61 protein-coding genes (1 of these 61 running past the window's edge) are annotated in these 57,671 nt (G+C 29.5%); 15 read left to right on the forward strand and 46 right to left on the reverse strand.

The features are described from left to right. Nucleotides 1–32 precede the first annotated feature (32 nt). Complete coding sequence (locus LEBU_RS06980) at nucleotides 33–266, reverse strand: hypothetical protein (protein WP_015769638.1); 234 nt, start codon at nucleotides 264–266, stop codon at nucleotides 33–35. Nucleotides 267–428: 162 nt separating this feature from the next. Here LEBU_RS06980 and LEBU_RS11765 point away from each other — a divergent pair. Continuing rightward, nucleotides 429–1,195, forward strand: a protein-coding gene (locus tag LEBU_RS11765) for an IS5 family transposase (protein WP_238974473.1) whose coding sequence is annotated in 2 segments (ribosomal slippage) — nucleotides 429–753 and nucleotides 753–1,195 — 768 coding nt in all. Because the reading frame shifts where the segments join, the coding sequence is not laid out codon by codon here. Nucleotides 1,196–1,217: 22 nt separating this feature from the next. On the opposite strand, the gene LEBU_RS06995 is transcribed toward LEBU_RS11765, so the two are convergent. From LEBU_RS06995 to LEBU_RS07015, 5 genes are all read right to left on the reverse strand, one after another. Continuing rightward, a complete protein-coding gene (locus LEBU_RS06995; RefSeq protein WP_015769640.1) occupies nucleotides 1,218–1,664 on the reverse strand; it encodes a hypothetical protein in 447 nt (148 codons plus the stop codon). A gap of 24 nt (nucleotides 1,665–1,688) precedes the next feature. After that, nucleotides 1,689–2,552: a tetratricopeptide repeat protein gene (locus LEBU_RS07000; protein WP_238974474.1), complete on the reverse strand. Its 864-nt coding sequence runs from the start codon at nucleotides 2,550–2,552 to the stop codon at nucleotides 1,689–1,691. Nucleotides 2,553–2,864: 312 nt separating this feature from the next. Then, on the reverse strand, nucleotides 2,865–3,158 hold the full coding sequence (locus tag LEBU_RS07005) for a PH domain-containing protein (protein WP_015769642.1): 294 nt from the start codon (nucleotides 3,156–3,158) through the stop codon (nucleotides 2,865–2,867). Nucleotides 3,159–3,708: 550 nt separating this feature from the next. Next, nucleotides 3,709–4,662, reverse strand: coding sequence for a GTP-binding protein (locus tag LEBU_RS07010; RefSeq protein ID WP_015769643.1), 954 nt, complete (start codon nucleotides 4,660–4,662; stop codon nucleotides 3,709–3,711). 29 nt (nucleotides 4,663–4,691) lie between these two features. Beyond that, nucleotides 4,692–5,780, reverse strand: a complete 1,089-nt coding sequence (locus LEBU_RS07015) for an NAD(P)-dependent alcohol dehydrogenase (protein WP_015769644.1) — start codon at nucleotides 5,778–5,780, stop codon at nucleotides 4,692–4,694. Nucleotides 5,781–6,092: 312 nt separating this feature from the next. Here LEBU_RS07015 and LEBU_RS12285 point away from each other — a divergent pair, with 312 nt between their 5' ends. Next, the gene (locus tag LEBU_RS12285) at nucleotides 6,093–6,245 is read left to right on the forward strand and encodes a hypothetical protein (protein ID WP_238974475.1); all 153 of its coding nucleotides are present in this window, start codon (nucleotides 6,093–6,095) and stop codon (nucleotides 6,243–6,245) included. A gap of 317 nt (nucleotides 6,246–6,562) precedes the next feature. Here the strand turns inward: LEBU_RS12285 and LEBU_RS07020 are convergent, their stop codons facing one another. The 14 genes from LEBU_RS07020 to LEBU_RS07080 form a co-directional block, all read right to left on the reverse strand. After that, entirely contained in the window at nucleotides 6,563–7,636 is a 1,074-nt protein-coding gene (locus LEBU_RS07020) for a helix-turn-helix domain-containing protein (protein WP_015769645.1), read from the reverse strand. A gap of 9 nt (nucleotides 7,637–7,645) precedes the next feature. Continuing rightward, entirely contained in the window at nucleotides 7,646–7,837 is a 192-nt protein-coding gene (locus tag LEBU_RS12020) for a hypothetical protein (RefSeq protein WP_203415690.1), read from the reverse strand. Between the two features lie 92 nt (nucleotides 7,838–7,929). Next, entirely contained in the window at nucleotides 7,930–8,283 is a 354-nt protein-coding gene (locus tag LEBU_RS12025) for an SDR family NAD(P)-dependent oxidoreductase (RefSeq protein WP_203415691.1), read from the reverse strand. Nucleotides 8,284–8,388: 105 nt separating this feature from the next. Then, nucleotides 8,389–8,958 (reverse strand): TMEM175 family protein, encoded by a 570-nt coding sequence (locus LEBU_RS07030; protein WP_015769646.1) that lies wholly within the window; start codon nucleotides 8,956–8,958, stop codon nucleotides 8,389–8,391. Nucleotides 8,959–9,459: 501 nt separating this feature from the next. Further along, the gene (locus tag LEBU_RS07035) at nucleotides 9,460–9,996 is read right to left on the reverse strand and encodes a hypothetical protein (protein WP_015769647.1); all 537 of its coding nucleotides are present in this window, start codon (nucleotides 9,994–9,996) and stop codon (nucleotides 9,460–9,462) included. A gap of 207 nt (nucleotides 9,997–10,203) precedes the next feature. Then, entirely contained in the window at nucleotides 10,204–10,785 is a 582-nt protein-coding gene (locus LEBU_RS07040) for a TMEM175 family protein (protein ID WP_015769648.1), read from the reverse strand. A 219-nt stretch (nucleotides 10,786–11,004) separates the two neighbouring features. After that, on the reverse strand, nucleotides 11,005–11,589 hold the full coding sequence (locus LEBU_RS07045) for a TMEM175 family protein (protein WP_015769649.1): 585 nt from the start codon (nucleotides 11,587–11,589) through the stop codon (nucleotides 11,005–11,007). A gap of 131 nt (nucleotides 11,590–11,720) precedes the next feature. Then, entirely contained in the window at nucleotides 11,721–12,341 is a 621-nt protein-coding gene (locus LEBU_RS07050) for a flavodoxin (RefSeq protein WP_015769650.1), read from the reverse strand. 47 nt (nucleotides 12,342–12,388) lie between these two features. Continuing rightward, entirely contained in the window at nucleotides 12,389–13,381 is a 993-nt protein-coding gene (locus tag LEBU_RS07055; RefSeq protein WP_015769651.1) for an alpha/beta hydrolase, read from the reverse strand. A gap of 41 nt (nucleotides 13,382–13,422) precedes the next feature. Beyond that, complete coding sequence (locus LEBU_RS07060; RefSeq protein WP_041760609.1) at nucleotides 13,423–13,725, reverse strand: carboxylesterase family protein; 303 nt, start codon at nucleotides 13,723–13,725, stop codon at nucleotides 13,423–13,425. Between the two features lie 7 nt (nucleotides 13,726–13,732). After that, the gene (locus LEBU_RS07065; RefSeq protein ID WP_015769652.1) at nucleotides 13,733–14,635 is read right to left on the reverse strand and encodes an alpha/beta hydrolase; all 903 of its coding nucleotides are present in this window, start codon (nucleotides 14,633–14,635) and stop codon (nucleotides 13,733–13,735) included. Nucleotides 14,636–14,725: 90 nt separating this feature from the next. Next, nucleotides 14,726–16,396 (reverse strand): carboxylesterase/lipase family protein, encoded by a 1,671-nt coding sequence (locus tag LEBU_RS07070; protein ID WP_015769653.1) that lies wholly within the window; start codon nucleotides 16,394–16,396, stop codon nucleotides 14,726–14,728. A gap of 287 nt (nucleotides 16,397–16,683) precedes the next feature. Then, on the reverse strand, nucleotides 16,684–17,427 hold the full coding sequence (locus tag LEBU_RS12290) for a cupin domain-containing protein (protein WP_083767531.1): 744 nt from the start codon (nucleotides 17,425–17,427) through the stop codon (nucleotides 16,684–16,686). Between the two features lie 200 nt (nucleotides 17,428–17,627). Then, complete coding sequence (locus tag LEBU_RS07080) at nucleotides 17,628–18,692, reverse strand: alpha/beta hydrolase (RefSeq protein WP_015769654.1); 1,065 nt, start codon at nucleotides 18,690–18,692, stop codon at nucleotides 17,628–17,630. 149 nt (nucleotides 18,693–18,841) lie between these two features. Here LEBU_RS07080 and LEBU_RS07085 point away from each other — a divergent pair, with 149 nt between their 5' ends. Next, a complete protein-coding gene (locus LEBU_RS07085) occupies nucleotides 18,842–19,693 on the forward strand; it encodes a LysR family transcriptional regulator (protein ID WP_015769655.1) in 852 nt (283 codons plus the stop codon). Between the two features lie 116 nt (nucleotides 19,694–19,809). Here the strand turns inward: LEBU_RS07085 and LEBU_RS07090 are convergent, their stop codons facing one another. From LEBU_RS07090 to LEBU_RS12295, 3 genes are all read right to left on the reverse strand, one after another. After that, a complete protein-coding gene (locus tag LEBU_RS07090) occupies nucleotides 19,810–20,655 on the reverse strand; it encodes an aldo/keto reductase (protein WP_015769656.1) in 846 nt (281 codons plus the stop codon). Between the two features lie 197 nt (nucleotides 20,656–20,852). After that, nucleotides 20,853–21,560, reverse strand: a complete 708-nt coding sequence (locus LEBU_RS07095; RefSeq protein WP_015769657.1) for a hypothetical protein — start codon at nucleotides 21,558–21,560, stop codon at nucleotides 20,853–20,855. Continuing rightward, entirely contained in the window at nucleotides 21,557–21,964 is a 408-nt protein-coding gene (locus LEBU_RS12295) for a hypothetical protein (protein ID WP_015769658.1), read from the reverse strand. Before LEBU_RS12295 ends, LEBU_RS07095 begins: the two co-directional genes overlap by 4 nt. Before the next feature lie 379 nt (nucleotides 21,965–22,343). Here LEBU_RS12295 and LEBU_RS07105 point away from each other — a divergent pair, with 379 nt between their 5' ends. Next, a complete protein-coding gene (locus tag LEBU_RS07105; protein ID WP_015769659.1) occupies nucleotides 22,344–23,492 on the forward strand; it encodes a pyridoxal phosphate-dependent aminotransferase in 1,149 nt (382 codons plus the stop codon). Between the two features lie 30 nt (nucleotides 23,493–23,522). After that, nucleotides 23,523–24,953 carry a 23S rRNA (uracil(1939)-C(5))-methyltransferase RlmD gene (gene rlmD, locus LEBU_RS07110; protein WP_015769660.1) on the forward strand — a complete coding sequence of 477 codons (1,431 nt, stop codon included), beginning with the start codon at nucleotides 23,523–23,525 and terminating at the stop codon, nucleotides 24,951–24,953. 290 nt (nucleotides 24,954–25,243) lie between these two features. Here the strand turns inward: rlmD and LEBU_RS07120 are convergent, their stop codons facing one another. The 4 genes from LEBU_RS07120 to LEBU_RS07135 form a co-directional block, all read right to left on the reverse strand. Further along, on the reverse strand, nucleotides 25,244–26,575 hold the full coding sequence (locus LEBU_RS07120) for a citrate/2-methylcitrate synthase (RefSeq protein WP_015769661.1): 1,332 nt from the start codon (nucleotides 26,573–26,575) through the stop codon (nucleotides 25,244–25,246). 9 nt (nucleotides 26,576–26,584) lie between these two features. Next, nucleotides 26,585–27,586: an isocitrate/isopropylmalate dehydrogenase family protein gene (locus LEBU_RS07125; protein WP_015769662.1), complete on the reverse strand. Its 1,002-nt coding sequence runs from the start codon at nucleotides 27,584–27,586 to the stop codon at nucleotides 26,585–26,587. A gap of 202 nt (nucleotides 27,587–27,788) precedes the next feature. After that, nucleotides 27,789–29,759: an aconitate hydratase gene (locus LEBU_RS07130; RefSeq protein ID WP_015769663.1), complete on the reverse strand. Its 1,971-nt coding sequence runs from the start codon at nucleotides 29,757–29,759 to the stop codon at nucleotides 27,789–27,791. Between the two features lie 324 nt (nucleotides 29,760–30,083). Then, nucleotides 30,084–30,782 (reverse strand): phosphatase PAP2 family protein, encoded by a 699-nt coding sequence (locus LEBU_RS07135; protein ID WP_238974476.1) that lies wholly within the window; start codon nucleotides 30,780–30,782, stop codon nucleotides 30,084–30,086. Nucleotides 30,783–30,940: 158 nt separating this feature from the next. On the opposite strand from LEBU_RS07135, the gene LEBU_RS07140 reads away from it, so the two are divergent. From LEBU_RS07140 to bioB, 4 genes are all read left to right on the forward strand, one after another. Next, entirely contained in the window at nucleotides 30,941–31,588 is a 648-nt protein-coding gene (locus LEBU_RS07140; RefSeq protein WP_015769665.1) for a response regulator transcription factor, read from the forward strand. Further along, nucleotides 31,585–32,886 (forward strand): HAMP domain-containing sensor histidine kinase, encoded by a 1,302-nt coding sequence (locus tag LEBU_RS07145; protein WP_015769666.1) that lies wholly within the window; start codon nucleotides 31,585–31,587, stop codon nucleotides 32,884–32,886. The genes LEBU_RS07140 and LEBU_RS07145 overlap by 4 nt, the downstream gene beginning before the upstream one ends. 423 nt (nucleotides 32,887–33,309) lie before the next feature. Beyond that, nucleotides 33,310–33,885, forward strand: coding sequence for a biotin transporter BioY (locus LEBU_RS07150; RefSeq protein ID WP_015769667.1), 576 nt, complete (start codon nucleotides 33,310–33,312; stop codon nucleotides 33,883–33,885). Nucleotides 33,886–34,003: 118 nt separating this feature from the next. After that, nucleotides 34,004–35,020, forward strand: a complete 1,017-nt coding sequence (gene bioB, locus LEBU_RS07155) for a biotin synthase BioB (RefSeq protein ID WP_015769668.1) — start codon at nucleotides 34,004–34,006, stop codon at nucleotides 35,018–35,020. Between the two features lie 188 nt (nucleotides 35,021–35,208). On the opposite strand, the gene LEBU_RS07160 is transcribed toward bioB, so the two are convergent. The 4 genes from LEBU_RS07160 to pnp form a co-directional block, all read right to left on the reverse strand. After that, complete coding sequence (locus LEBU_RS07160; protein ID WP_015769669.1) at nucleotides 35,209–36,351, reverse strand: S1C family serine protease; 1,143 nt, start codon at nucleotides 36,349–36,351, stop codon at nucleotides 35,209–35,211. 123 nt (nucleotides 36,352–36,474) lie between these two features. Further along, nucleotides 36,475–36,732 carry a YggT family protein gene (locus LEBU_RS07165; protein WP_015769670.1) on the reverse strand — a complete coding sequence of 86 codons (258 nt, stop codon included), beginning with the start codon at nucleotides 36,730–36,732 and terminating at the stop codon, nucleotides 36,475–36,477. A gap of 68 nt (nucleotides 36,733–36,800) precedes the next feature. After that, nucleotides 36,801–37,349: a CDP-diacylglycerol--glycerol-3-phosphate 3-phosphatidyltransferase gene (gene pgsA / locus LEBU_RS07170; protein ID WP_041760955.1), complete on the reverse strand. Its 549-nt coding sequence runs from the start codon at nucleotides 37,347–37,349 to the stop codon at nucleotides 36,801–36,803. Nucleotides 37,350–37,397: 48 nt separating this feature from the next. Continuing rightward, a complete protein-coding gene (gene pnp / locus LEBU_RS07175; protein WP_015769672.1) occupies nucleotides 37,398–39,500 on the reverse strand; it encodes a polyribonucleotide nucleotidyltransferase in 2,103 nt (700 codons plus the stop codon). Between the two features lie 500 nt (nucleotides 39,501–40,000). On the opposite strand from pnp, the gene LEBU_RS07185 reads away from it, so the two are divergent. Then, entirely contained in the window at nucleotides 40,001–40,492 is a 492-nt protein-coding gene (locus tag LEBU_RS07185; RefSeq protein WP_015769673.1) for a hypothetical protein, read from the forward strand. 428 nt (nucleotides 40,493–40,920) lie between these two features. Here LEBU_RS07185 and LEBU_RS07190 read toward each other — a convergent pair whose 3' ends face one another. The 4 genes from LEBU_RS07190 to LEBU_RS07205 form a co-directional block, all read right to left on the reverse strand. Beyond that, entirely contained in the window at nucleotides 40,921–42,441 is a 1,521-nt protein-coding gene (locus tag LEBU_RS07190) for an ABC transporter permease/substrate-binding protein (protein WP_015769674.1), read from the reverse strand. A 308-nt stretch (nucleotides 42,442–42,749) separates the two neighbouring features. Then, nucleotides 42,750–43,268: an NAD(P)H-dependent oxidoreductase gene (locus tag LEBU_RS07195; protein WP_015769675.1), complete on the reverse strand. Its 519-nt coding sequence runs from the start codon at nucleotides 43,266–43,268 to the stop codon at nucleotides 42,750–42,752. Between the two features lie 132 nt (nucleotides 43,269–43,400). Next, on the reverse strand, nucleotides 43,401–44,243 hold the full coding sequence (locus LEBU_RS07200) for an ABC transporter ATP-binding protein (RefSeq protein ID WP_015769676.1): 843 nt from the start codon (nucleotides 44,241–44,243) through the stop codon (nucleotides 43,401–43,403). 15 nt (nucleotides 44,244–44,258) lie between these two features. Next, nucleotides 44,259–44,714 carry a MarR family winged helix-turn-helix transcriptional regulator gene (locus tag LEBU_RS07205; RefSeq protein ID WP_015769677.1) on the reverse strand — a complete coding sequence of 152 codons (456 nt, stop codon included), beginning with the start codon at nucleotides 44,712–44,714 and terminating at the stop codon, nucleotides 44,259–44,261. A 114-nt stretch (nucleotides 44,715–44,828) separates the two neighbouring features. Between LEBU_RS07205 and LEBU_RS07210 the strand changes: the two genes are divergently transcribed. The 5 genes from LEBU_RS07210 (at nucleotide 44,829) to LEBU_RS07230 (ending at nucleotide 51,071) form a co-directional block, all read left to right on the forward strand. After that, on the forward strand, nucleotides 44,829–45,815 hold the full coding sequence (locus tag LEBU_RS07210; protein WP_015769678.1) for a zinc-binding alcohol dehydrogenase family protein: 987 nt from the start codon (nucleotides 44,829–44,831) through the stop codon (nucleotides 45,813–45,815). A gap of 78 nt (nucleotides 45,816–45,893) precedes the next feature. Beyond that, nucleotides 45,894–49,403: a methionine synthase gene (gene metH, locus LEBU_RS07215; protein ID WP_015769679.1), complete on the forward strand. Its 3,510-nt coding sequence runs from the start codon at nucleotides 45,894–45,896 to the stop codon at nucleotides 49,401–49,403. A gap of 76 nt (nucleotides 49,404–49,479) precedes the next feature. Next, nucleotides 49,480–50,019, forward strand: a complete 540-nt coding sequence (locus LEBU_RS07220) for a hypothetical protein (RefSeq protein WP_015769680.1) — start codon at nucleotides 49,480–49,482, stop codon at nucleotides 50,017–50,019. After that, nucleotides 50,007–50,384, forward strand: coding sequence for a hypothetical protein (locus LEBU_RS07225; RefSeq protein ID WP_015769681.1), 378 nt, complete (start codon nucleotides 50,007–50,009; stop codon nucleotides 50,382–50,384). The genes LEBU_RS07220 and LEBU_RS07225 overlap by 13 nt, the downstream gene beginning before the upstream one ends. A gap of 99 nt (nucleotides 50,385–50,483) precedes the next feature. Beyond that, nucleotides 50,484–51,071 carry a hypothetical protein gene (locus tag LEBU_RS07230; RefSeq protein WP_015769682.1) on the forward strand — a complete coding sequence of 196 codons (588 nt, stop codon included), beginning with the start codon at nucleotides 50,484–50,486 and terminating at the stop codon, nucleotides 51,069–51,071. A 97-nt stretch (nucleotides 51,072–51,168) separates the two neighbouring features. Here LEBU_RS07230 and LEBU_RS07235 read toward each other — a convergent pair whose 3' ends face one another. The 11 genes from LEBU_RS07235 to obgE all read right to left on the reverse strand — a co-directional run. After that, a complete protein-coding gene (locus LEBU_RS07235) occupies nucleotides 51,169–52,026 on the reverse strand; it encodes a hypothetical protein (RefSeq protein WP_015769683.1) in 858 nt (285 codons plus the stop codon). 64 nt (nucleotides 52,027–52,090) lie between these two features. Beyond that, on the reverse strand, nucleotides 52,091–52,447 hold the full coding sequence (locus LEBU_RS07240) for a cupin domain-containing protein (protein WP_015769684.1): 357 nt from the start codon (nucleotides 52,445–52,447) through the stop codon (nucleotides 52,091–52,093). 42 nt (nucleotides 52,448–52,489) lie between these two features. Beyond that, the gene (locus tag LEBU_RS07245) at nucleotides 52,490–53,107 is read right to left on the reverse strand and encodes a DUF1003 domain-containing protein (protein WP_015769685.1); all 618 of its coding nucleotides are present in this window, start codon (nucleotides 53,105–53,107) and stop codon (nucleotides 52,490–52,492) included. A 288-nt stretch (nucleotides 53,108–53,395) separates the two neighbouring features. Beyond that, nucleotides 53,396–54,073: an OmpA family protein gene (locus tag LEBU_RS07250; RefSeq protein WP_015769686.1), complete on the reverse strand. Its 678-nt coding sequence runs from the start codon at nucleotides 54,071–54,073 to the stop codon at nucleotides 53,396–53,398. Beyond that, nucleotides 54,034–54,282, reverse strand: coding sequence for a hypothetical protein (locus LEBU_RS07255; protein ID WP_238974477.1), 249 nt, complete (start codon nucleotides 54,280–54,282; stop codon nucleotides 54,034–54,036). The genes LEBU_RS07250 and LEBU_RS07255 overlap by 40 nt, the downstream gene beginning before the upstream one ends. A 25-nt stretch (nucleotides 54,283–54,307) precedes the next feature. Beyond that, nucleotides 54,308–54,805, reverse strand: coding sequence for an FAD-I family protein (locus LEBU_RS07260; RefSeq protein WP_015769688.1), 498 nt, complete (start codon nucleotides 54,803–54,805; stop codon nucleotides 54,308–54,310). Nucleotides 54,806–54,875: 70 nt separating this feature from the next. Then, nucleotides 54,876–55,250: a hypothetical protein gene (locus LEBU_RS07265; RefSeq protein ID WP_015769689.1), complete on the reverse strand. Its 375-nt coding sequence runs from the start codon at nucleotides 55,248–55,250 to the stop codon at nucleotides 54,876–54,878. Between the two features lie 21 nt (nucleotides 55,251–55,271). Then, a complete protein-coding gene (locus LEBU_RS07270) occupies nucleotides 55,272–55,658 on the reverse strand; it encodes an adhesion protein FadA (RefSeq protein ID WP_015769690.1) in 387 nt (128 codons plus the stop codon). Nucleotides 55,659–55,882: 224 nt separating this feature from the next. Continuing rightward, nucleotides 55,883–56,335: a PTS sugar transporter subunit IIA gene (locus LEBU_RS07275; RefSeq protein ID WP_015769691.1), complete on the reverse strand. Its 453-nt coding sequence runs from the start codon at nucleotides 56,333–56,335 to the stop codon at nucleotides 55,883–55,885. A gap of 34 nt (nucleotides 56,336–56,369) precedes the next feature. Beyond that, complete coding sequence (gene miaA / locus LEBU_RS07280; protein ID WP_015769692.1) at nucleotides 56,370–57,275, reverse strand: tRNA (adenosine(37)-N6)-dimethylallyltransferase MiaA; 906 nt, start codon at nucleotides 57,273–57,275, stop codon at nucleotides 56,370–56,372. A gap of 214 nt (nucleotides 57,276–57,489) precedes the next feature. Continuing rightward, nucleotides 57,490–57,671, reverse strand: partial view of a GTPase ObgE gene (gene obgE, locus LEBU_RS07285; protein WP_015769693.1) — the 3' end only. 1,102 nt of this gene lie beyond the right edge of the window; the window shows 182 of its 1,284 coding nt (coding positions 1,103–1,284); its start codon lies beyond the right edge, outside the window; its stop codon occupies nucleotides 57,490–57,492.

Here is a 57,671-nt window from a genome sequence, read left to right on the forward strand (position 1 = left end):
TTTCTATTTCCACATACTCATACAATTCATATTCATAATCTAGAAATAACCGAATTCCCCTTAAATTTTAATACTGCTTCCATTCCAATTTCTTTTTCAATTTTTTCATTTTCACTAACTGTTTCTATTTTTTTCAGTTCTCCTGTTTCATAAGACAAATATATTTTTATCTCTCCGTTATTAAAAGAAAAAATCATATCCCGCTCGCTTACCATATTCTCACTTTTTCCAGTAAAATCTATCATCTTCAATTTCAAATTTTCCATAAATCAAAATTCCTTCTGCATAATTATTCCTATTAGGGCGTGTCTGAAAACTCAAAATCAATAATATTTTTAATGATTATCAAATAATATACCCATAATCAATGAGTTGAAACATTGCTCTCAGTCTGATACAATAAAAGAAAAGCACAGGAGGCTTCTATCATGCAAAGAAGATATGAAATATCAGATGAACAGTGGAATAAAATAAAGCATATGTTTCCCAAAGCTAAGACAGGACGTCCAGGCAAGGATTTACGCCTGATGTTCAATGCTGTGCTGTGGATTGCCTGCAGCGGAGCTCCATGGAGAGACCTTCCTGAACGTTTCGGTTCATGGAAGACGGTCTATTCCGGTTTCTGCAAATGGCGTGACGAGGGGACTCTGCTTAAAATATTTGAGCATTTAAGGGAAGATGCCGACTATGAGAACTTGAGCATTGACTCTACAGTAGTTAAAGCCCACCAGAGCAGTGCAGGAGCTAAAAAAGGGCAAAAGATTCAGAAGTGAATCAGCACATCGGGAGAAGCTCAGGGGGAAGGACAACTAAAATCCATGCAGTTGTTGATGGACTTGGAAATCCGCTGTACATAAAACTTACTGCAGGACAGATTCATGATAGTACGCAAGCAATTAAAATATTGTCGCAGCTAAGCATAAAAGGCAGCAACATACTGGCAGACAAGGCATACGGAACAAAGGAAGTTCGGGAGTACATAAGAAAACACGGGGGAGAATGTGTAATACCTCCGAAGTCAAATGCAGTAAACAAATGGGAATGCGATTACCATATCTACAAGGAAAGACATCTTGTGGAATGTTTTTTCAATAAGCTTAAACAGTTCCGCAGAATAGGGACACGCTATGATAAGCTGGCAAGCACATTCATAAATTTTATTTATATAGGATGCATAATGATTTTAATAAAATAAATTTAAATAATCATTAAAAATATCATTGATTTTGAGTTTTCAGACACGCCCTAATTAAAATTACTATATTTTCACAAATTTTTACTCCAAAATAAATATTAAATCTTTTGTCAGTAAAATAACATCCGATAATATTCTTGGAAATATCAATCTCCAAAAAATCTAATTCTTTAACTTTTATACCAGCTTCATTGTATTCTTCCCTCTTAAAATAAATATCGCCTTCTATTATATTTTCAGGAATTTCTATTTTATGTGTAAATTTAGCCATTTTCAATATATTAAGAATTTCCAGCGAATTTATTCTCCCATCTTCTCCTATTGAGAAATAAAAACTGTATAATTTTTTTTCATATGAAACACTTGAAAGTTCCTTTACCTTCCTATTTAAATTAATCTCCACATATTCATCAGAATTATTTTCAAATTTATCAATATTTTTTACAAATTCCAGTTTCTCTATTCTCATAAAATTCTCCATTTTTTATTTCTTTTATGATTTAATTTTTCTTTTTTTTGTTTTCTTCAATTCTTCTAATTCGTCATTTATTTTCAGAGCTTGATTATATTTCCCCTGCTTTTCGTACAATTTGGCTAAACTCGTTAATGCAAGTTCCTTATGTGCAAGTTCTTTTGCTTTTAAAAGATTATTTTCAGCCTTGCCGTAATCTCCTTTCATTTCATAAACTTTTGCTAACAGACGTAATAATCTTGCTCTTTTTTCTTCAATCCGTTTTACATTGTCTTCTGAATGTGAAAATAAATTTTCCGATTCTTTTAATAACCATTCTTCAGCTTTGTCATAATCTTTTTTCGACATATAAAGTTCCCCTAAAAGTCTTTCTGCATTCGGATATTTTTCATTAACAAGCTCCTTGTAGAGTTTTTCAGCTTCATCAAAGTAATCGTGCCTCTGATAATAAAAAGCCAAAGCATTTTTTACCTCAATATTTTTATTTAAATTTCTTTTAAACGCTTCCACCACTTCGCTATTAATTTCTTTCCTTTCTCCATATACCCACACTCTAAACAAGGTATCTTCCCTATAATCTCCCTGATCCATTGCCTTTATATAATATTTTCTTGCATTCATTTCATCTCTCTGATTAGCATAAATATGTCCTGCAAATGCACTTGCTTCCTTCACTCCTCTGTTCGAGCCTTTTCTTGCCCATTTCAGTGCCTCTTCATTTTCCCCTCTCGCACTATAATTTCTTGCCAGATAATAATCTGCCATCGGAATGTCCTTTTCCACACTTTTAAAATACACTACCCCAATTCGTAAATATTTTTTCTGAACTTCTAGCCCCTTTTGCAAAATTCTCTCCTTTTCCGCCATTGTCGGATTTTTCTTCATTTCAGCGATTTCCGTTTTTGCCTTTTTTAAAGCTCCTTTTTCATCCTCCGAAAAGGGAATATTCCCACTACAGCTTACTAAAAAACACACTTACCAAAATTAAAATTATCTTTTTCATAACTTGTCCTTTCTATATTTTTTCAATATTAACAAAATTTATATTTTAAATTTTATACAGTAATATTATACCCTATTTTTTATTTACATTTCTTTTTTAAAATATAATTTTAACAACAAAACAAATTCTTTATTGCCATACAAAAAAGACTGAAAAAATTCCAGCCTTTAATTAAATATTTCTATACCAATCTTTCATCCTATTTTACTATTAAGAAATTCTATAACCTTATTTCTTCCATTAAGTACAAATTTATGCTTAAATCCATCTTTTGTTACAATACTTATACCATTTGGTGCTATAAGTAATGTATTTCTTTTTTGTATTTCAGCTATGTCAGAATATTTTATTTCCGTTTCGCCTCTTTGAATATTAAATACATGTGACTTAAAAATCAATTTATCTTCATAAAAATGAATTTTTCCTCCTACAGCTTCTATTCCTCTAAAATAATTAGCCATTATACTTTGTCCTGTAAAATCTTTCATTCCATCATCTCCTTAAATTTTCTATCATTTTACATCTAATCTCTCTATAAACTATTATAACTTGCAGACACTGCTATATAATTAATAACTATTTTTATTATCTATTTAATTATAAAACATTAACACAATACTTTAGGATACATTTAAAAAATTAATTATTATTGTATAATTATAATACATTCATTAGATTAAAATAAAATGAGAACTTCTTATTTTCAATCAAATTTAAGACTTTAGTCATTTTTTATCACTTAATTCTCAAGGTACACTCTATATAGCAATCAAATAATATTTCTCCTTTTAATTTAGAATTTACCAAATAATGACTTTCAGAATAATAATAAATTATTTTCAGATTTTTTTCCAAAATTTTATAGCATATCCAAACTCTTTTAATATTAAACTATAAGGTTAAATAAATTTATATTTATAGACAAAAATGGACTGAAAAAAATCCAGCCCTTTTTTATCATTCATTATATTTTTTTATTTCTATGACAGGAGTTATTAAAAAGTTCTTGTTTTATAATATTATAAAATATAAAACTTATTAAATTTCCTGCTTCAACTTTTTCATCTTATCAAGATCCTGTATTAACAGTTCCCTGTCAATCTGATTTCCTATAAAAACTGCATTATTCTCAGTACCGTTTTCCAAAATTATAATATTATAATTCGTATTCACCACATCAAAGCACATATTGCAGTTAAATCCTTTAAATACTCCTTTTGCCCTGTTTATATCCCCATAATGTCCTAAAATCATCTTATCCAGAAAAGACACGAGAATGGCGGGATTATCAGCATATGAATTTTTATAAGTAACATTCTGCATTTTATTTTTAACATCTATTAAATCTGAATTTTCTGTTTTTAGAAGTTCTCCGCTAAAAAGTGCATTCCAGTAATCCGTATTTTGATTATGATAATCATTTGTAAAAATATCAGCATTTGGATTAAACGATTTTATGTCTTCATAAATTAGCTGTAACTCTTCATCTACCATATTTTCGACTTTTGAAAGCTGTATATGTGCTGCCATTTTTATCTGGTCTATGAATATTTCATCATATTTATTTTTATACTTAAAATATGTGCCAGCATCAATTATTGTTATTGGCGGGAACATTTTTATTCTGTCATAGCCAGTATTTGTCACATTTTTTAAGATATTGCTCAAAATAGCTATTCCTGATGGTTCGACTATTAAAAAATCAGGATTTAAAGTATTATCAATTACAAGAAGTGAAGATATAAAATCTGCCTTTGTACTGCAACAGGCACATCCGCTTGTAAGTTCCCATACGTTTAATTCTACATTTCCATTTTTCTGGTTATTTTCTTTCATCTCTTCAGTATTATTTCTCAAGATTTCACCATCAATATTTACATCTCCAAATTCATTTTCAAAAATTACATATTCCCTTTTTGTGCTTTTAACCATTTCTTTAATAAATGTAGTTTTTCCTGCTCCAAGAAAGCCAGAAATAACAAGTATTTTCAATTTTTTCACCTTTTTTCTTTTGGCCTTTTTTATTCATTTATTCTTTGTGAAGTCATATAAACTACTGGTTTTATTACTCCATCAGCTTTTGTTCTCATAAGTTCTAGTGCCTTTTCAACATTTTCAAAACCTTCAAATCTATGAGTAATTAAAAGACTTGGATCTAATTTTCCAAATTCAATCAATCTTGCCAATTTTTCAAGTCTTAATCTTCCACCTGGCATAAGCCCTCCAAAAATTTGCTTGTGTGCCATTCCAGTTCCCCATTCAACTCTAGGTATCTGTATAAATTCTCCGCTTCCCAGATAATTTACATTTCCAATCCGTCCGCCTGGTTTTAAAATCTTTATAGCAGTAGCAAATACTCTCTGATCTCCTCCAGCAATTAACACTCTATCTACACCTTTTCCATCTGTCAATTCCATAATTTGTTCGTCTGCAGGTGCTTTTTTAAAGTCAACAATATCTGTCGCACCATACGCTTTTGCGATTGGTACAACTTGTTCTCTTGAATCCACAGCAATTATTCTTCCAGCTCCTTTTAATGCAGCTGCTGCAACTCCCATAAGTCCTACAGGTCCCAATCCAAATACTGCAACAACATCACCAAATTGAATATCAGCAAGTTCTGCACTATGAAATCCAGTAGGTACCATATCACTTAACATACATGCTGTTCCGTAATCCATACCTTTTGGAATTAATGCTAAATTACCATCTGCATCATTAACGTGAAAATATTCGCCAAAAACACCATCTTTGACATTTGAAAATTTCCATCCAGCAAGCATTCCTCCACCATGCATTGAATATCCTGCCTGAGCCTCTACCGAATTCCAATCTGGAGTTATCGCTGCAACTAATATTCTATCTCCAACTTTAAAATCTTTAACTAATTCCCCAACTTCAACTATTTCTCCACAAGCTTCATGCCCTAAGACCATATCATGTCTTTCTCCAACTCCACCTTCATAAACAGTATGTATATCTGAAGTGCATGGTGCAAGTGCAAGTGGTTTTATAATTGCATCTGTCGGCCCACATTTAGGTCTATCTTTTGTAATCCAACCAACTTCTCCGATTCTTTTCATTACAAACGCTTTCATTTTTTCTTCCATTTTGGAAACCTCCTAGATTAACAATTGCATAATTTTTTCTTAATATGAGTATAACCCATAAATTTTAAAAATGCAAATTTTATTATTTAAAACTTTTTATTTTTTTTCTATTATTTAAAAATTTACTTAAATATGTTATACTAAAAAATAAATCAAAAAAAAGGATTAACTATGTTTTTAATAATTATTCTAATAATTTTATATGTTATACTCAGTAACATGAACAAATAAAATTCTAATATCTCAAAATTTAATAGAGAACTTAAAAATCTTAATGAGAAAAAGCGAGAATGAGAAGAACTAAAAGATAGAATGAGAGATTTAAGAAAAGAAATTCGTAAAATTAATGAAGAAATAGGAAAAGAAGAACTGAATACAAAAAATCCTTATTTTCAATATTTGTACAAAAGATTCGCAAATTTGCAAATAGAATTGGATGATTATGAGTTTGAGCTAAAAAAATAGGCTTACAGGCAAAAAGATAAAAATTAAATAATTCGTTATCTCTATTGGCTCAATCACTCCATACACACCATAAAATGTTATGTCTTTTAAAGGTCTAGTCACCTCAATTTCTCCAACCCTCTCGCAATATTAATTAACCCTTTATTTTTTTAGTTGCATCAAAATTTTCCGTACGATAACAGGATTTGTATTTATACTTTCAGCAAGAAAATCACTTGTAATTTTGTGACTTTTGTTGTGTCAGTAATCGTTTTGAAAGTTAAAACAGTTGTAAATACGGCAAAAAAATACGCCAGATTTATAACGTATTTTAATATTTATTTTTTGTCCTTCTGATACTGCGATACTGTTTTCCCTGTCCATTTCTTAAATGCCCGATAAAAGGAAGAAGTTTCAGTATATCCTACTAGATAGGCTATTTCATCTATTAAAAGTTCCTTTGCTTCCAAATAGTTGAAGGTCATTATTTTTTGAATATCTTTTACCATCTGATTAAAACTGGTATTTTCTGCCGACAGATTTCTTTGAAGAGTCCTTCCACTTATCCCAAACTCTTCTGCTACATTTTCCAATCCAAACTGCCCGCTCGGAATAAGCTGAAAAAGTTTTTTCTGAACTCTGCTTGCAAAAGTTTCAAATGTCTCACTTTCCATTTCTGCCAGTTTCTGTTTCAATTGCGGTTCCAAATATTCCACCATTATATTATTTGCTGTCAAAAATGGCTTTTTCAAATCTTTCATGTTAAAAATGACTTCATTTTGTTTTGCTTTATTTATCGTAGAATTTATCTCTTTTGTCAATAATTCACCATACTCAAAAGGACTTGTAACACTTACTGGAAATATTTCCTTTCCAATTCCTTTATTCAATAAATTTATCAACATAAGCTGCTCATTCAAAACTGCAAAACGTGGTAATTCCTTTTCCCTTTGTTCAAAAAAATACTGAACTTGAACTATTTCTTCAAATTCTTTAATTTCCAAAAAAACAGGCCCTATTAATTTCTTGTATTTTGCCAGCCTTTTTAAACCTTCAAGTCCATTTTTTGAAGAAAGTGCCGCAAAAAATGAAGGAATAAACACATTTAAATTATCAATATTGCTAATCGCTGAAATTTGTTCATCAGTAATGACTTCATCAATTTTTTTCAAAAATAAATAATATTCCTCAGTAGAAAGCTGAATTTCTTCTTTCCACAAAATATTCGGTATTCCCGCTTGTTCAAGAATATTTTCAATTGATAATCCAATACTCTTTAAAAAATCCTGAAACTGCTTTGGCATAGTTATTTTCATATTTTCTCCATTTTTCTCATTTTTTATTATATTGAATTTTTCATTTTCAAGAATTAATTTTTTTCTATAATTTTCTAAGCAAAATTCAATTTTCAATTATTTTTCCTATTTTGAAGCACTTTTCATAATCTTATCAAAAACTCTTGCTGGAAGAATAGTATGTAAAAATACAAGAGGTTTTGCCATAAAACCTATTAAATATCTTGCTTTAGGACGGTTACTGTTTATCGCTTTTGAAATTGCTTTTGTAATAACAACCGGATTTGAAAGCATATTTCCTGAATATTGCTTTTTCATTCCTTCTGCTGTTTTGGATGCTTCTTTTTCATATGCTCCACCTTTTGCAGAATTTGCTAATTTATCAGCAGCAATAATTCCCCAGTCAGTTTTTATCCCATCTGGCTATCTATTCCAAAATCAGCCACTTCCATACGTAACGCATCACTAAATGCCTCAAGTGCATATTTAGTTGCATGGTACCATGCTCCAAAATAAGTTGTCAATCTTCCTCCCATCGAAGAAACATTTATAATTCTACCTGATTTTTGCTTTCTCATATGCGGAAGCACTAATTGAACCAATCTCGCCAATCCAAATAAATTCACCTCAAACTGCATTTTCGCTTCACTTATCTCGACATCTTCTATTGCACCATAAACTATATGCCCTTCTTTTGCCAGACTTTCTGCTGTCTGATATCCAATTCCGCTACTTGCTCCTGTCAATAAAATTACTTTTTTCATATCTTTAATTTCCTCTCTTTTCATTTTTATACAATTATTCTATCAAAGATATATTTTAAATTCAATAACAAAAAGCGACATTTAATTAACAAATAACGACAATTTTTATTTATTTTTTCTAATTTTTGGTATTGGAATATACCATATTGACAATGAAATAAATCCTATTATTAGCATAAGCATTGGATTAAATAAACCTATTATAAAAGAAGAAATTTGTAAAATTGTTGTTATTTTGTGTCTTTTAAGACTTATTACTGTTTTCTTTAGCTTTATATTCTTGGGATCTGCCTTCACAAGTTCATCACAAAGCCACGAATAAATGATGTTTTCTCCCAACAGAAAAAATATATACACGCATTCCACCAAATAGCTGTAAGGATTTTCAGAAACCCACAATGTTATATATGGAAACAGCGTATTTAAAAACAATAGAAGCATCTGTATTTTAACTATTTTAGAATTTATTTTCTCAACCTTGTCAAATATCATATGATGAGTATCCCAAAATATTACAAATAGTATAAATGTCGTTATATATGCAAAATAATGCACTCTATTTTCCCAAATGGCTGCCAATGTCGTACCTTTTATTTTAGGCAGTTCCAATACCAAAACTGTTATTATAATCGCTATAACTCCATCAAAAAAGCCCACTAATCTGTCTTTTTTCATCTTACTCCTTCTCCTTACATTTGAATCCATAATAGTAATTATACTAAAAAGGACTGGATTTTACCAGCCCTTGTATTATTTTTTAATATTTTTTATCAATTATTTCTTCTCTATGACTGTCAGTTTTGTATGGTATTTCTCTCGTTATTTGCTTTATGTTTTCTAAAAATTAAGATTTTTAAGTAGCCATTCAAAAACAATTTCTGTGCAGTATTCTTGGGTATCATTCGCTTTTCTTGACATAAGACCAGTTTATAAAAATTATTCATGTCATTTTTTACTCTATCAATTTCAATTCCACAACATTCGCACTTATAATTACTATCTGGTAATTTCAAGTGTCCTTTTAAATTTCCAGATTTACTGCAAGTTTTTGACGACGGAAATCATTTATCTATTTTCAGAAATTGCTTTCCTAAAAACATTAATTCGTATTATAACAAAAAATCCCAAGTTTTCATTAATTTATAAACTTGGGTTATTTTACTTTTACTTTCAAACTTATAATCTATTTTCTAAAAAACTTGGTTTATATAATCTAATCTCTTTGTCTGCTTCTTTCATTTGTGAATCATTTTCATGAATATTTCCTTTTTCATCAACATATCTTACAATTTCTCCATTAGAATCAAAATAGTATCTCTTTTCAGAAATTCCAAGAACTTTAGGATTTTCTTTCCATATAGACTCTCCTGTAGGCATTACTTTTATAATATGTTCTGTATGTGTCATTTTTTCATATATAAAGTAAACTTTATTATTTTTTATATAATATTCTCTGTATTCAGTCCCTGTCTCAAAATGATTATGACATATTATTTTTCTCAGTATATTCCCTTTATAGTAATAACTTACTTCTGCTACTCCAGCTTCGTCATCAGCAACTTCTTCTCTCACTGTCAGTTTTTCCTTATCCGTTCTGCTCTTTTCATTCCTTATTTCCTGTATTACTGGATTTATCTTAGCTGCCGCATTTACAGCAATATTAAATGAAAAAAGACATAACATAAACAATACAAAATTCATTATTTTTTTCATAACCAAACATCTCCTTTTTATTTGAATATCAAGCATCATCAACCAATTTACAATTACCTTCTATTCGCTACTCTTCTTCAGGATACTTCATTCCCCATTCCTTACGTAATTTTGTCATATTATCTATTCCAGCTTCATTTTGTTAATTTCTACTCAATAAAGTATATCCTTGTTTCAAAGTAAAGTCAAGAAGAAGAATACTATTGTTTACCTTCTTCTTTTTGCCGCCTTATATTGTGCGGGAAGTACAATTCCAAGTAAAGTAATATAAACACTTATCATCATTGCAGGCGGATAAAAGGTGCACGATATTATTAACCCCATAATTTTTATAATTATATCAATACTTAACCATCTCATCCTTATTTTTAATGATTCCTGTGATTTCTCATCGTTTCTATTTGCTTTTCCTATCAAATGCCCAGAAATTATATTACAAAATGTAACAGCCAGAACTATTATCCCATAAAATCCTTGTGCTACACTACTGTTGTAATATGAAGTGACAAAAGAAGTCACATAAGGAAAAAACGAAGAAAAAAACAGTAAAACTACGTTTCCCCAGACAACTGCCGGTGTAATGTATTTTATTTTATGCCATTCATTATGCAGATTTACCCACATTGTTCCAAGCCAGAAAAATGAAATCGTATATGCAAAAAAATTTACTCTTAAATTCCAAAGGGCTTTTAAAGTTGCTGTTTCAGGCTTTTTTAGCTCTAATATGAGAATTGTCATAATAATTGCAAGTACGGCATCCATAAAAGCTGCAAGTCTTTCCTTATTCATAATCAAACTCCATTCCATGATTTTATAATAATAGTACAATTGTATCATAAATCAGTAGAAAATTCAATTTTCAGTTTTTCATATTCTTCATCTGAAACTTCTTCAAACCACTCTGCATCTCCAGCTGTAATGGCAATATGTGAAAACCAGCTGTCTTTCGTTGCTCCATGCCAATGCTTTACATTTTCATGATCAGTATTAGATTTACTACTCCTATTATTAATCCCTTCTTCTTTTTATTGCCTTATACTGTTCCGGAAATGCAATTCCAAATAAAGTAATATAAACACTTATCATCATTGCTGGCGGATAAAATATACACGATATTATTAACCCAATTATTTTTATACTTATATCAACTTTTATCCATCTTATCATTATTTTTAATGATTCCTGCAATTCTTTATCATGTTTATTCACCTTTTCTATCAGATACAACGAAATTATATTGCAGAATGTAACAGCTAGAACTATTATCCCATAAAATCCTTGTGCTACACTACTGTTATAATATGAAGTGACAAAAGAAGTTACATATGGAAAAAATGAAGAAAAGAAAAGTATTACTACATTTACCCAGACAATTGACGGTGTAATATATTTTATTTTATGCCATTCATTATGCAGATTTACCCACATTGTTCCAAGCCAGAAAAATGAAAGCGTATATGCAAAAAAATCTACTCTCAGATTCCAAAGGGCTTTTAAAGTTGCTGTTTCAGGCTTTTTCAGCTCTAATATGAGAATTGTCATAATAATTGCAAGTACGGCATCCATAAAAGCTGCAAGTCTTTCCTTATTCATAATCAAACTCCATTCCATGATTTTATAATAATAGTACAATTGTATCATAAATCAGTAGAAAATTCAATTTTCAGTTTTTCATATTCTTCATCTGAAACTTCTTCATACCACTCTGCATCTCCAGTTTCTATTCAGTATTTTAAGCTTTTCACCCAATCTACAACCTCAGATTCATTATAACTGCTGGAAAATCTTTGTCCATCAACCCAGTTTCCTGTTTTTGTCAATTTTTTCAATCTGTTTCCGCTAGTCCCATCTCCTGTTGACATTGATGTACCAAACGGAATTACAGTTTTTCCAGTAAAATCATTTTTCTTAACAAAATCATCCAGAACCCAGGAAGCCTCTCTCCACCAAATCGGATACCCGATAAATACGGTATCATATGAAGAAAAATCAGGAATAACCGCATTTTTCAATTCTACATTTCTACTATTTGGGTTATCATGTTCTCTGTTAACTCTACTATTTTTATCAGTCCAATTCAAATCATCACTTGTATACTCGTTTTTTACTTCCAATTTAACCAAATCTGCATTCGTTTCTCTCGCAATAATTTTAGCAACTCCTTCAGTTGTACCTGTCTGTGAATAATATACAACTAAGACTTTTCCGTTCCCTTTTTTTGCATTTCCGTTTTTTCCTGAATTTTGCTTATTTACTGCTGAAGAATTATTTCCACATGCAATAAATCCAAATAATACTGCCATATTTAAAATTACTTTACAAAATCTATTTACAAAATTTTTCATTTTTTTGCCTCCTGTTTTATTTTTAAATATACTCTATATTCTTTGTTTTATAAATTTTTATTATAAAACTGTGTCAATTTTCCACTAATTTCTTTCACAAACTCAGGCTTCCAGTAAGTTTGAATATGAGTCGCACCTTTTACTAAAAATAATTCTTTATTATTTGTTCCAGTTGCATTTTTAAAAACTTCTTCTGTCATATACAAACTATCAGCCTTATCTCCAGCTATCATTAATAATGGTTGATTTATCAAATCTACATTAGTGTTAACATCAAAAGACATTAAATCTAATAAGCTACTAACTGTATTATTAGTTTGAGAATTTGGGTGTTTATGAGTTACTCCATAATATTCATAACCATCTCTATACAATTCAAAAGGTAATGCTGCTATTTCTTCTTTTGTCATTCCATCTGCAAAAGCTGGTGTGTATCTAACTTCTCCACCTGCTGCTTCTTGTGCTCTTGCATCTGAAGCATCTTTTAAACGAGTTTGTATAGTATCCATTTGTGTACGATTATATCCATTACGTCTAACATCACCTGTATTAAACATACTTACAGTCGCTACAGTTTTAAATCTTTTATCTGTTTGTGCTACTTTTATTGAGTAGCCACCTCCACCACAAATTCCTAATAAACCTAATCTATTTTTATCTACACCAGGATATTGAGTTATGAAATCAGCTGCAGCTCTTATATCTTCCATACGATTTGCAGGTTTATCTACATAACGAGGTTTTCCTCCACTTGCTCCTTGATAAGCAGCATCAAAAGCTATTGTAACATATCCTTGTTCTGCTAATTTTTGTGCATATAACCCTGCAACTTGTTCTTTAACTCCACCATTTGGGTGTGCCACTACTATTGCTGGAAATTTACCATTTGGAGTATAACTTGCAGGTTTGTATACATTAGCTGCAATATCAATTCCATTAATTTTATAACTTACTTTTTCTACATTTACCTTTCCTTTTTCATTTTTTGTAATCGCTCCATCATATACAAATGTAAAAGGATTATTTCTATAATTTGCCATTGCCATACCTCCTATTAAAAATGTCATAATTGATAATAATTTTAGAAATTATAGCCAGGTGCTAATAATCTCATTAACTCTTCATCATGTTTATGTTTTATTTCTGACTTATCGTTAAAAATCATAACTGTCCCATTTTTACGATTATATGGTTCCCATTTTGGTAAACCTTCTGCATTAGGATTCCCTGTTCTTGCAAAATTTATCCAAACTTGACTAATTTTTCCTGCTAATTTATAGGCATCCTTTCCTCTACCTTTTAAAGTTCCTTCAACTTTATCTATATTATTAAATACAAATGGAATTTCTGCTGTGTTGAAAGACATTGCCATACCCTCAACCATAAGTTAGTCACTTTTCATATCTTACACTTTGCTTTTCCCAAAATTTTATAGCACTATCTATCCAATTTTCTGCTGAAGTTCTAATGCCTAATCCAAAGCCATGCTCTACATTTTTATATTTATGAAATTCTACTTTTAAGCCTGCTTTTTTCATTTCATTAAATCTATTTTCAACAACTCTTGGATTAGCAATTCCATCTCTGTCACCAACTGCCATAAATGTAGGAGGATCATTTAGTGTAAAACTAGCTAATCCTGTGTAAAGCATAACTATTGTATTGGGTTTAGTATAATTTTTTTCTCCAAAAGAAACTAAACCTCTTGAGCCAATTGCTGCAACCATCCTAGCTCCTGCTGAACTTCCCCATAAAGAGTAATTATTTATATCAACTTCAAATAAATTTTTATTTTCAATTATATATGATATTGCTCTTGCTAGGTCCTGAGTTGCCCTATAACCATCTTCAACTCTATATTGTAAAACAAAAGCATTATAACCTCTTTTATTTAATTCTATTGCATAAGGAAAACCCTCATGTATAGAACCAACATAGGAAAAGCCTCCACCCGCATTGATTATAGCAAAAGGTACATTTTTATTTCCTTTAAAGAAAAATATTCCTGTATTTGCTTTGCTCTTATCTTCTTTTATTTCTTTATCGGTATAAATTTTATAGAATATCTCTTCACCCTTTTCACTTCTATCAATTATATAATTAATACTCTTTAAAGTTGTATCAGTATTTATATTATTATGATATGGTAATAAATAAGCTATATCTTTTAATTTTGAGTTTGGATTGTAACCATGTTCAAGAGGTAAAATAAATTTTGAAAACTCTTTTATACTTGGATAAGTTAAAAGTTCTTTTATTGTACTATCTTTATTTAAGTATTCTTTTTTTAACATTTTTTCTCCTCCAACACTTGCTTCTATACTTTTTATATAGAAAAAGTTAATAATAATTAAAATTAATATATTCAGTCTTCTCATAATATTTTAGAAATTATAGTCAGGTGCTAATAATTTCATTAACTCCTCATCATGTTTATATTTAACTTCTGACTTATCATCAAAAATCATAACTGCTCCATTTTTAGTATTATATGGTAACCATTTTGGTAAACCTTCTGCATTAGGATTCCCTGTTCTTGCAAAATTTATCCAAACTTGACTAATTTTTCCTGCTAATTTATAGGCATCCTTTCCTCTACCTTTTAAAGTTCCTTCAACTTTATCTATATTATTAAATACAAATGGAATTTCTGCTGTATGAAAAGACATTGCCATACCATCAATCATAGGATTATCCCAAGCAAAAATATAACTATATACTGGTGCTCCATTTTGATCTGCTTTTAATCTTGTTGTTTTCAATGTTTGTTTTCTTAATAAAGCATCAACATAAAGTGCATCTACTGCTTTTCTTTCTAGATAAGCCTTTTTAAATTCTTTCGCTATTGCTTCTGCTCTATCACCATATTTTTCTTGCATTTTCTTTTTTATTTCTGCATTAGTAAAAGTATTTTTATTTTCAACTTTGTTATTTGATAATACAAATGGCATTGTTTCCCATTCTGTTAAGTTAGTACCTATTAATAAAGGAATATCTCTTGATTGTTCTGAATATTTTTCTCCCACAGGTTCTACTGGAATATAGCTATCTAATTTAGGTGCCCAATCAAGTCCTGGTTGTCCAGTTAAAACATTTTTATAACCTTGTTCCTCAGCTGTTTTTGCTAAGGCTTTTTCTGTTGCTTCCATAACTTTTTCATAAGGTATTTTTTGAATTTCATCTATATTTGTTGCATTTAATCCTAAATTTTCAAGAGTTAATTCTGCAACCCTTCTAGTTGTTTTTTCAGGCAAAAGTGTCATACCCATTTCTTCCACTGCACCACTTTCAGATATTGCTTTATGAAATAAACCTTTTGCTGCTGGTGTAGCCATAAGAGTTAAAACTTTTGCTCCTCCTCCTGATTCTCCAAATATAGTTACATTATTAGGATCTCCTCCAAATTCTTCTATATTATCCCTTATCCATTCAAGAGAAGCAACTAAATCCATAATTCCAACATTGGCTGAATTTTTATACTTTTTTCCATAAGCTGATAAATCTAAGAAACCTAATAAATTTAATCTATGATTTACTGAAACTATTACTACATCTCCTGTTTTACTTAAATTTTTACCATCATAGAAATAATTTTCAGCAGATGAACCACTTCTAAAACCTCCACCATGTAACCATACCATTACTGGTCTTTTCTTTCCATCTTTTATACCAGGAGTCCATATATTTAAATTATGAGAATTTTCACTCATTTCTAATTTAGGTCCTGCAAACCAACCTCCACTTGAAACCATACTCTTACCTTGCGAAAAATATGTTCCAAAAGTTACAGTTTGTTTAACTCCATCCCATTTTTCTGCTTTCTTAGGTGGCATAAATCTTTCAGCAGTTGCATAAGGAACTCCTAAATAAGTATATATACCATCTTGAACAAAACCTTGAATTTTACCATACTCTGTTGTAGCCACTGTATTATTTTGTTTTACATTATTTTCTATTTTTTTAACTACATTTTTATTTTCATTTGTTTCAGAAAATGATAAATTTCCAGTTCCAATTTGTAATAAAAATAAAGCTACTAATAAGATTTTTTTCATTTTTCAACAACTCCTTTTAATCTATTAGATGAATCACTATCAACTTCTTTATTTAAAATATTTACAACTTTTTCTAAATCACTTTTTTTAATTCCTAAATTAGTTATTAAATTAACATGTGAAGCTAATTGTGGCTCTCCACCTGCTATTGTAGAAATAGTTGAAACTGTTGTTAATTCTCTATTTACATAGTTTAAATTATCTCTACTAAATAAATAACCAAATAAATGTGCCTTTAAAGCATAGTCAACTCCATCAAAATTTTGTAATAATCCACTGCTATCTCTTTAAGATAAAATACTTAAAGTTTCTGTTCCATATTCATAGTAATTTATATCCCCCTTATTTGTAGGAACTTTCCCTTCAATATCTTTTTTACCATTAACTTTTCTTTCTTCTAACACTTGATTTAATGTAATCATTCCATTTAATGCTCTTGGAAAACCTACATAAGCATATTGATGATTTAGAATTTCTCTTATTTCATTAACAGTTAAACCTTTATCTAATCCATTATTTAAAGCTATTTTTAATTTATCTAAATCTCCTTTTGCTGTATTAGCTGCTATTGAAACAATAGCTAGTTGTTTTTCTGTCAAAGAAGTATTTTGTTTATGTTTCTCAATAGAAATTTTCAATCTTTCTTCTATTGGTTTTTCATTTAATTCAACTTTTTCAAACCAAGTAGTTGTATTATTTTTAACATCAGGTGTTATTACTAAGTGGGACATTGAAGTTGTTTCCCCAGCTCCATGCCAATGTTTTACATCTGCTGGTATCCATACAACATCACCTTTCTTTACATATTGAATTTCCTTACCCCATTCTTGAACTCTACCTTCTCCCTCAGTTATATATAAATATTGCCCTTTTGAATGTGAATGCCAATTGTTAACTGCTCCAACTTCAAAATCTACTATTGCAACACTATCCTTAGATATATCAATTTGTGGTAAGATTGCAAACTCTGCTTCTCCTGAAAAATATTTTGGATCTGCCTTAATATATTTTAAATTTTCTTTTTTAGCAATATTTAGATTATTTACTCAATTTGCCATAATTAAATTTCCTCCCAGTAAAAAAATTATAAAAGTTAAGATATATTTTTTTATTTTTTTCATTCTTTTCCTTCCAAATTTTATTTTAAGAATCAAAATTATTTATTTTAGCATTTTTTTATTCCACATGAACTTTATCAAGATTTTCATGTGCTTTTATCACTCTGCTATTTTTATTTTGCTAATCCTTTTTCTTTCATCCATTTTTCCATAGCATTTGCTACTTCTCTATTATTTAAATCTGCCATCATAAAGTGTGTACTTCCTTTTATTCCTATATCAGGTAGCATTACAACTTTTACATCTCCACCTGCTTCATTCATCATTTTTTCCCATTTTTTAGCTAAATTTACTCTTATTCTCCAATTATCTAAGCCCCAATTATCAGTTAATTCAGTTGGAATATTATCACCAAAATAAACCACTATCGGAATTTTAGTTAATTTTTTAAATTCAGTCTCAGATACTTCATAGCCACTAGCTGGAAATGGACTTGTTGTTTTTTCAACTTCTGGTAATTTTCCTTTTGGAAATGGGAAAGTTCCAGGTTCTAATGCAATTACTCCTTTTACTTTGTCAGAAGCTATGGCAGTGTCCCAACCAGGTCCTCCACCAGCAGAATGAGTTACCAAAACTCCATTTCCTGATTTTTCAAAAACTTTTACCATCGCATCACTTATAACTTTTTGGTCAAAATCTCCAGTATCAGGAGTCATTTGTCTAAAAAACTGTTCTCGCGATTCCTTATCTCTAGGGACTGAAACATTGTCATATATATTTGGCCATTGTCCTATACGAAAATTATTATACCAAAGCTGGTCATCAGGTCTTGCTGTTAAATTTCTTGGAACTGTTGACTGTCCAGCTCTACCACGTCTAGGCTGGTCAACAATATATGTACTGTATCCTTTTTCCAAAAATATATTTTGAAATCCATCTCTGCCATCAGGTGTACTTTCCCAACTTTTTCCTGACTGTCCATACCCATGTAAAAATACAATACTATTCTTTTTTGCTTTTACTGGCTTTTGATAAAATACATAGGCATGATCTCCATGTAATGTTTCCCCATCAAAATTCGTAGGCTCCGAATCTTTATATTCTCCCGGTGATGTTACAACTGTTCCTCCTGCCATAAAACTTCCCTGTTCTTTAATTGTTACAGGCTTCTGAAATCCAAAACTTGCAGTTGCTGATAATATCCCTATTGCCATTAATAATATTAAATTTTTTTTCATATATAATCTCCTTCATTTTCTTATTTTTATTTCCTTATCTTTATATATAGTTATAATACTAAAATTTAAGATAAAAGTACAATACCGTTTAGAAAATGTGCTATAATTAAAATGCATACTAGAAATAAAAATTATATGAGGTGATTTATATGATAGAATTGGAACAACTTAAACAGCTTATTGCGTTTGCAACATATGGAACATTATCAAAAGCTGCTGAAGAGTTGTATATTTCACAGCCTGCACTTTCCCGTTCGATACAAAAGCTAGAAAAAACTTTAGAGGTTGAACTTTTTGACAGGAAAAAAAATAAGATGGAATTAAATGAAAATGGAAAAACTGTTATCCAGTACGCAGAAAAAATATTGAATCTTGTAGATGAAATGGAAGAAAAAGTTAATAAAAATAATCAGGTTCTAAATAATTTTTCAATTGGTTCATGTGCTCCAGCTCCATTGTGGGATATGATTTCATTATTTGGAAGATTTTATCCTGAAAAATATATTCTTCATAAAATAGAAAATAATCTTCAGTTATTTGAAAAACTTAAAAATGGCAGTTATCAGATGATTATTCTTTCTGAACCTATTGATAATTCTGAATTTTTCTGCATAAAATACAAAACTGAACAATTATTTTTATCAGTTCCTTTGCAGCATCCACTGGCTAAAAAGAAGGAAATACATTTTTCAGATATTACAGATGACAGAATGCTCTTATTCAATCCAATCGGAATATGGAAGGATGTAGTTTTAGAAAAAATGCCTAATATGAACTTTCTTATCCAAAACGACAGGATTATTTATCAGGAATTAGCTGAAATGCAAAATTTACTTCATTTCCGTTCAAATTTCACACTTGAACGTGAAGACAATTTCAAAAATAATATTTCAATTCCAATTGCTGACAAGGAAGCAAAAATGACTTTCTACTGTGTCTGTAAGAAAAATATAAAAAATGAAATTGAGAAACTTTTTGATAGTTTTAGTAAAAATTCTTAAAAAACATGAGGGGTCCTTTCCCTCATATTTTTATATATTTCTATTTTCATTAATTTATCCTATAGCCATTTTTTCTGCAAATCAAGAAAACTAAATTTTTGATTTCAAAATTCTTATTATAATTTTCTTCCATTAAGCCATTTTACTATTTCTACATCATCATGGTTTAAAAATAAACTTTCCTTTTTATCAAGTTCAGATATTTTTCCCATATCCTCACTGTTCAATTCAAAGTCAAATACATTAAAATTTTCTTCAATTCTGTCTTTTCTTGTTGATTTAGGTATTGCAACTATATTTCTTTGAATTAGCCATCTTAAAACTACCTGTGCTACAGATTTATTGTATTTCTTACCAATTTCAGATAAAATTTCATTTGTAAATATTCCATTTTTCCCTTCTGCAAAAGGTCCCCATGATTCTATTTGAACCCCATATTCCTTCATTATTTCATTTGCTTTAACCTGCTGATTGAAAGGATGTGTTTCCACCTGATTTACAGCTGGCACTACTTCATTATTCATAATAAAATCAACAAGTCTGTCAGGATAGAAGTTACTTACACCAATTGCTTTTATTTTCCCTTCCTTATACAGCTCCGTCATCGCTCTCCAAGCTCCATATACATCATTAAATGGCTGATGTATCAGATATAAATCAATATATTCCAAATCCAATTTTTTTAAAGATGTTTCAAATGCCAATTTTGTTTTTTCATAATTCGCATCGCTTACCCATAATTTTGTTGTAACAAAAATTTCTTCTCTCGGTATACCGCTTCTTTTTATAGCTCTTCCCACAGCTTCTTCATTCCCGTATGACGCAGCTGTATCAATTAATCTATACCCTGCTTTTAACGCATTGTAAACCGCTTCCTCACATTCCTTCGCATCATCAATCTGAAATACTCCAAATCCTAATATTGGCATTTTTACTCCATTGTTTAAAGTTACGTATTTCATAATATTCCCTCCTAATTTTTATATATCAGTTTTTTAATTACAATTATACTTTCAATCTTCTTGAATTTATTTTATCAAAATTTTTTTCTAAAGTACAATACCAATTAGGAAATGCACTATAACTAAAACACATACTAGACATTTATAATTTCAAAAAAAACTAGGATTTCTCCTAGCTAAAAGATTTCTTATCATTTTTACTCTTTTCCTATTATTTTTTTATAATACACATACCATCGAGTTTCCCATCTTTTTTGTACGCACAATCTAACTAAATCTTCTTCATTTTGAATATTATTCTGAGTAATAATCTTGTGTGTTTCTTTATTTATAATAAGACCGTTATCTACTTCAAGCTGTAAATCTGGATATATGGCTGCACTTCGGATATGTGAAAATTCTGCAGTTTTTAAGTTTAATGGAGCTCTTGTTAATTCATCGACAGTTATACTGTGTTCTTTTATTCTTCGTTTTTTCAATTTTTTTCTTTCTTCTGCAATACTTTCATAATATCTCGCTCTCAATACTTCAGCTTTGTCAGAATCTTTAATCAAATAATATAACTTTTCAGAATATCTTATGTAATCCCTTTTTCTAAATGTTGGCGTAGCATCAAAAACAATAGAGAGAAGATTGATAAAATCAGTTCCAGATATATATTCAGAAACAGGTAAACCTATTAAAGCAAGATAATAGTTCACCAATTCTTTTTTTATACGTGCTAAAATATGTAAATATCTATATTTAATCCAAACTATTCCTTTTTCATCAAGAAAAGCTCCTTTAATCCAAGCATTTTCAATGGAATTAACCCATGTTTTACTTAAGTCTCCAGAATTAATCTGTCTTATAATATACTCCAAATCATTGATTTTAATCAATGTTTTACTAATTTCATATTTCATTTTCTAATCATCCCTTTGTATAAATTTTCTAATGACTGCATCGCCTCTGTAGCTTTAGGATGCCTGCAAATATCAGGGTGTATTTTTTTTACCATTTGTTTATACCATTTATTAGCCTTTTTTTCATCGGTATAAAACTCGTAAGACACTCCCAAAAAGTCCATCTGTAATTTTCCATTTAATTCTACAAGATAAAAGATATTTTTAGACACTTCATCTTTAAAATACATATCTTCCTGTGTCTTTGGTAAAATATATTTTTCGTACAAATTTTGCCAAGAACGTGCAGTTGCTTTCTCTATATTTAAAATTTGTGCCACATTTTCTTTAGCTTCTTTAAATGTTTTAAACACTTTTTTTAAATCTTCAACTGATTTTATATCATAAATACTGTTTCTCTCCATTTAAAATCCCTTCTTTTCCTACACTAATTCATTTACTTTCCTACTCAAAAACTCTTATATTTTAATTATACCATATTTAATATAAACTTCAAATGTAGAAAAAATAATAAAAAGTTCAACAAATACATAAAATCTCACTAAGTCTCTTTCGATTCTTTCCGCATAATTAAATCCCAACCGTCTGCTGTTCCGTATATATTGTTATCTAATTACACTAAAATTATTTTAAAACTAAACAAAAAAAATCATAATTATCCTGCTCAATTCCAAAACTTTATGTATTTCCCATCAGTTCAATTCCAAAGAAATTCAAGTATACTACAACTAAAAAATATGGTATAATTACTGATAATAACTTACAGATAAGGAAGGTTTTAAAATGTATATAAATCCAATTATTGAAGGAATTGAGATTTCCGATATTAGAAAAATTCATGAAAGATTAGTAAATTATAAAAATGTGATAAATATGACAATTGGGGAGCCTGATATTGATGTTCCGCAGGAAATTAAAGAGGCTGTGGCGTATCATGCCTTAAATAGCAGAATAAAATATTCTCCTGTGGGAGGGATGCCAGAATTAAGGGAAAAAATTGCCAAGTATTATAATGAGCAGTTTTTGGGAAATTATAATGCTCAAAATGTTTTGGTAACGGTTGGTTCTACAGAAGGGCTTGCTTCGGTTTTGAAAACTATTTTAGCAAAAGATGATGAAGTGATTATTCCAACACCTGCGTATGTGGGATATGAGCCATTGATTACGATTTCTGAGGCGAAAACTAAATTTGTTGATTTGGAAGAAAATAATTTTGTGTTGACAAAAGAAATTTTAGAAAAAAATATTACTGATAAAACTAAATTAATAATTTTGACATATCCGAATAATCCTTCTGGAATTACGCTTGCAGAAGAGGAAATGGTTAAAATTGTGGAATTTTTGAAAGATAAAAATATTTACTTGATAAGTGATGAAATTTATGCGGCAATTACTTTTGAAAAATTTACTTCCTTTGCAAAATTTTCTGATGAATTGAAGGAACAGCTCATTATAATTAATGGATTTTCAAAATCACATTCAATGACAGGCTATAGACTTGGGTATATTATTGCCGATGAAAAATTACAGAATCAAGTGAAGAAAGTTAGCCAGTATAATGTAACAAGTGCATCAACATTGTCACAATATGGAGCAATTGCAGCCCTTGACAAATGTTCTGATACAGCGAAAATTTCTGAAATTTATAAAAAAAGAGTGGAATATTTTGTAAATGGGATAGAAAAATTAGGTTTTAAATGTTTAAAACCTAAAGGGGCGTTTTATGTTTTTGCAACTTACAAGAATATTGAGAAGTTTAAAAATATGAAATCATTTGATTTTGTTCTTGATTTATTGGAAAAAAACGAGCTTGCGATTGTACCTGGAATTACATTTCAAGTGGAGGGGTATGTAAGATTTTCAATTGTGCATGATATTCCAGTATTGGAAGAGGCTATAAATAGGTTGGAAAAGTATATAAAAGAGAAGTAAAAATGATAATTTAGAAAATTGGAGAAATTAATGGAAAAAACGGAAAAGAAAAGTTTGAAAAAAGGAGACTTGATACAGTTAAAAATTGTAAATCTCGATACTAAGGGCAGAGCCTATGGCTTTTTTGATGAAAATAAAATTTATGTGAATATTAATGCTGCAGAAAATCAAGTTGTTGAAGGAATTTTTGTAAAAAGGCGGAAAAAGTTTGAGCTGATACATTGTAAAATTATTGACTTTGCTGGAAGGCAAAATGTGATATATGATGATATTGAAAGACAAAATGGAGGCTGTAACTACCAGTATTATACATATGACGAGCAACTTGAAATAAAGACAGAGCATATAAAAAAAGAATTAGATAGGATTATTAAGTATGATTATATTTTTGAAGAACCTGTCAGAAGTGTAAAGCCTGATAAATATAGAAATAAAATGGAATTTAGCTTTGGAAATGCTGCAAAAGGAGGGCCTATAATTTTAGGACTTCATAAACAGAACAGCTTTCATGACATTGTAGAAGTTGATGGACTGAAATTAATGGATGATAATTTTAATAAAATTTATGTTTTTTGTAATGAATTTTGTAAAAAGACAGGTTTTGATTTTTATCATAGGCTAGATCATATAGGTTTTTTTAGAAATCTTGTAATTAGAAAGGCAGAATTTACAAAACAGATTTTGGTAAATATTGTAACAACGACACAAATTAGTGAAATGGAAAAGGAAAAATTTCAAAAGGAGTTTAAGGAAGGATTATTAGCCTTAAATTTAGATGATAATTTTAAAATTACTGGAATTTTACACACATTTAACGATAATTTTTCGGATATGGTTATTTCTGAAAGTGAAACGATTTTGTATGGAGAACGTGATTTAACAGAGGAAATTTTTGGATTAAAATTTAAAATCAGCCCATACAGTTTTTTTCAGACAAATTCCCAGACAGTTGAAAAATTATATGGAAAAGTCTTAACATACCTTGAAGAAATTGAAAATATAAAAATTGATGAAGCAACAGTTTTTGACTTATTCAGTGGAACTGGTACAATCGGACAAATTGTTTCAAAAAAGGCAAAGCAGGTTTATGGAATCGAATTAGTGCCAGAAGCGGTAGAAAAGGCTAATGAGAATGCAAAATTAAATAATATTCAGAATGCACATTTTATCGCAGGAGATGTTTTTGCAAAATTGGATGAGTTTGATAATGATGGAATCAAGCCAGATATTTTAATTTTGGATCCGCCACGTGCTGGAGTAGGTGAAAAAACTATCACAAAGCTGGTAAAATACAATACTAAAAATATAATTTATGTGTCTTGTAATCCAAAAACTTTGATGACGGATTTGATAAAATTTGGGGAGTTTGGGTATAGACTAGTTAGGTGTTCGGTGGTGGATATGTTCCCGGTTACGCCGCATTTGGAGGTTGTTTGCTTGCTAGAGAAATTTAAAATTTAATAAAAGAAATGAACAGTTAAAAGCAATAGTATCGCATAGCTTATTAACTACAGCATTTAATGTCTTGAATATTTTATTGCCAAACCCCATTTGTCTTATTTGTTTCCAAATTTGTTCAATGGGGTTTATTTTTGATGTATATGGCAATATATGTGTTAGTATGGTATTTCCTGAAATTTTTAAGTTTTTTGATTTATTCCATTCCGTCTTATTAATTAGGTTTCATATAAACTATAGCTTTTTTAATTTTTATCAATTTAATTTAAAACGACTTCAAGTATATTTTAAAATTATAAAAATACATTTCCATCTTCATCAATTGCCTTATAGGCAGGTCTTATTAATTTTTTATCCACAAGAATCTGCTCCATCCTATGTGCATTCCAGCTAGCTATTCTTGACAATGCAAAAAGCGGTGTAAATATATTTGGCGGTATATTCAAAAGTTTATAGACAAATCCTGAATACAAGTCAACATTTGCACAAATTTCAAAATCTTTGCCTTTCAGTTCCTTCCCTATTTCCTTCGTAAATTTTTCAACATTTGAAAATAACTCAAATTCTTCAAGTGCATCTTTTTCGCGTGCAAGTTCACGGGCTCTTTTCTTTAAAATTACAGCACGTGGATCTGATACTGTATAAACTGCATGCCCCATTCCATAGATTCTTCCTTTTTTGTCAAATAATTGTTTTTCAAATATTCCTTTTAAATATTCCTTTAGTTTGGCTTCATCATAAGGATTCGTGTTTTTTTTCATATCTTCTATCATTTGCGTAACCATTGAATTTGCTCCGCCATGCATAGGCCCTTTTAATGAACCAATTGAAGCGGAAATTGATGAATAAGTATCCGTCCTCGTGGAAGAAACTACGTGTGATGTAAAAGTTGAATTATTTCCTCCACCGTGTTCTGCATGAATAACTAAAATTAAATCCAGTATTTCAGCTTCCAGTGGTGTAAATTTATTGTCAATTCTCAGCATATGAAGAATATTTTCCGCAATGCTGTATTCCTCCACTGGATTGTGAATTATCAAACTTTCATTAAAATGCTTGTAGTTACAGGCTTGATAACAATAAACAAGTAAACTTGGAAATTTTGCAATTAAATTTAATGACTGGTCAATAAGATTTGATAAATCAACGTCATCTGGGTTTGAATCCAAAGTATAAAGACACAAGACTGCCCTTTGAAGCTGATTCATAATATCTGCACTAGGTTTTCGTAAAATAAAATCTTCTATAAATTCATCAGGCAGGTGACGATACTCTTTTAATGTACTTATAAACATCTTTAATTCAAAATTCGATGGTACTTTTCCAAAAAGTAGTAAAAACATTGTTTTTTCAAAGGAAAAAGATTTTTCTTTTCCAAATTGTTTTATAAGTTTATCAATTGCTATTCCTCGATAATAGAGTTTTCCTTCCTCTGGAATTTTTTTTCCTTTTTTATCCACCGTATACCCTTGAACCGAACCGATTTTAGTAAGCCCAACTAAAACACCTGTTCCATTTTTATTCCTAAGCCCCCTTTTCACGTTTAACTTGTTATAATCATCATCAGAAATAGAATTATTCTGGTTAAATAAAATGCCGAGTTCATTTATAAAATCACTTTTCATAACGCCCTCCTATCCTAAATTTTCAATAATTTTTTTTGTAAATTCAGTCGTTGTAGCATTTCCACCTAAATCTCCAGTTTTACAGTCACTTTCCAAAGTTTTTAAAATTGCATTTTCTATTTTTTGAGCAAAATCATTCAAGTTAAGATATTTTAGCATTTCCAAAGATGAAAGCAATAATGCAAGTGGATTTGCTTTATTTTGCCCTGCAATGTCAGGTGCTGAACCATGTACAGCTTCAAAAATCGCAATATCATCTCCAATATTAGCTCCAGGAGCAACTCCAAGCCCACCTACAAGTCCTGCTACAAGGTCCGATAAAATATCTCCGTATAAATTCATCGTAACAATCACTTTAAATCTTTCTGGATTTGTAACAAGCTGCATGCACATATTGTCAATAATAAGTTCTTCTAAATCAATTCCTTCGTAATTTTTTGCAACTTCCCTTGCAATTTCTAAAAACATTCCGTCAGTATATTTTAAAATATTTGCTTTATGAACAACTGTAACTTTGGAAATTTTATTATTTTTTGCATATTCAAATGCACTTTTTATAATTCTTTCGCTTCCTTTTCTAGTAATTCTTTTTATAGCGATTGCACTTGTTTTTTCCTCATCTTCAAATTTTTCTTCTCCAATGTAAATTCCTTCTGTATTTTCACGAAAAATTGCCAATTCAATATTTTTATAACGTGTTTCAATTCCTGGTAAATTTCTTGACGGTCTAAAGTTTGTATACAAATCATATTTTTTTCTAAGATACACATTTATGCTTCTAAAACCTTTTCCAATTGGCGTAGTAATTGGTCCCTTTATAGCAATTTTATTTTTTTCAACGCTTTCATAAAGGCTTTCAGGAATTAACTCCCCAGTTTTTTCATAAACATCTGTCCCTGCATTTTCAGTTTCAAATTCAACTGGAACTTTTGCAGCTTTAAAAATTTCAACTAAACTTTCAGATATTTCATATCCAATCCCATCTCCAGGTATTAATGTAACTTTCTTCATAATAAATCACTCTTTTCTTTTTTCAATTTTTAATTTTTATATAAAATTCTTTCTAAAAATATATCAGATTTGTTTGATAACTATGTAAATTTAGAATTATAATGAAATGAATACTATTAAACAAGGGGTCTTGACCCCCTGTCATAAATAAAAAAATATTAAATTATCAAACAATATAACTTTTAAATTTAGTTTCTAAATATTAACTTAAAAATTCATCACTTGTAGCAAATTTTAAGTATCCTCCAAATTTCAGTATTTTTAATTCTCTTTCAGAACCATTAAATTTTGCAGGAAATTCAATATTTTTTGTAATATTTTTTATTATAAATGTTCCATTTTTTAGTGAATTTTTTATGTCCGATAATTGTAATTCATCGTACTCATCAATTTTATTGTAGTCTTCCACATTTTCAAATTCTAATGGGATAATTCCGCTATTTATTAAGTTTGCTTTATGGATTCTCGCAAAGGATTTTGCAATAACTGCCTTTATTCCAAGATAAAGTGGCAATAATGCAGCATGTTCACGGCTCGAACCTTGTCCATAATTTTCCCCTCCGACAACGATTCCTCCATTATTTTTTTCAGCTCTTTCCTTAAAATCTGGAATAATTGTTTCAAAGCAATGTTCAGATAATTTTGGAATATTGGAACGGAACGGTAATAGTGCCGCATTTGATGGACAAATGTCATCTGTTGTAATGTTGTCTTTTGTTTTTAAAATCACTTTTTTAGTAAAAGTATCTTTTAGCTCTTCTCCAATTGGAAATGGCTGGATATTTGGTCCCATTATAATTTCTACTGCTTCTCTTTCTTTTTTTGCTTCATTTTCATCAGCATTTGGAAAAATAAAGTAATTGTCTGATGTTTCAAATTTTTCAGGCTCTTTTATAATAATTTCTTCCCCTAATTCTCTAGGGTCTGTCAAATATCCTGTAAGTGCTGATGCTGCCGCTGTTTCTGTACTCACAAGATAAACTCCCGCACTCATTGTTCCACATCGTCCCTTAAAGTTCCTGTTAAATGTTCTAAGTGAAATTCCATTAGTTTTTGGTGCCTGCCCCATTCCAATACAAGGTCCGCACGCAGCTTCTAGTAATCTTGCTCCAGCGGCAATAAATTTTGCCAAAGCATTGTTTTCTGAAATCATTTTCATAATATTGCTTGAACCTGGCGATAAAACAAGACTTACATCAGGATGTACTCTTTTTCCGTCTAAAATCGCCGCAAGTTTCATAAAATCCGAATAAGATGAGTTTGTACAAGAACCAATCGCAATTTGGTCAACTTTTAATTTTTCTTCAGGAATCTCATGTACATTGTCAGGACTATGTGGAAATGCTGCAAGCGGTACTAATTCATCCAGATTGACAATTAGCTTGTCATCATAAAAAGCATCTTCATCTGGCAACAGTTCGACAAAATCTTCTCCACGTGACTGTTTTTCTAAAAAAGTCTTTGTGTATTCATCGCTTGGGAAAATTGACGTTGTTGCCCCTAGCTCCGCTCCCATATTTGTTATTGTTGCCCTGTCTTCAACTGACAATGATTTAATCCCTTCTCCAGTATACTCCATTACATATCCAACTCCACCTTTTACAGTCAATTCCTTCAAAACATAAAGAATAACATCCTTAGCCGATACCCAAGGCTGTAATTTCCCTCTTAATTCGATATTATAAACTTTTGGAACTTTCAAGTAATAAAGCCCACGTGCCATACCAATCGCAACATCAAGCCCTCCAGCTCCTATTGCCAGCATTCCAAGCCCTCCACCAGTGGGAGTATGACTGTCAGAACCAATTAATATTTTCCCTGGTTTTCCAAATCTTTCCAAATGCAGTCTATGACAAATTCCATTTCCTGGTTTTGAAAAAATAATATTATGTTTAGCAGCCGATGTTTTAATAAATTCGTGGTCATCCGCATTTTCAAAACTTGACTGCAGCATATTGTGGTCAACATATGCCACCGAAACCTCAGTTGCAACTTTATCAACATTCATCGCATTTAATTGCAAATAAGCCATAGTTCCTGTAGAATCCTGTGTAAGCGTCTGATTTACTCTTACCGCAATTTCATTTCCAGCCTTTAGCTCACCCTTTAAAAGATTTTTAGCTAAAATTTTATAAGTTAAACTCATTTTACTTGAATTTTTATTCGTAGCCATTTTGCTATCCTCCTAACTTAACTTTTCAATCATATTATTATTATAATACTAAATCATTAAATGTGTCAACGATATATAGCATATATTTTTTATATGATTTAATATATATTGTAAATCATTGAAGAAAACCTAATAAAGTTAGCTTTTTTAAACATTCAAAATTATTATTTTCATCTAAATTTTTTTTATTTGATTATCAAACAAGTTACTTCAAAAACCATTATTATAATAAACAAAAAAGACTATCTCAATAAATAGCCTTTTTCTATAAATTTCAATTAATTATTCTTTTTTTACTGCCTTCTTTTTCTTTGCTATTGCTGATTAATTAACCGCCTCAAGTTTTTCTCTGTCTTGTTTTACTTTTCCTGTTTTTCTATTTTTTTTACTATAAATAGGTTCTTTTACATAATGAATTTCGTGCATTCTATTGTACACAAATTTTGCGATAAAATAAGAAAGAACAACACTTGCGATAACATCAGTAGTCCAATGATGTATCAAATAAACTCGACTAACCCCTACTAAAAATCCTAAAATAAATAGTAACATTTTGATAACTCTGTTTTTTATGAAAAAACTTAAAATCCAAATTGTTCCCCAAATAGTAATCGTGTGCCCTGAAGGAAAAGAAGCATAGTCAGATTCAAAAAGTGAGTTATTTTTTATTAAATCTAAAATTCCATAAAATTTTTCTGGATTTGCAGTTATTGAAGGTCTTGCTCTTCCAAACAATAGTTTACATAAGTGTACGACAATTTGAGTAGAAAGTAAACTAAAAAATATACCTGCAATATACTTTTTTAAAGTATAAAATTTCTTTTTATCAAATAAAATAAAAGAAACTAATACAGCAACCACTAATAATTCAAAGTGTCCTTCTTCAAATTTAGTAATAAAACGAAAGAATTTTTCAATATTTTCTGAACCATAAAAAATGCTAGACTCTGAAAAAAACGATAAATGTTTAAAAAAGAATCTGTCAATAAAAAAAATATTATTCGTTAGTTGCAATGGTATCACCTTTTCCTTTTTTGTTTTTAGTTTATAAAAATTAAATTTAAAATTATATCTTTTTATTTTCTTAAAATTAAGATATAATATCGTTGATGACATAATAATAGCATAAAAATTAAATTTAAAAATGAATTTAACCTGAATAAATTTTAGAAAGGGAAAAAATGGGAAAAATACTAATTGTTGAAGATGAAAAAAAAATTTCACGAATTTTAAAATTACAGCTAGAGCGAAAAAATCATGAAATAACAATAATCGAAAATGGAATCGATGCATTAAATGAAATTCACAAAAAAAGAGATTTTTATGACTTAATGCTTTTGGATTTAGGACTTCCTTCAATGGAGGGAAATGAAGTTTGTAAAAATGTTAGAAAAATATCAAAAGTTCCTATAATTGTTGTTTCTGCCAAAAACAATGTAGAAGAAAAAGTTGATTTGTTAAAATCTGGGGCAAGTGACTATGTTACAAAACCTTTTGATTTTTTGGAATTAGAAGCAAGGATTAATATAAATATTAGAAAAGAAAAAATTTCTCAAATCACCTACAAAACTTTAACATTAAATCTGCAAAATTATTCCCTTTATTTAGAAAATGTCCCTATTTTATTGACAAAAACAGAATTTGAACTTGTAAAACTGTTAATTGAAAATAAGGAAGAAATTGTTTTAAGAGATAAAATTATTGAAAAAATATGGGGATGGGAAGCAAGTGACAATCTTCTTGACAGCACAATAAAAAAAATAAGGCAAAAACTAGGAAAGGAAAAAATTAAAACAGTGAGAGGAATTGGTTACATTTTAAAAATATGAAAAAAATAAAAGACAAAATAATTATTGCAAATACAGTAAGCCTTATTTTTATCTCATTTATCATTATTTTATCAATGACAATCTTTTTGATTCATACAGCCGTTGAAACAGAAACTAAGGAAATGGATAAATTAATTCCTGTTGTTATTGAAAAATTAGATAAGGTTCCAGACAATAAATTAAAAGAAACTTATGAAAAATATGATTATGCTGATAAAGAATATATTTCCCTTGCAGTTTTAAGAAATGGAAAATTCATTTATTTAACAGATGATGAAAAAAGCTTTAAGCTAAAAAAATTTGAATCAAATAAACTTAAAACAAAATGGGACAGATTTATCTATAAAAAAATTTATAATGGATACAAATCAAAATATTATGTCATACGAAATTTTGAATTTATGGAAGCGCATGAACTCTTGTACGTTATGCTTGCAATGTTTGTTTTAATAACAATCTCGATTATTATAATTTCCAAAATTGTAGCAGAACATGTCTTGACTCCGCTTTCAAATATAATTTCTCAAAGTAATGAAATGAGTAAACATAATATTGATTTACAGTTAACAAAGACACGAGATGATGAAATCGGAGAATTAATTGATGTTTTAAATGAAACTTTTAATAAAAAAAAGGAAATTATAAAAAGTCAAAAAGCATTTACTTCTAATGTATCACATGAATTAAAAACACCTCTTGCTATAATGAAAGGTTATTTAGATATACTAAAATGGGGAAAAGATGATAAAGATTTATTGAATGAAGCTATCGAAAATCTAAATCTTGAAGTAAAAAATATCGAAAGAATAATCAATACACTATTTTTAAATTCAAATCTTGAAAAAATAACTGTGAAAAAAGAAATTACTGATGTAAAACAGCTTTTCAAGAAAATAAAAAAAGATTATGAACTTCTAAATATTAAAAATGAAATGATAATAAAAGTAAATAATGAGGTAAATATTTTTGTTGATAAAAATCTAATTTCAGAAGCTTTGCGTGGATTAATTGACAACTGTATTAAATACTCCATAGGAAATATTGAATTAATTGCAAGAGAAGATGAAGTAGTCGAAATTATTGTAAGAAATTATGGAGAAGGGATTCCTGAAGAAGAAAAGAAAAATCTGTTTAATCGTAATTTTCAAGGTAAAAATGCTAAAAAAGGCTTGGGGCTTGGACTTCCAATTATCAAAGACATAATTTTACTAAACGATGGAAAAATTTATATAGAAAATAGGAAAGATGGAATTGATGTAAAAATACAGTTTAAAAAAATTGATTATAAAAATGAATGAATAAATAAGAAAATAGGCTATCTCAAAAAACTTTTAGGAAAGCCTATTTTTCTATAACTTCTGATTGTTGTTTTATCTTCTTTACTGTGTTCTTGTTTGCTGTTGTGAATAATTAAAAGCTTCTAATTTCATAGAAATATTTTTTTCTTTTCTATTTAATTTAATGATACTTTCAGATTAACTGTTTCACTAATTTTCTTAGCTGCAAACTCTCCAATAAATGCTCCTGCTAATGTTACACGTTTGCCTTAAGTCCGTATTTTGCTGCTGACGAATCTGGATAAATTTGTTGCACAAAAATAACAATTAAATCTTAGTTTATCAATGCTTCACAATGTTTAAACATCTATCATAAAATTTTATTGACTTTTTATATAACAGGTGTTATAATACTATAAAATTAAAAATAGTGGAGGTATTTTTATGAAACAAAATATTTTAAATAATGTTATAAAAATTAAAACAAAAGAAAAAGAATTTTTAAAAAGTATTTTTTTTGTATTGAGTGGAGTTATACTTTTATCAATAATGTCTCAGCTTATAATACCGCTTTATTTCACTCCTGTACCTATTTCACTAGGATCATTTGGAGTAATGTTAATAGCATTGTTATATGGTAGAAAATTAGGAACAGCAACTGTACTTTCCTATATTGCGGCAGGTAGTTTCGGAGCTCCTATTTTCGCTGGATTTAAAGCAGGTTCCTTGTTTTCGCCAACAGGAGGATATATTTTAGGATATATTGCTGCTGCATTAATTTTAGGATTCTTATCTGATAAAGGTATTGCAAAATCTTATGTGAAGACATTTCTTTCATTATTACTTGCCAGTGCCGTTATTTTGGTATTAGGTGCATTAGTATTGATATTATTTGTGCCTAGTAAAAATATATTTATGATTGGTGTGCTTCCTTTTCTTCCTGGAGATATGTTAAAAGTAGTTGCTGCAGCTCTTTTATTTCCAAGATTATGGAAATTTATAAAAACAAATAAAAATTAAGTTATTTTATTTGTTGAACGAAAAATCTCCTTTATAAAAATTTTAGGAGATTTTTTATTTATATTATTATATCTTCGATTAATACAATTTTTTGAGTACAAGGAAAGGAAAAAAAGAGATGTTAAAAAATAATAATCAAACTGAACTAGTTAAGTTTATATCAAATTTGAAAAATAAAATTATAAATGAAAAATATGAGATAACTCGTAAAGAAGCAATCTTTTTATCAAAAATTCCTAATAACGATATGGAAACTTTAAATATACTTTTTGAAGCAGCAAATCAAATTAGAGAAAAATTTTGTGGAGAGAATTTTGATTTATGCACTATTATTAACGCAAAATCTGGGAAATGCTCTGAAAATTGCAAATACTGTGCACAATCAATTCATTTTAAAACAGCAGTAAATGTCTATGGTCTTATTCCAAAAGAAACGGCACTTTGTGAAGCTAAAAGAAATGAAAATGAAGGTGCTCATAGATTTTCACTTGTGACAAGCGGTAGAGGATTTAATGGAAATGAAAAAGAATTAAATGACTTGGTTGAAATTTATGAATTTATACGAGAACACACTGATAAATTAAGTCTTTGTGCTTCTCACGGCATTTGTACAAAAGAAGCATTACAAAAATTGGCTAATGCAGGTATTTCAATGTATCATCATAATTTAGAAACATCGAGAAGATTTTATCCTAATGTCTGTACATCTCACACTTATGATGATAGAATTAATACGATAAAAAATGCAAAAGCAATTGGACTAAATGTTTGCAGCGGAGGAATATTTGGTTTAGGAGAAACTATTGAAGATAGAATTGATATGGCATTTGATTTAAAAGAATTGAAAGTCAATTCTGTTCCGATAAATATTTTAACTCCGATTCCTGGGACTCCATTTGAAAATAATGAAGCATTAGAACCATTAGAAATCTTAAAGACTATATCTATTTATCGTTTTATTATGCCCAAAACTCATTTAAGATATGCTGGAGGAAGAATTAAATTAGGAAAATATGTAAAAACTGGTTTAAAATGTGGAATCAATTCCGCACTTACAGGAAATTTCTTAACAACTACAGGAACAACAATAGAAAAAGATAAAAATATGATAACAGAATTAGGCTATAAAATTTAAAGATTTTTTATGAATCTTGTGTAGTTCTATATATCTTAATACTATTCCCCATTAAAATATAGATTTGTTATAACTTCTGTTTTATAAGAAGTTAAGCTCTCTTTTTAGAAAATAAATAAAAAGAAAAAAGGCTATCTCAAGATTTTTGAGAAAGCCATTTTTTTATAGCTTTTGATTTAAATTATTTTTTATCTTCTTTGCTGTCTTGTTTGCTGTTGTGAATAATTAAAAGCTTCTAATTTCATAGAAATATTTTTTTCTTTTCCATTTGATGATACTTTTAGATTGACTGTTTCACCAATTTTCTTAGCTGCAAGCTCTCCAATAAATGCCCCTGCTGATGTTACACGTTTTCCGTTAATTTCTAAAATTATGTCATTTGCCTTAAGTCCGTATTTTGCTGCTGGCGAATTTGGATAAACCTGTTGCACTAAAATTCCTGTTGAATGTGAAATTCTTCTTTCCTTTTTAATTTCTTCCGTTAAGTCAAGTACAGAAATTCCAATATATGGACGTTCATATTTTCCTATTTTAACTATTGAATCTTTTACATTTTCAGCCAAATTTGAAGGAATTGCAAAACTTAGTCCAACACTTCCACCATTTGTAGAATAGATCGCCGTATTTACCCCGATAACATCTCCATTTATATTAAGAAGTGGTCCTCCACTATTTCCCTGGTTAATAGAGGCATCTGTTTGAATAAAGTTTTCTACCTGTTCAATTCCTAATGAACTTCTTCCAGAAGCTCCAATTACTCCTACTGTCATCGAACTGTTAAGTCCTAATGGATTTCCAAATGCAATTGCCCAGTGTCCAATTTTTATATTATCTGAGTCAGCAAATTTTAATGGTTTAAATGTTCTATTTGCATTTACTTTTAAAATTGCAATATCTACTTCTGGAGATGTTCCAACTAATTTTGCCAAATATTCATGTCCGTCAGATAATTTTACATAAATTTCATCTGCTCCGTCAATAACGTGATTATTTGTCATCATATATCCGTCACTTGAAATTATAAATCCTGAACCTAAACTTCCTGATTCACGTCTTTGCTGTCTTCTTCCAGACGTTCCGAATAAAAATGCCTCAAGTGGATTATAAGTTTCAACTACAATCGTTTTCTTTGTTCTTATATTTACAACAGAATCTTTTGCCTTATCATAAACTGCTGCAAAGGCATCTTGTGCACTATACATATCACTTGATACATTTGTATTTTGAATAATCTGTTTATTTTGTAAAATATTAGTTTCTTTTGTAGCCGCTGCACTTGCTGTAAGTGCTGCTGTTAAAAATGATAGAGTTATAAATTTTCTCAATTTCATATCTAAAATCTCCTTTTCTATAAACTTTATATTTCTTAAATTTATATTTAAATAGATGTTACTTATTTTACTACTATTATCTTAGAAAAAATAATATTATATTTTTTTTTACTCTTAGTTTTATCAAAATCCTCCAATTGAAACTGCTCTAACTAGCAGGGATTTTACTAAATCCAACACGATTAATCCAATAATCGCTGAAATATCCAAATTCATATTTCCAATTGGGATTACTATTTTAAACATTTTTAAATATGGATCTGTAAATTTTCGTATCCATTGAAAAATTGATATTTGATTATAAGGATCAATCCATGAACCTAAAATATTTAATAAAATAAGAAAAGAGTATAAATCAAATATTTTTAATATTAAATACATATTATAAAAAACCTCCTAAAAATTTAACCTTGAAATAATTTTTCTTATCTCAAGGTTTCTATTTTTTATTATTTATTTAAAACATTTTTACATTTTAACACATATTCAACTCCTGAAACTACAGTTAATATTAATGGAATTAACAATAATATGTTATTTACTGTAGAACTAAAAGGTATTAAAATTATTAACGTAAGTGCAATCATTTGAGTTGCAGTTTTCCATTTTCCAAGACTCTCAGCTGCAATGACAACTCCTTCAGCCGCCACAATTGAACGAAGCCCCGTTATCAGTAATTCTCTGAATATTATGATTATTACAAACCACAGGCTAATTTGACTGAATTTTGCAAGTGTAACCAAAGCCGAAATAACAAGGATTTTATCTGCCAATGGATCTAGCAGTTTTCCTAAATTTGTAATCAAATTATATTTTCTTGCGATTTTTCCGTCATAATAATCTGTGATAGCTGCTCCTACAAAAATAATTGCTGCAAATACTCTCATTGTCATAGTAATCCCTGTTTTATCTGTATATTCCAGAGCTAAACTCAGGAAAATCACAAACGGGATAACTAGAACCATTCTTAATATAGCCAATTTATTAGGTAAATTCATTTTCATCCGTTTCACGCTCCTTTGTAATTTATAATTAGTTTTATTGCTTTATTGCTTTAATGCTTTCATGCTCAAGTTAAATTTATCTTCGTTTTCCATTGAAATTACCTTAACTCTCACATTTTGCCCTTCTTTTAGTGCATCTTCAGTCTTTTCAACTCTCTTGTTACTTATTTCAGAAATATGTAAAAGCCCTTCTTTACCAGGTAATACTTCCACAAATGCACCAAATTTCATCAGTTTTGTAACTTTTCCTTCATAAATTGTATTTAATTCAACTGACTGAGTTTGTCTTTTTACAAGTTCCAATGCTTTTTTCATATTTTCAGATTCTTTTCCAAAAATCGAAACAGTTCCGTCATCTTCAATATCTATTGAAACTCCTGTTTCATCAATAATCGCTCTAATTACTTTTCCACCTGGTCCGATAAGTCCAGCAATTTTGTCAGGACTAATTTTCAGAATTTCAATTTTTGGTGCATTTTCAGAAACTTCTGCTCTTGGCTCACTAATTACAGCTTCCATTTTATCAATAATGAACAATCTTCCTTCTAATGCCTGTCTTAAAGCTATTTCCATTATTTCTCTTGTAATTCCTTCAATTTTTATATCCATTTGAATTGCAGTAATTCCATCTTTTGTCCCTGCAACTTTAAAGTCCATATCTCCCAGATGATCTTCAAGTCCTTGAATATCAGTAAGTACCGTAAATGTATCTCCTTCTTTTATAAGTCCCATTGCAATTCCTGCAACTGTGGATTTTATAGGTACTCCAGCAGCCATTAATGCAAGCGAGCCTCCACAAATTGAAGCCTGTGATGATGACCCATTTGATTCTGTAATTTCAGAAACAAGTCTTACTGTATATGGGAATTTGTCTTGCTCTGGCATAACGTATTTTAAGGCTCTTTCAGCCAAGTTCCCATGTCCCAGTTCACGACGTCCTGGTGCACGCATAAATCCTGCTTCTCCAACTGAATATGGCGGGAAATTATAGTGAAGGAAGAATTTTTTACGTGTTTCATCTTCCATTCCATCAATAATTTGCTCGTCTTCCTTGCTTCCAAGCGTTGCAACAACTAATGCCTGAGTTTCTCCACGTGTGAATAATGCAGAACCGTGTGGCACTGGAAGTGTGTCGATTTCTACATCAATTGGACGGATTTCAGTAGTTTGACGCCCGTCAGCACGATATTGCTTGTATAAAATAGCATCTCTGACAAGTCTTTTTTCAACATCTCTATAATATTTCTTAAATTCTTTTTCAAGATTTTCATCAATTTCTTTATCTTCATTTTCAAGTTTTTGAACATATTTTTCAAAAAGTTCTATTTCTAAGTTATCAATCGCTTCATATTTTTCCAGTTTACCTGGTGTCATTATAGCCTTTTCAACTTCATTTTCAAAACCGTCAATAAATTCCTTGATTTCAGGATCTACTTCCTTTTTCTCAAATTCATATTTTTGTACATCAAACTGTTCCAAGAATTTGTCTTGCTCTGCACAAATTTCCTTAATTTTTTCATGCCCAAACATAATCGCTTCCAGCATAACTTCCTCAGAAACTTCCTTAGCTCCAGCCTCTACCATTGTTACAGCATCTTTTGTACCTGCAACTGACAATTGAATTTCACTTTCTAACAATTGTTCACCTGTTGGATTCAAGATGTATTCTCCATTAATGTACCCAACTGTAACTCCAGCCACAGTTCCTGCAAATGGAATATCTGATAATCCTAAAGCGGCAGAAACTCCAATTATAGCAAGGTTTTCTGGATAATTCACTTCATCATAAGAAAGCACCGTAACTACAATATGTACTGCATTCAAAAATCCTTCCGGAAATAAAGGTCTGATTGGTCTGTCAATCAATCTTGAAATCAAGACTTCATCAGTTCCTGGCTTAGTTTCCCTTTTTATAAATCCACCTGGAAATTTCCCTGATGCATAAAATTTTTCGATATAATCAACTGTTAAAGGGAAAAAATCCTGCCCCTCCCTGACATCCTTACTTCTAGTCGCTGTAACTAAAAGCATTGTCCCGCCACATTGAACAACAACTGAACCTCCAGCTTGACGTGCGATTTTTCCTGTACTTATTTTAATTTTCTGGTTTCCTAAATTAAAACCATAAATTTTCTCTTCAAACATTTTTCCTCCTAAAATTTATTTATTTTTTAAGAAGGGAGCAAATAATAGTAAAATCTTTCATCAAATTTTTAATAAAAAACTTTACAATTACTTACTCAAAATACCTTCTTAAAATTTTTATAATTATACCATTTTTTCGTAATTTTTACAAATCTAAAAAATTAAAGGGACAGAGTAAAAAATATTATCAATTAAAAATTCTTTTTGGCTATTTTTTTAATATTTTAGAATTTAGCAATTATATTGAAGTTAATTTTTTTGGTAAATACAAATTATTTTTCCCACCATATCTTAAAAATTTATTTTTTTGAAAAGTTTATAAAAAGAAGCCGTACACAAAATTTTTACTCTATTGACGAAATAATTTTAAAAAATTTTAAAATTTCACAAAAAAGACACAAATTTTACATAATTTTGACAAAATTTATTGATATCATATTCTTGTCGATAAGGAAAGACGTAAAAAATAAAATTATAAATAAACAATTGGAGGAATTATTATGAAAAAAATAGGTAAAAAGAAAATTTTAGGACTCGCTTTATTAACATCGTTATCAATATTTGCAGGTACTACGCTTACAGCAGCAAATAATGCTAATAAAAAAACTACTACTGCAAATAATACAGCTAATGATGAATGCAGACCACCACATAAATTGCGAAAAGACTCAAATGGGAATTTTGTAGATGAAAATGGAAATGTTATAAAAAAACCTAATCCCGCTAAAATTGAAGAATTAAAGAAAAAACTAACTAATGGAAAAATTACAAAAGCTGAAGGTGCAGAAATTGCAAAAATGCTCGAAAGAAGAGGCCCTCACGGAAGACCAAATGATAAAGAGGCACCAAAAAGATTAACTGATACAGAAATTCAGTCATTAACAAATTCATTAAACAGCGGAAAAGTTTCAAAAGAAGAAGCTGTTAAATTGATTGAGATGCTAAATCATAAACCTAGAGGACCTAAACCTGATAATATGCCTTCAAATTAACTTGTTAATAAAAATCGTATTAATAATAATGCTAACTGAATAAACTTTACATCTTATTATTTTACTAAACTAATAAAATCAAATATTTTCAATCTTTAAATAATTATAATATAAAGATAATAATAGAACTATCCTTAAAACTCTAAAAAAAAACAGTAAAACCTAAAAATTCCACTGTTTTTTCATTATCAATTAAATTATTTTAAAATTAACTGAACTACTTAAATTACTTAGATTAATAAATTGCTCTAAATTCTATCCCACTTCTAAAGTTTTTTCATATTCATTTGGACTTACAAACCCTATCTTGAAACAAGAAATACTTTTTTTATATTTAATTTTATTTATTAATATATTATCAAGCTAAGTACAACAAAAAATGGGATATAATGTCATATATCCCAAGTTCTTTATATATACTCTAATAATTATTTTTTTATCATTCCATTTTTAATCAAATATTCCTTTGCCACATCATAAGCCTTTTTCCCATTAACTCCCACTTCAAAGTTCATTTTACGCATTTCATCATCTGTGACTTTATTGTGTAATTTATTCAAGATTTGCTCTAATTTCGGATATTTTTTCAAAGTTTCTCTTTTCATTAAAGGAGCTCCCTGATAAGGCGGAAATAAATTCTTGTCATCTTCAAGAACCGTCATTTTATACTGTTCCAGCTCACTATCCGTAGAATAAGCATCAATTACATTTATATCTCCGCTTTGCACAGCCACATACCTTAATTTTGGTTCAAATTCCTTAACATCAGGAAATTCAAAATTATAAAGTTTCTTCATTCCTTTATAACCATCTTCCCTGTCAACAAATTCCCGTGTAAATCCAACTTTTGCCTTGTCCTTCACTCGTGCCAAATCCGATATTTTGGTAAGATTATTTTCGCTTGCAAATTTTTTCGAAACTCCAACTGCATAAGTGTTATTGTATGCCATTGGTTTTAACAGAACCATGTTATATTTTTTCAAAATTCCATTTCTAGCCTGCTCATAAACTTGCTCTTTTATATTGCTGCTTGGCGTTTCGTTAAGGAATGTGAATACTACAGTTCCTGTAAATTCAGGATAAATATCAACTTCTCCTGATTTTAAAGCATTAAAGTTAAATGATGTAGTTCCAAAGCCTGATTTTAGTTCCACATCCACATTCATTTCATCTTCAATCAGAAGTTTATACATATTTATCAATATTTCCGGCTCTGTTCCCAATTTTCCCGAAATTACAATTTTATCTCTTTTGCTTTGCTTATTCATAACTAAATTTCCAGCAAAAAATACCATAAATAGAGCAATGAATGAAATTAAAATTATTTTCCAGTTTTTATTTTCCAGTTTCTTTAATACAAAATCAAACAGAACTGCTAATAACGCCGATGGAATCGCCCCAAGTAAAATCAAGTCCATATTATTTCTGTCAAGCCCAAGCAAAATCAATTTCCCAAGCCCACCTGCACCAATTAACGAAGCAAGTGTCGCTGTTCCAATGATAAGAACTGTCGCTGTACGGATTCCAGCCATAATTACAGGCATCGCAAGTGGCAACTGAACCTTAAAAAGCTGTTGGATCTTATTCATGCCCATAGCCCTTGAAGCCACCATATACATTGGATCAACGCCATTTATTCCCGTATATGTATTTCGTAAAAGTGGAAGCAAGGCATAAATTACAAGTGCTGTAATTGCAGGTTTTCTGCCAATTCCCATTATTGGAATAAGAAGTCCTAGCAAGGCAAGTGATGGAACTGTTTGCATTACTGCTGTTAGTCCGATAATTATTTCTGCTATTTTCTTTTTATATGTCAAATAAATTCCAAGCGGAATTGCGATAATCAAGGCAATTACAAGTGCATAAAATGAAATCTGAATATGCTCAAGAACAGCCTTGAAAAACTCCTCTTTACGCTCATAAAATACCTGAAAAAAGTGATTATTCATAATTTTCTCCTTCAATTTCTAAAATTTAATTATTTAAAGTTCAATTAGGATGTATCTAAAAATTTAAAATCTATCTTGTTTTTTATAGTAAAACTACTTTAAGACCAAACCCAAAGTCTACGAATATTTTACTCAAGCCCTTGGTTTTCATAATTTTAATAGTTCAATTTTACATGGGTTCGAGTATATTTATGGATTGTTATAAAACAATATTGTTATTTTTGACTTAAAAAATTTTCAAAAAATCATCATTTTAATAGTTTTCAGCATGCCTAATTATGACTATTTATTTAGAGTTTTATCTAATCTTATAAATTATTTTCTATATATTCTGCATATTTTTTTGCACTTTCAGCAATTTTTTCATCACTTAAATCAGGCATTACTCCAAATAATGAATAAATCGGCAATTCAATTCCTTCAACATGAGCTATGCTTAATACAAAAGGTTTTAACACCTCTTTTATTGTCAATCCATTTGTTCCATCATATCTTGATGCAATTCCTCCAGTTGTGACTGCAATACCTATTTTTTTACCTTTAAGCACTTTATTTTCCCCATAATGAGCTGCCATAAATACTGTATCTATCCATTCTTTAAGTAAAGATGGACAATTAAACCAGTATAAAGGAAACTGCAATATTAAAGTCCCTGTTTCAGATAATAATTTTAATTCTTTTTCAACGTCAATTTTTCCATCGGGATATTTTTCATAAACATTATAAAGCTCTACATTTGATAATTTTTCAGCTTCTTTTTTAAAAGCTTTATTTGCTCTTGAATTTTTCATATCAGGATGTGCCATAACTACTAATGTTTTTTTCATTTTTATTTTCCTTCTTTCTTTCAAACTTTTCATATTTGTCTTATTAATAATTTATTTTCAAAAATTATTAAAATTACTTCTTTATTAAGGCATGTCTGAAAACTATTAAAATAATGATTTTTTGAAAATTTTTTAATCTTTACTTCTATAATTTTCTATTTCCATAACCAGTTTCTCATATTCCCCATTTGCCTTTAATTTCTCAATAATTTTTTTATCAATTTCATTTTCAGCATTCTTATTTTGCTCCAAACTGATAAATTCCCTTACAAATTCATCTTTCGGATTATTAATTAATTCGGATTTCGTCCCAGATTGAAGAATTTCCCCATCCTTAATTATAAAAATTCTGTCTCCCAGATAAAAGGCTTCTTCAATATCATGTGTTACAAAAACAATTGTTTTATTAATTTTCTGCTGCAATTCCTTTATGTCTTTTTGTAAACTTTTCCTTGTAATCGGATCTAAGGCACTAAAAGGCTCATCCATAAGTATAATTTCAGGATTCCCTGCTAATGCTCTTGCAATTCCGATTCTCTGTGCTTCCCCGCCAGACAGTTCAGACGGCATTCTCTTCAGATATTTTTCACTTTCCAGCCCAATCATTTCCAGAAGTTCCTCTGTCCTTGCCTTAATCTCCTCTTTCTTCCACCCTTTCAGTTCAGGCACAATACTTATATTTTCTTCTACTGTCAAATGTGGAAATAAAGCCACTTGCTGTAAGACATAACCCATATTCCAACGCATTTTATGAATATTATATTCAAAAATATTTTTCCCTTTTATTTCTATTTTTCCAGAAGTCGCATCCTCCAGCCTATTTATCATTTTCAAAGCTGTAGTTTTTCCGCTTCCCGAAGTTCCGATAAACACAATAAATTCTCCTTCATTTATCGAAAAATTTATATCTTTTACAGCTTCATTTCCATTCGGATATACTTTATTCACGTTCTGAAATTCTATAATTTTGTTCATATTCTCTCCTTCCCGTTATTTCTTGCTTCTTTCCTTTTCAACCTTCTCTAAATTTTGCGAAATTCTTTCCAAAAAACCTTCACACATCTCAATTTCCTCTTGAGAGAAACCTTCATAAACATAATTTGTCATAGTTTCAGAAATTTCCTCATATTCTTTTTTAAAGCCCTGTGCATACTCTGTAAGTCTTATCAGCACTTTCCGTCTGTCATCAGGATGTGGTGCTCTTTCTATCAGTCCAGCCTTTTCAATCCTATCCAGCATCGGTGTAAGTGTATTTATCGCAAGCCCCGCTTTTTCCGACAATTTTTTGCACGTTATATTATCCTTCTCCCAGAGTATATGCAAGATTTTCCCACGTTCACCATTAAAAACGGTAATTTCTCTTTTTGAAAGAATATAATTTAAGATTCTATCGTGCGTCTGCTTAATTTTGCTTATATATATTCCTAAATTTACTTTTTTATTCATTATAGCCTCCTAACCTAAACAAAATTTTCTTGACTTTTTACTTCTATATAGTATAATACTATAAAGAATTATTTTTGTCAATTAAAATTTAAAAAATAAGAAAGGAATTTTACTATGTTAAATAAAAAAAATACTATGAAAGCTGTTGTTCTTGAAAAACCTTGTACTGCTGATGAATTAAAAATTCAAAATATTGAAATTCCGAAAGTAAAAGATGGCTGGGTGCTTATAAAAATCAAGGCTTTTGGAATAAATCGAGCCGAAATATTTACTAGAGATGGATTTTCTCCTTCTGTGAAATTGCCACGTGTGATTGGAATTGAATGTGCTGGCATTATTGAAGATGCTTCTGATAGCCATTTTCAGAAAGGAGATAGAGTTTTCACAATGATGAATGGCTTGGGACGTGAATTTAACGGAAGTTACGCAGAATACACGCTTGTACCATCTTCTCAAGTTTATCCGATAACTCTTTCAGAAACAGACTGGACAAAACTCGCGGCATATCCTGAACTGTATTATACCGCTTATGGTTCTTTATTCAAAAGCTTAAAATTGAAAAATACCGACACTTTATTAATTCGTGGTGGAACAAGTTCAGTCGCCCTTGCTTCAATTCAGCTTGCCAAAAGTTTTGGAAATACCGTAATTGCAACTTCAAGAAGTAAAACTAAAGCTGAGTTTTTAAAAGAAATTGGAGCAGACTTTGTCTTAATTCAAGATGAAACTTTTGACAGACAATTACGAAAATATTTTCCAGATGGAATTGACAAAGTTCTCGATTTAATCGGTACTCCTACTTTGAAAAATTCTTTAAAATCTGTGAAACAAGGTGGAATAGTCTGCATGACAGGCTGTCTTGGAGGATGGGTAATTGAAAATTTTGAGCCGCTTGACGAAATTCCTTCAGAATCTTACTTAACTTCATTTAACAGCACAAATGTCAATAAAAATACAATAAAAGATATGTTTGAATTTATTGAAAAATATAATATTAAACCACGAATTTCAAAAATATTTACATTAGATGAAATTTCTTTGGCACATAAATATTTGGAGTCAAATAGTGCCAATGGAAAAGTTATTATAAATGTTTTATAAAAAATATTACTATATACACATATCACTTTTTATGATAGAATAATACAATAAAAAAATCTATACTATAGGAGTGATTAAATGCAAAAAAATCTATACAAAAATTCTTACAATTTATTACAAAATGATTTGAAAAATAAAATATTATTGCTGGACGGAGCGATGGGAACGATGATTCAGCAGGAAAATCTGACTGCTGATGATTTTGGCGGAGAAAAATATGAAGGGTGTAACGATTATCTTGTGTTACAAAGACCTGATGTTATTAAAAATATTCATAAAAAATATTTGGAAGCTGGAAGTGATATTATTGAAACTAACAGTTTCGGGGCTTTGGATATTGTCTTGAAGGATTATGACTTAGAAGACACAGTTTTTGAAATGAATAAAAAGGCGGCGGAACTTGTAAATGAAGCTATTGCTGAATATAGAAGCGAACATCCTGAAGTTACACGAAATCTTTATGTTGCAGGAGCATTGGGACCTTCCAACAAGTCTATCAGCGTTACTGGAGGAGTAACTTTTGAAGAGCTTATTCATACTTACTATACCGCTGTTTCAGGGCTTATGGCTGGTGGAGTTGACTTAATTCTGTTTGAAACTATTCAAGATACGAGAAACTTGAAAGCGGCTTATTTAGGGCTTAAAAAGGCTATGGAAGAAAATTATACTGTGCCATTAATGCTGTCATTTACGATTGAAAGTACAGGAACTACACTTGCAGGACAGACTGCGGATGCCTTTTATTACGCTGTAAACCACATGAATCCATTTTCTGTGGGACTGAACTGTGCGACTGGACCTGAATTCATGACACAGTTTTTAAAAACATTAAATAATATTTCAAATACGTATATTTCGGTTTATCCAAATGCGGGGCTTCCTAACGAAGACGGAGAATACGAGGAAACTCCAGACACATTATCAGCAAAAATTGAGCCGTTTTTCCAAAATAATTATTTAAATATTGTTGGTGGATGTTGTGGAACTACGCCTGAACATATTCAGAAAATTAAGGAAAAAAGTATAAACTATTCTCCAAGAGTTATTGATGAAAACAAAGATTTTAACGATGTATCAGGGCTAATTACTCTAGAAACGCCAAAAGATCGACCAATTTACGTGGGGGAACGTACAAACGTAATAGGTTCACGTATTTTTAAAAACTTAATTGCCAGCGAGAAATTTGACGAGGCAACAGAAGTTGCCAGACTTCAGATTAAGGGGCGTGCGGACGTAATTGATATTTGTCTTGCAAATCCTGATAGAGATGAGATTGCAGATATGAAGGCATTTTTAGATAAAGTAGCGAAATTTGCGAAAGTTCCGCTTATGATTGACTCAACTGATATAAATGTCGTTAAGGAAGGGCTTACTTATTTACAAGGAAAAGGAATTATAAATTCGATTAACCTTGAAGATGGGGAAAAGAAATTTACTGATATGGCAAAAGTTATTAAGGATTTTGGGGCTTCTGTCGTTGTAGGGCTGATTGATGAGGAAGGAATGGCTGTTTCTGTAGAAAGAAAACTGGAAATTGCCAGAAGAAGTTATGAACTTCTTACAAAAAAATATGGAATTGACGAAAGAGATATTATTTTTGACACGTTAGTTTTCCCAGTTGCCACAGGAGATCAGAAATACATCGGTTCTGCCACAGCAACAATTGAGGCAATCAGGCAAATTAAAGATGAAATGCCGAATGTAAAGACAATTTTAGGAGTAAGTAACATTTCATTTGGACTGCCAATCGCAGGAAGGGAAGTTTTGAATACTTACTATATGCAAAAAGCCTACGAAGCTGGACTTGACTATGCGATTGTAAATACTGAAAAAGTTATTCCAATGAGTGAAATTTCAGATGAAGAAAAGGAATTATCAGAAAATATTTTATTTCACACAGATGACGAAAATGTATCAAAATTCGCAAACTTTTACCGTGAGAAAAAAGCTATTCAAAAGGTTGTCGATACAAGCAATATGACTATGGAAGAAAGAGTCGCAAATCTTGTTGTTGAAGGAAGTAAAAAGGACTTGAAAATCTGCTTGGATGAATTATTAAAAAAATATTCTCCGATTGAGATTATTAACGGTCCTCTTATGGACGGGATGGATGAAGTTGGAAGATTATTTAACAATAACGATTTAATCGTTGCCGAAGTTTTGCAAAGTGCGGAAGTTATGAAAGCCTCTGTTTCACATCTGGAACAATTTATGGAAAAGGACGAATCTTCTGTAAAAGGTACTGTAATTATGGCCACTGTTAAAGGGGATGTTCACGATATCGGAAAAAATCTGGTTGGAATAATTATTGGAAATAACGGTTACAAAGTAATCGACTTAGGAATAAACACGCCTGCCGAAAAAATCCGTGAAGCAATCATTGAGCATAAAGCCGACTTTCTAGGACTTTCTGGACTTCTTGTAAAATCTGCCACAGAAATGGTAAATACTATGGAAGTTCTTCACGAAGCTGGCATTGATATTCCAATATTTGTGGGAGGTGCGGCACTTACAGAAAAATTTACTGTAAATAAAATCGAACCTGCCTACAAGAATAACATTGTAATTTACTCAAGAGATGCAATGACGGCACTTGCCGACTTGAACAAAATGATCGATGAAATAAAATTTAGAGAATTTAAGGAATATTTGCAAAAACGTAGAGAATTAGTGACAATTAAAGATGCGAAAAAACTTGAACAGTTGAAGGTTAAACCAACAGTAAGCGATATTAAAGATGCTGATGGAACATTTGATTTTTCAAAGGTTGAGCTGCCAAAATACGACTTTGAAAAAATTTACAAGCCACAAACGTTAAATAAACAAATTATAACAAATATAAAAGCAAAAGATGTATTCCCATTCATAAATTTACAAATGCTAATTGGAAAACACCTTGGAATGAAATGGATTGTAAATAATTTAATTGAAAAGCAGGATCCTAGAACAATAAAATTATACAATGAAATTTTGGATATTATCGAAAATGGCGATGAATATTTTGATATAAAAGCCATCTACAAATTTTTCCCTGTACGTCGAAAAGCTGGAGAAAAAAAGGAAGATTTCAAAATTGAAGTTTTATCAGACGACTTGTCAACTGTTTTAGAAACATTTGATTTCCCAAGACAAAAATACGGACAGTATTTATCATTAAATGATTATGTAAACCCAGATGGAATCGACTACATCGGATTTTTTGTCGCAACTGCAGGAGAAAAATCAAGACTTGTTTCAAATGAACTTAAAGAAAAAGGTGAATTTTACAGAGGGCATATTGTAAACTCTGTAGGACTTGAACTTGCTGAAGCAGCATCTGAATATATTCACAAGATGATGCGTCAGGATGTAGGAATTATTGACAAGGACATCTCCTTAAACGAAATTTTAAATGCTCAGTATCAAGGAAACCGTTACTCTTTCGGCTACCCAGCCTGCCCAGACCTGAGCGACCAAAGAAAATTATTCAATTTGTTGAAACCAGAAAGATACGGAATTTCACTAACAGAAGAGTTTATGATGTACCCAGAAGCTACGGTAAGTGCAATTGTATTCTCACAGCCGTTCTGTAAATATTTTAATATGTAGTTTTTTGAATTTTTTATAAGTGAAGTGTATTATTTTAACTTATATAATGCACTTTTCTTATGAAAGGAGAAACAAAATGTATCAAATAATAAAAATGATTCTATTAAGTTCAATTTTTATGGATTATATTGATATTCAAAAGTTGGATAAAAACGTATTTACAATACATATTATTGAAATAATGCTTGTTTTGTCACTAATTAATGGAATTATAAATTTATATGACGAAAAAAAATTTTTTATAATTGAATTTCTTATGATTATTTTATTTCATCTGGCTGGAAACAAGATTATTCTAGAAAATCTTTCATTTTTTTGGCAATCAATAAAATTAATCGGCGTTTATATCCTTCATCTTCTTATTACAACTGATGTTGGAATGGATGATAATAATATCAATCCTTTTTCTAAAATTGAATGGACAATAGTTTCAATTACTGTTTTAATATTTTTACTGCTAATGTTAATTTTTAATATTGAAATTAACAGTTTAAGCATTCTATCACTTTATTGCATTACATTATTTGAATTAAAAGGAATTTTTATAAACATTACAGAATATATAGAGAATCAGAAGAAAATTGAAAAGGAAAATAGAGATAAATGGCAAAAATAATAATTCGTGATAAATTAAAATTTAGGATATTCCCAAAAATACTTTGGATCGATAATGAAAAGATAAAATTAAAATCAAATTCTGAAACTATTTTTGAAACTGATGAAAAGTATGTAATCCTTTCAGAAAATATGGCTAAAAATAGAAAATTAGGAATAAATCTTGAAGATAAAAAAGAAATTTTAATAGAAATAAAATATGATTTTTTTAGGTTAATTACTGTATTTTTAATAATTCCAATATTTGTAGTTATTGTAAAATTATTTTTACTTTCAGAAGTTGAAGCCAGTCATTTAGGTACTTTTGCTGGGGTTCTTATTGTTGTTCTGTGGAAAAGAGAAAAATTTGAAGTAGTTGAAAATTAAAATCATTGACTTTTTCAATTTTATATCGTATAATTATTATATAAAAAACAGAAAACAAATTACCTTGAATATAAATGGTAATTATAAGGAGTGATGGAATTGAATATTTCAAAAAAAATTATTGTACTTTTATTTTTAATGTCATTATTATTTTCTTGTGGAGATAATAACAGCAAAAATGGAGATACTGCTAATACTACTGCTACAAAACAAAAAAGTAATTCTGGCAATACAGAAACTAAAGATAAAGCTGAAAATACAGTACAAGGTACCAGATATGGAAGTGATACTGTTGGTTACGTAACAAAGCCTGAGAATTGGCTTGAATTTACAGATCCAAACTCGTCTCCAACTGCGGTTCAGTTAAGTATTGATCCGGTAAACATTGTAACTTTAGATATAATTTCTAAAGATGGGAAAGCAAATTCAGAAAAAGCTGCCTATGTACTTATGCAAAAATATCTTAATGAAGGAATTCCTAAAGAAAATATTACTTTAGATCCTGTTGATGTAAATGGATATCAAGGTACAAGTTTAACAATAAAGTATAAAGATGGTACTATAATGATCGTAAATTGTATTGATTACGATGGTAAAGTTTATTTTATCTCTATGGAAGGACTTCAAAATAGACAAACATTAATGGAAATGGCAAAAGTTATTGAAACTTGGAAGCCAACTAAATAAAAATTGAAATTAGAGAATATTTTAAACAATTTTTCAAAAAAAAATTAGAGTCTATTAAAATTAACTTGGACTCTAATTTTTTATTTAAATTATGAAACTATTTTGATTTACTTTGTTGATATTCATCAATTTTTTTCATAATGTTATCCCATAATTTATTTCCTTCTTGTACTACTTGTTGTCCAACTTCACTTGATGGAAAATCTTTTATGCCTTTTTCTATATCTTTTAACACTCCTAATGCTTGTTCCACTCTCTTTTCTGCATTAATTTGCTGCAATATATGCTGTTCTTTTCTCTTTTCAAGCTGTTTTGGACATTCCTTATCAAAGTTTGCATCTCCAGTTGTTGTACATTTTATATTTTTTACAGATTTATTTGATTTTTTGACACTTTCCAATACTTTTTCACCATTTTTAATTCCTTCATCAGCATCTTTCTTGTCAAAGCTTTTTTTCATAGCATCTATTAAACTTTCTGTATTTCTCGTACTTTCAGCGAAAAAACTATCAAGTCTTTCTCGTTCCCTTCTTACATTTTCCTGAACTTGTGCATCGTTTGAACCAGAAATTATGTTATTTTGAACGAATGGAGTCTGTTTCTCTTGATCCTGCTGATTTTGATAGTTTTGATTCTGACCCTGATCCGTTGTAACTTGTGCCATTGTTCCTGTTGACTGCTGCTGAACTCTCATATTATCAGAATTATTGTTTTCGTATAAATAAAGATTATAAAATCCTCCAGCAAATAAAGCTATTAATGACCCATAAAACAGTCCTTCTATTACCTTATCATTAGTTGTCTTGGTATCCTTTATTTTTCCTATAGCTTCATTTTTTCCAAGTCCTTCTTCAATATATTCTTTTAATACTTTTCTATTTTCAATACTCTTTTTTACAAAAGGTATTCCAGTTGCAATTACGACAACTAATGCAAATATTAAAAACAATAACATATTAATCACCTTCCTATTCCGCTTTTCATGTCTAGAAATTACTATTATTAGTAACATCTGGCTATTAATCAAAAAAGATACAAACCCATATACAACAAGGACTTTTACTTGTGTAACTGACTCTATGCTTTTCCATTCTGTTGATTAAAACTGTATCTCCTTTTAATAATTTTAATTTTTTATTCTTAGTTCTACTTTTGTTTTCAATTATTTTTTCATTTTTTTTTAGATTCTTTTTCTCAAAAAATTCAATTTCAGCTTCCCCTTGAATTAAAATTACAAATTCATTTTTTTCAGAAACTTGCCAATCTGTTATCTGTCCAGTTGAAATAATTTTTTCAATTTTTATATTTTCATTTTCTGCCAAAATTTTGATAATTTCTTCATTTTCTGATAAATCTCTTAAATCAAAAATATTCATTTTTCCCTTTTCTCTCCTAAATTTACAAATTCACAAACTCGATTATGTTCCTTTTCTGTCATTTTCTGAAATATCAATAAACTTGTATTTCCTCTTTTCCTTTACTGTCGAGCCTTTTTTCTTTGTTTCTAATTCTAGAACTCGTTTTGCCATTTCATTCTGCTTTTCAATCAAATCATCTAATTTATAATGTAAATCTTCTATTATAATTTCATTTTTTAAATTTACCTTATAATCATTTTCTGATTTTTTTTCATCAAGTTTTTTCATTTTGTTCTGATTAAAAATTATCAATGCGCAAAAAATAAACATAAAGAATGACAAAATGACATTTAACACTACAAATGAATATGGATTGAATTTTTTAGCTACAAGAAAAAATATATTTATTATGCCCCATATTAAAATAAATATGCCCATTGAATAAATAATTTTTTTACTTCCTATAAAATCAGAAAGTTTATTTGAAAAATTTTTTTTATCTTTTTCCTCTTCCTTTACAATTTTTGAAACTTTCTGTTCCAAAAGCATATGAATGATTTCTTCCCTTTTTTTATCATCATCCACATCCTTCAGCATTTTTTTCAATGTTTCTTCTTTTTTTCCATTTACACTTTCCATCCTTAATCTATTATTTTTTTCTTCAGCCCTACTTTTCAATTTTGAACTTCCCTTCTCGTATATTTCAACAGTATAATACCATTTTCAGAAAAAAAATACAAGTAAATAAATATTTTTATTAAAGCCATAAATTTCTTTTATAATCAAAAGGAGACTGTTTCATAAAATTACCATTATGAGACAGTCCGAAATTTTATAAAATATATCTATAACTGTTTAAAAAATGTAAATTTACTTTCCTTACAAACAAAAAATAAAAAATTGCCTAATCTTCCAATAAAGAAATAATTAGACAATTTATAAAAAATTAATTAATAAATTCTGTTTCTACTGATCTTCTGATTGATCGTCAAATTGAATTTCAGCTCCAGATGCTGGATCAGGAGAAACTACATTTCCATCTTCATCCTTACATATTCTAGTAACCGCTCTATCAAATTTTTCACCATCACGATTTCTAACGTCGAATTCAATTCTTCTATTTTGAGCTCTACCTTCATCAGTTTCATTTGTTGCAATTGGTTCAGATTCACCTTTAGAATCTATACCACGAATTCTTGAAGAACTTAATCCTAATTCTATTAATCTATCTTTAACAGCTTTCGCTCTTCTCATTCCTAAAGCCATATTATATGCATCAGAACCTTTAGAATCTGTATGTCCTGTTATACCAACGTTGTAATCTTTTTCATTCAAGAATTCTTTCAAGATTCCTAATAATCCATTATAATAAGGTTTTACATATGATTTATCAAAGTCAAAGTTTAATGCACCTTCATCAAATACTATTGGTTGTATTGGTCCCATTATATCTTCACATGTTATCTTTTTAGCTGGTACTGTATTATCTCCTGGTTCTTCAATTTCAAGCGCATTAATTCTGATTGTATTTTCTCTCATTTGAGTAGTTGTTAATTTTCTAGCTGATAATGGTACAGCAGCAACTAACAATCCGATTGCGACGATTATTGATCTTGTTGATTTTGATTTTGTTGTTCTACCCATCTTTCAGCCTCTCTTTCTAACGATCTGTATTTTTGGCTACCTGGATTCGGTTTATTTTCGTTCAAATAATCTTCTATATGATTCAATCTTTGTGTATTAAAATCTACTAATTTTGCATTTGTACAAGACAAAGCTCCTAATCCTACTAATAATAATACTAATTTTTTCATATTTTTCATTTCCTTTCCAACTCTAAATTTATTTTTCAAAAGATTTTACAATCGTTTCTTTAGTCTAATTTGTTTTGAATTTATTTTGAATAGCATCTAATTTTTCTTCCATTTGTTCTAACATTTCATTTGTTTGATTGTATTTTTCAATGTTACTGTTGATTTGTTCAACTCTTCTTTTAATTCTTTGAATTTCTACATCCATCATTTGACTGTCAGACATATTTTTTCTTTGTGCTCTCAATTGTCTTGCTTCTGTTTTTCTTTGAGATGCTAATCTTTCTCTTTCAGCTTTTGCTTCAGCTTTTGCTTTGGCATCGTCCATTTTTCTACGTGTTTTTTCGCTCATTCTAGATGTTGATCCACTAACTGGAGTTACTGTAACTTCAACATCATCATCAGAATCAGTTGTAACAGTTTCCGCTTTTGATGGACGTGACTGTTTTTGTTTACCTAATTTGATTAATCTTTTTACATCAGCATCAGTATTTCTTTGAGCCGAAAATGATATTTGGTTCATCGCTAATACCATAACAGCTGCTAATCCTAATATTTTTTTCATCGACTTTCCTTTCCTGATAACATTTATAAAAAATATTATTTTTCATAAATAAATTATCTTGATTTTTAGTTTACTTTTTAGCTTTTCTAGCTTTTCTGATTCCATCTCTTTTTATAACACTATCAAAATCTCCAAGTTCTTTTTCTTCTCTTTGAACACTTCTTACTACTCTTTCATAGAAGTCTATTCTTTCTTTTGCTTTAGCCATGTTGTATTCTAATTTTTCAATTTGTGATTTTGGTTTAACTATTTCTTTTTCTTCAACTACTCCACCTTGTTCTTTATCAATTGTTACTAATTTTTCTGTTTTAGTTCTTGGTGTTTCTTTTAAAGTTTTATAGTAACCGTCTCTAGCATTTTTCAATGCTTCCTGTGCAGAATCTGCCATTACAGGTACTGATAGCGCTGCTATTATCCCACACAATAATAATTTTTTTGCTTTCATTTTTATTACCGTTCCTTTCTATTAATTCATTACTGATAATAATGCATCTAATTCTGCTACTTTTTGTTCTTTTTCAGCTATACTTTTGTTTATTTTTTTGTAGAAAGTATTGACATTGTGTAAGATATTTTTATATTTATCTCTATGCCATCTTACTTCTGAATCCACTTTTAATTTTTCGATTAATTTGTCTCTACCTTCGTTTTTAGCTTTCAGGTCTTCTATTTCAGCTTCCAATTGTTCTTTTTGTTTTCTGTAAGCTTCTTTTTGTGCTTCTTCTTTTTTGACCAATTCATTAAATTGGTTTTCAATTGAATCTAGACTACCTTCTAAACTGTTTGCTTCAGCAGAGAAACCTATTGATGAAACCATCATTATTCCAACTAAAAAGAATATTGTCTTTTTCATTCGATTTTCCTCCTAATTATTTAATTTCATAACAATAAATGAATATGAAATCACTATTAAATCACTTACCTATCATCACTTACCCTTATTATACCAAATTATATAAGAAAATACAAATAATTTTTCAAATAAAATGAAAAAATTAATTTTTTTTATATAAATAACCTTTTAAAATCAGTAAATATAATAACATTTTTAATATTAAATTTCTTTAAATCAAAGTATTATAATTTTAAATTTTCAAAAATTTCTTCCACTGTTTCAGCTTTTTCAATTTTTTCAATTACTTCTTCTTCGTAAGATAATTTTGAAATTTCAGCCAGTAAATCCAAATGTTCTCTTTTTGTTTCTTCTGGAGCTGCAATCATAAAGATTAATCTTGAAGGCTCATCATCCATGCTTTCAAAATCTACTCCTTCATCAGAAATACCTAATGCAAGGGAAAGTTTTTTTACAAGCGGTGTTCTTGCATGAGGAATTGCAATTCCATCTTGCATTCCAGTAGGTGTCAATTTCTCTCTTTCATTTATTTCCCTTACAAATTCTTCTAAATCCTCTGAATCAATTACTCCATTTTTCACAAATAATTGTGCCACTTCCTTAATAATTTCTTTTTTAGTTTTTCCATTAAGGTGTAATTTTACTCTTTCTGGTGTCAAATATTCTAATATTTTCATATATTTTTACAAGACGAATCTTGTAATCTCCTTTCTAAAATTTTTCCCATTTTTTAAGAATATCCTTTATTATTTTATTTTCAGATACTTCTGATAAATTATAGGTAATATAGTTTTTTTCTTTTCTAAACCAAGTCATTTGCCTTTTTGCATACCTTCTACTTTCTCTTTTTATTTCATCAACTGCTTCTTCTAAAGTAATTTTTCCATCAAAATACAAAAATAACTCTTTGTAGCCTATTGATGATATTTTGTAAAGGCTTTTTTCATACTTATCGTATATTTTTCGAGCTTCATCAATAAGACCTTTAGAAATCATTATATCTACACGTTTATTAATTCGGTCATAAAGTTCATTTCTATCTCTTGTGAGAAATATTTTCAAAAATTTATAATTATTATTTTTTATATTTTTAGTCCTTAATTCACTAAATTTTTCTCCCGTTAAAAGACAAACTTCAATAGCCCTAACCAATCGCAGTTTATTAGATAAATCAATTTCACTGTAAGATTTTTCATCCAGCTCTTTTAACATTTCCTGAAGTTCCTGAAGGTTTTTTATTTCAAGTTCTGCTCTTATTTTTTCATCTTTTGAAGGCAGTTTTGCAAATCCATCTGTAATTGATTTTATGTAAAGACCCGTACCACCTGCAATAATAACATTTTTTCCATTTTTTTGACAACTTTCATTTAAAATATTATTTACAGCCCTTTCAAAATCTCCCACAGAATAATCTTCATCAGGATTTACAACATCAATCATATAATGCGGTATTCCCTGCATTTCCTTCTGTGTTACCTTTGCCGTTCCAATATCCAGTTCTTTATAAACTTGAGAGGCATCCGCTGAAATAATCTTTGCATTTATTTTTTGAGCAAGTTTTATTGATAAGTCTGTTTTCCCAACTCCAGTTGCACCTGCAATTACAATTCCTTTCAAATTCTTTATATTCTTTATTTTTTTACCTCCAAATTAATATACACTCAAATCTCTTTAAAATCAAACTCATAAAATTTATTTAGTGTTTAAATAAAATAGTTATAATCTATGAGTTCAGTTTTGAAAATAGTATTACTATAAGTAAACCACATTTTTTCTTTTTTTCAATATCTTTTTTGAAAAAATTTTAAATACAATTTCATATTAAAACGATCTAAATAATATATTCAAATTCATACCCAGCAATAATTATAACATCTCCTTCTTCAACTCCAGCCTTTTCAAGCTCTGTTTCCATTCCAAGACTTCGCATTTTCTGAAGGAAATTTATAATTCCCTCTTCTCCAATAAATACATATTTTTTAAGGACATCATCTACAATTCGCCCATCCACTT

It is taken from the genome of Leptotrichia buccalis C-1013-b (genome assembly GCF_000023905.1).
Classification (GTDB): domain Bacteria; phylum Fusobacteriota; class Fusobacteriia; order Fusobacteriales; family Leptotrichiaceae; genus Leptotrichia; species Leptotrichia buccalis.

Bases quoted from the DNA above. Each gene is read 5' to 3' on its own strand.
- LEBU_RS12285 (WP_238974475.1), top strand. From the start codon at position 6,093: ATGAGAGATTTAAGAAAAGAAATTCGTAAAATTAATGAAGAAATAGGA.
- LEBU_RS07150 (WP_015769667.1), top strand. From the start codon at position 33,310: ATGAAACAAAATATTTTAAATAATGTTATAAAAATTAAAACAAAAGAA.
- LEBU_RS07145 (WP_015769666.1), top strand. From the start codon at position 31,585: ATGAAAAAAATAAAAGACAAAATAATTATTGCAAATACAGTAAGCCTT.
- LEBU_RS07235 (WP_015769683.1), bottom strand. From the start codon at position 52,026: ATGTTATTGTTTTTAATATTTGCATTAGTTGTCGTAATTGCAACTGGA.
- LEBU_RS07185 (WP_015769673.1), top strand. From the start codon at position 40,001: ATGAAAAAAATAGGTAAAAAGAAAATTTTAGGACTCGCTTTATTAACA.
- rlmD (WP_015769660.1), top strand. From the start codon at position 23,523: ATGGAAAAAACGGAAAAGAAAAGTTTGAAAAAAGGAGACTTGATACAG.
- LEBU_RS07000 (WP_238974474.1), bottom strand. From the start codon at position 2,552: ATGAAGAAAAATCCGACAATGGCGGAAAAGGAGAGAATTTTGCAAAAG.
- LEBU_RS07035 (WP_015769647.1), bottom strand. From the start codon at position 9,996: ATGAAAAAAATAATGAATTTTGTATTGTTTATGTTATGTCTTTTTTCA.
- LEBU_RS07250 (WP_015769686.1), bottom strand. From the start codon at position 54,073: ATGGGTAGAACAACAAAATCAAAATCAACAAGATCAATAATCGTCGCA.
- LEBU_RS12295 (WP_015769658.1), bottom strand. From the start codon at position 21,964: ATGGAGAGAAACAGTATTTATGATATAAAATCAGTTGAAGATTTAAAA.
- LEBU_RS06980 (WP_015769638.1), bottom strand. From the start codon at position 266: ATGGAAAATTTGAAATTGAAGATGATAGATTTTACTGGAAAAAGTGAG.
- LEBU_RS07225 (WP_015769681.1), top strand. From the start codon at position 50,007: ATGGCAAAAATAATAATTCGTGATAAATTAAAATTTAGGATATTCCCA.
- LEBU_RS07085 (WP_015769655.1), top strand. From the start codon at position 18,842: ATGATAGAATTGGAACAACTTAAACAGCTTATTGCGTTTGCAACATAT.
- LEBU_RS07210 (WP_015769678.1), top strand. From the start codon at position 44,829: ATGTTAAATAAAAAAAATACTATGAAAGCTGTTGTTCTTGAAAAACCT.
- LEBU_RS07060 (WP_041760609.1), bottom strand. From the start codon at position 13,725: ATGGTTGAGGGTATGGCAATGTCTTTCAACACAGCAGAAATTCCATTT.
- LEBU_RS07205 (WP_015769677.1), bottom strand. From the start codon at position 44,714: ATGAATAAAAAAGTAAATTTAGGAATATATATAAGCAAAATTAAGCAG.
- LEBU_RS07265 (WP_015769689.1), bottom strand. From the start codon at position 55,250: ATGAAAGCAAAAAAATTATTATTGTGTGGGATAATAGCAGCGCTATCA.
- LEBU_RS07015 (WP_015769644.1), bottom strand. From the start codon at position 5,780: ATGGAAGAAAAAATGAAAGCGTTTGTAATGAAAAGAATCGGAGAAGTT.
- LEBU_RS07105 (WP_015769659.1), top strand. From the start codon at position 22,344: ATGTATATAAATCCAATTATTGAAGGAATTGAGATTTCCGATATTAGA.
- LEBU_RS07125 (WP_015769662.1), bottom strand. From the start codon at position 27,586: ATGAAGAAAGTTACATTAATACCTGGAGATGGGATTGGATATGAAATA.
- LEBU_RS07200 (WP_015769676.1), bottom strand. From the start codon at position 44,243: ATGAACAAAATTATAGAATTTCAGAACGTGAATAAAGTATATCCGAAT.
- LEBU_RS07055 (WP_015769651.1), bottom strand. From the start codon at position 13,381: ATGGCAAATTATAGAAATAATCCTTTTACATTTGTATATGATGGAGCG.
- LEBU_RS07165 (WP_015769670.1), bottom strand. From the start codon at position 36,732: ATGTATTTAATATTAAAAATATTTGATTTATACTCTTTTCTTATTTTA.
- LEBU_RS07065 (WP_015769652.1), bottom strand. From the start codon at position 14,635: ATGTTAAAAAAAGAATACTTAAATAAAGATAGTACAATAAAAGAACTT.
- LEBU_RS07260 (WP_015769688.1), bottom strand. From the start codon at position 54,805: ATGAAAAAAATATTAGGATTAGCAGCTGTTATGGTATTAGCGATGAAC.
- LEBU_RS12020 (WP_203415690.1), bottom strand. From the start codon at position 7,837: ATGAAAAAGCAATATTCAGGAAATATGCTTTCAAATCCGGTTGTTATT.
- LEBU_RS12025 (WP_203415691.1), bottom strand. From the start codon at position 8,283: ATGAAAAAAGTAATTTTATTGACAGGAGCAAGTAGCGGAATTGGATAT.
- pgsA (WP_041760955.1), bottom strand. From the start codon at position 37,349: ATGAATTTACCTAATAAATTGGCTATATTAAGAATGGTTCTAGTTATC.
- LEBU_RS07030 (WP_015769646.1), bottom strand. From the start codon at position 8,958: ATGAAAAAAGACAGATTAGTGGGCTTTTTTGATGGAGTTATAGCGATT.
- LEBU_RS07270 (WP_015769690.1), bottom strand. From the start codon at position 55,658: ATGAAAAAGACAATATTCTTTTTAGTTGGAATAATGATGGTTTCATCA.
- LEBU_RS07195 (WP_015769675.1), bottom strand. From the start codon at position 43,268: ATGAAAAAAACATTAGTAGTTATGGCACATCCTGATATGAAAAATTCA.
- LEBU_RS07090 (WP_015769656.1), bottom strand. From the start codon at position 20,655: ATGAAATACGTAACTTTAAACAATGGAGTAAAAATGCCAATATTAGGA.
- LEBU_RS07070 (WP_015769653.1), bottom strand. From the start codon at position 16,396: ATGAAAAAAATCTTATTAGTAGCTTTATTTTTATTACAAATTGGAACT.
- LEBU_RS07045 (WP_015769649.1), bottom strand. From the start codon at position 11,589: ATGAATAAGGAAAGACTTGCAGCTTTTATGGATGCCGTACTTGCAATT.
- metH (WP_015769679.1), top strand. From the start codon at position 45,894: ATGCAAAAAAATCTATACAAAAATTCTTACAATTTATTACAAAATGAT.
- LEBU_RS07005 (WP_015769642.1), bottom strand. From the start codon at position 3,158: ATGAAAGATTTTACAGGACAAAGTATAATGGCTAATTATTTTAGAGGA.
- LEBU_RS07050 (WP_015769650.1), bottom strand. From the start codon at position 12,341: ATGAAAAATTTTGTAAATAGATTTTGTAAAGTAATTTTAAATATGGCA.
- LEBU_RS07120 (WP_015769661.1), bottom strand. From the start codon at position 26,575: ATGAAAAGTGATTTTATAAATGAACTCGGCATTTTATTTAACCAGAAT.
- LEBU_RS07040 (WP_015769648.1), bottom strand. From the start codon at position 10,785: ATGAATAAGGAAAGACTTGCAGCTTTTATGGATGCCGTACTTGCAATT.
- LEBU_RS07240 (WP_015769684.1), bottom strand. From the start codon at position 52,447: ATGAATATTTTTGATTTAAGAGATTTATCAGAAAATGAAGAAATTATC.
- LEBU_RS07095 (WP_015769657.1), bottom strand. From the start codon at position 21,560: ATGAAATATGAAATTAGTAAAACATTGATTAAAATCAATGATTTGGAG.
- pnp (WP_015769672.1), bottom strand. From the start codon at position 39,500: ATGTTTGAAGAGAAAATTTATGGTTTTAATTTAGGAAACCAGAAAATT.
- bioB (WP_015769668.1), top strand. From the start codon at position 34,004: ATGTTAAAAAATAATAATCAAACTGAACTAGTTAAGTTTATATCAAAT.
- LEBU_RS07190 (WP_015769674.1), bottom strand. From the start codon at position 42,441: ATGAATAATCACTTTTTTCAGGTATTTTATGAGCGTAAAGAGGAGTTT.
- LEBU_RS07160 (WP_015769669.1), bottom strand. From the start codon at position 36,351: ATGAAATTGAGAAAATTTATAACTCTATCATTTTTAACAGCAGCACTT.
- LEBU_RS07220 (WP_015769680.1), top strand. From the start codon at position 49,480: ATGTATCAAATAATAAAAATGATTCTATTAAGTTCAATTTTTATGGAT.
- LEBU_RS07275 (WP_015769691.1), bottom strand. From the start codon at position 56,335: ATGAAAATATTAGAATATTTGACACCAGAAAGAGTAAAATTACACCTT.
- LEBU_RS07130 (WP_015769663.1), bottom strand. From the start codon at position 29,759: ATGGCTACGAATAAAAATTCAAGTAAAATGAGTTTAACTTATAAAATT.
- LEBU_RS06995 (WP_015769640.1), bottom strand. From the start codon at position 1,664: ATGAGAATAGAGAAACTGGAATTTGTAAAAAATATTGATAAATTTGAA.
- LEBU_RS07080 (WP_015769654.1), bottom strand. From the start codon at position 18,692: ATGAAAAAAAATTTAATATTATTAATGGCAATAGGGATATTATCAGCA.
- LEBU_RS07140 (WP_015769665.1), top strand. From the start codon at position 30,941: ATGGGAAAAATACTAATTGTTGAAGATGAAAAAAAAATTTCACGAATT.